General features: G+C 38.2%; 59 protein-coding genes and 1 other RNA gene (2 of these 60 cut by a window edge). 53 read left to right on the top strand and 7 right to left on the bottom strand.

Annotation, left to right across the window (positions count from 1 at the left end; translation table 11 throughout):
- Together recJ and IEV09_RS02560 are read left to right on the top strand one after the other, a co-directional pair.
- Positions 1-779, top strand: partial view of a single-stranded-DNA-specific exonuclease RecJ gene (recJ, locus tag IEV09_RS02565; RefSeq protein WP_188366684.1) — the 3' portion only. It extends 1,531 nt beyond the left edge of the window; only the last 779 of its 2,310 coding nucleotides appear in the window; the start codon falls outside the window, past its left edge; the stop codon is at positions 777-779.
- 10 nt (positions 780-789) lie between these two features.
- Entirely contained in the window at positions 790-1,302 is a 513-nt protein-coding gene (locus IEV09_RS02560; protein WP_188366683.1) for an adenine phosphoribosyltransferase, read from the top strand.
- Between the two features lie 49 nt (positions 1,303-1,351).
- On the opposite strand, the gene IEV09_RS02555 is transcribed toward IEV09_RS02560, so the two are convergent.
- Both IEV09_RS02555 and lexA read right to left on the bottom strand, forming a co-directional pair.
- Complete coding sequence (locus tag IEV09_RS02555; RefSeq protein ID WP_188366682.1) at positions 1,352-1,570, bottom strand: hypothetical protein; 219 nt, start codon at positions 1,568-1,570, stop codon at positions 1,352-1,354.
- Positions 1,571-1,702: 132 nt separating this feature from the next.
- A complete protein-coding gene (gene lexA / locus IEV09_RS02550; protein WP_188366681.1) occupies positions 1,703-2,323 on the bottom strand; it encodes a transcriptional repressor LexA in 621 nt (206 codons plus the stop codon).
- A gap of 143 nt (positions 2,324-2,466) precedes the next feature.
- Between lexA and IEV09_RS02545 the strand changes: the two genes are divergently transcribed.
- The 6 genes from IEV09_RS02545 (at position 2,467) to nth (ending at position 7,188) form a co-directional block, all read left to right on the top strand.
- Positions 2,467-2,715, top strand: a complete 249-nt coding sequence (locus IEV09_RS02545) for a DUF896 family protein (RefSeq protein ID WP_188366680.1) — start codon at positions 2,467-2,469, stop codon at positions 2,713-2,715.
- Between the two features lie 99 nt (positions 2,716-2,814).
- Positions 2,815-4,809: a transketolase gene (tkt, locus tag IEV09_RS02540; protein WP_188366679.1), complete on the top strand. Its 1,995-nt coding sequence runs from the start codon at positions 2,815-2,817 to the stop codon at positions 4,807-4,809.
- 118 nt (positions 4,810-4,927) lie between these two features.
- A complete protein-coding gene (locus tag IEV09_RS02535; RefSeq protein WP_188366678.1) occupies positions 4,928-5,377 on the top strand; it encodes a Fur family transcriptional regulator in 450 nt (149 codons plus the stop codon).
- Entirely contained in the window at positions 5,374-5,757 is a 384-nt protein-coding gene (locus tag IEV09_RS02530; protein WP_188366677.1) for a RidA family protein, read from the top strand. The genes IEV09_RS02535 and IEV09_RS02530 overlap by 4 nt, the downstream gene beginning before the upstream one ends.
- Before the next feature lie 69 nt (positions 5,758-5,826).
- Positions 5,827-6,522: a DnaD domain protein gene (locus tag IEV09_RS02525; protein WP_188366676.1), complete on the top strand. Its 696-nt coding sequence runs from the start codon at positions 5,827-5,829 to the stop codon at positions 6,520-6,522.
- A gap of 6 nt (positions 6,523-6,528) precedes the next feature.
- Entirely contained in the window at positions 6,529-7,188 is a 660-nt protein-coding gene (gene nth / locus IEV09_RS02520) for an endonuclease III (RefSeq protein ID WP_188366675.1), read from the top strand.
- Positions 7,189-7,227: 39 nt separating this feature from the next.
- Here the strand turns inward: nth and IEV09_RS02515 are convergent, their stop codons facing one another.
- Both IEV09_RS02515 and recU read right to left on the bottom strand, forming a co-directional pair.
- Positions 7,228-9,534, bottom strand: a complete 2,307-nt coding sequence (locus tag IEV09_RS02515) for a PBP1A family penicillin-binding protein (RefSeq protein ID WP_188366674.1) — start codon at positions 9,532-9,534, stop codon at positions 7,228-7,230.
- Entirely contained in the window at positions 9,524-10,156 is a 633-nt protein-coding gene (gene recU, locus IEV09_RS02510) for a Holliday junction resolvase RecU (RefSeq protein WP_188366673.1), read from the bottom strand. Before recU ends, IEV09_RS02515 begins: the two co-directional genes overlap by 11 nt.
- A 60-nt stretch (positions 10,157-10,216) precedes the next feature.
- Between recU and IEV09_RS02505 the strand changes: the two genes are divergently transcribed.
- The 11 genes from IEV09_RS02505 to cls all read left to right on the top strand — a co-directional run bounded on the left by IEV09_RS02505 (position 10,217) and on the right by cls (position 22,292).
- Positions 10,217-10,771, top strand: coding sequence for an SLOG family protein (locus tag IEV09_RS02505; RefSeq protein ID WP_188366672.1), 555 nt, complete (start codon positions 10,217-10,219; stop codon positions 10,769-10,771).
- Between the two features lie 72 nt (positions 10,772-10,843).
- A complete protein-coding gene (gene gpsB, locus IEV09_RS02500) occupies positions 10,844-11,236 on the top strand; it encodes a cell division regulator GpsB (protein WP_188366671.1) in 393 nt (130 codons plus the stop codon).
- A gap of 25 nt (positions 11,237-11,261) precedes the next feature.
- Positions 11,262-11,636, top strand: an RNA gene (gene rnpB, locus IEV09_RS02495) — RNase P RNA component class B.
- 66 nt (positions 11,637-11,702) lie between these two features.
- Positions 11,703-12,875 (top strand): THUMP domain-containing class I SAM-dependent RNA methyltransferase, encoded by a 1,173-nt coding sequence (locus IEV09_RS02490; RefSeq protein WP_188366670.1) that lies wholly within the window; start codon positions 11,703-11,705, stop codon positions 12,873-12,875.
- The gene (locus IEV09_RS02485; RefSeq protein ID WP_188366669.1) at positions 12,868-13,512 is read left to right on the top strand and encodes an HD domain-containing protein; all 645 of its coding nucleotides are present in this window, start codon (positions 12,868-12,870) and stop codon (positions 13,510-13,512) included. Before IEV09_RS02490 ends, IEV09_RS02485 begins: the two co-directional genes overlap by 8 nt.
- 152 nt (positions 13,513-13,664) lie before the next feature.
- Positions 13,665-15,011 (top strand): DEAD/DEAH box helicase, encoded by a 1,347-nt coding sequence (locus IEV09_RS02480; RefSeq protein ID WP_188366668.1) that lies wholly within the window; start codon positions 13,665-13,667, stop codon positions 15,009-15,011.
- Between the two features lie 95 nt (positions 15,012-15,106).
- Positions 15,107-16,132 (top strand): DUF7278 family profilin-like fold-containing protein, encoded by a 1,026-nt coding sequence (locus tag IEV09_RS02475; protein ID WP_188366667.1) that lies wholly within the window; start codon positions 15,107-15,109, stop codon positions 16,130-16,132.
- 37 nt (positions 16,133-16,169) lie between these two features.
- Positions 16,170-16,505, top strand: coding sequence for an inorganic diphosphatase (locus tag IEV09_RS02470; protein ID WP_188366666.1), 336 nt, complete (start codon positions 16,170-16,172; stop codon positions 16,503-16,505).
- Between the two features lie 307 nt (positions 16,506-16,812).
- Positions 16,813-19,455, top strand: a complete 2,643-nt coding sequence (gene alaS / locus IEV09_RS02465) for an alanine--tRNA ligase (RefSeq protein ID WP_188366665.1) — start codon at positions 16,813-16,815, stop codon at positions 19,453-19,455.
- A gap of 185 nt (positions 19,456-19,640) precedes the next feature.
- Positions 19,641-20,792: a cation diffusion facilitator family transporter gene (locus tag IEV09_RS02460; protein ID WP_188366664.1), complete on the top strand. Its 1,152-nt coding sequence runs from the start codon at positions 19,641-19,643 to the stop codon at positions 20,790-20,792.
- 27 nt (positions 20,793-20,819) lie between these two features.
- Positions 20,820-22,292, top strand: coding sequence for a cardiolipin synthase (gene cls, locus IEV09_RS02455; RefSeq protein ID WP_188366663.1), 1,473 nt, complete (start codon positions 20,820-20,822; stop codon positions 22,290-22,292).
- Here the strand turns inward: cls and IEV09_RS02450 are convergent.
- Positions 22,275-22,688: a ribonuclease HI family protein gene (locus IEV09_RS02450; protein ID WP_188366662.1), complete on the bottom strand. Its 414-nt coding sequence runs from the start codon at positions 22,686-22,688 to the stop codon at positions 22,275-22,277. The genes cls and IEV09_RS02450 overlap by 18 nt on opposite strands.
- Positions 22,689-22,745: 57 nt before the next feature.
- On the opposite strand from IEV09_RS02450, the gene IEV09_RS02445 reads away from it, so the two are divergent.
- From IEV09_RS02445 to IEV09_RS02380, 15 genes are all read left to right on the top strand, one after another.
- Positions 22,746-23,156: an EbsA family protein gene (locus IEV09_RS02445; RefSeq protein WP_188366661.1), complete on the top strand. Its 411-nt coding sequence runs from the start codon at positions 22,746-22,748 to the stop codon at positions 23,154-23,156.
- A gap of 13 nt (positions 23,157-23,169) precedes the next feature.
- Positions 23,170-23,862 (top strand): hypothetical protein, encoded by a 693-nt coding sequence (locus tag IEV09_RS02440; protein WP_188366660.1) that lies wholly within the window; start codon positions 23,170-23,172, stop codon positions 23,860-23,862.
- Positions 23,863-23,877: 15 nt separating this feature from the next.
- Positions 23,878-24,366 (top strand): signal peptidase II, encoded by a 489-nt coding sequence (gene lspA / locus IEV09_RS02435; RefSeq protein ID WP_188366659.1) that lies wholly within the window; start codon positions 23,878-23,880, stop codon positions 24,364-24,366.
- Positions 24,338-25,240, top strand: coding sequence for an RluA family pseudouridine synthase (locus tag IEV09_RS02430; RefSeq protein WP_188366658.1), 903 nt, complete (start codon positions 24,338-24,340; stop codon positions 25,238-25,240). Before lspA ends, IEV09_RS02430 begins: the two co-directional genes overlap by 29 nt.
- A gap of 246 nt (positions 25,241-25,486) precedes the next feature.
- Complete coding sequence (gene pyrR / locus IEV09_RS02425; RefSeq protein ID WP_188366657.1) at positions 25,487-26,029, top strand: bifunctional pyr operon transcriptional regulator/uracil phosphoribosyltransferase PyrR; 543 nt, start codon at positions 25,487-25,489, stop codon at positions 26,027-26,029.
- A gap of 1 nt (position 26,030) precedes the next feature.
- Positions 26,031-27,317, top strand: coding sequence for a solute carrier family 23 protein (locus IEV09_RS02420; RefSeq protein WP_188366656.1), 1,287 nt, complete (start codon positions 26,031-26,033; stop codon positions 27,315-27,317).
- Between the two features lie 16 nt (positions 27,318-27,333).
- On the top strand, positions 27,334-28,260 hold the full coding sequence (locus IEV09_RS02415) for an aspartate carbamoyltransferase catalytic subunit (RefSeq protein ID WP_188366655.1): 927 nt from the start codon (positions 27,334-27,336) through the stop codon (positions 28,258-28,260).
- A 12-nt stretch (positions 28,261-28,272) separates the two neighbouring features.
- Complete coding sequence (gene pyrC, locus IEV09_RS02410; protein WP_188366654.1) at positions 28,273-29,556, top strand: dihydroorotase; 1,284 nt, start codon at positions 28,273-28,275, stop codon at positions 29,554-29,556.
- Position 29,557: 1 nt separating this feature from the next.
- Positions 29,558-30,634: a carbamoyl phosphate synthase small subunit gene (locus IEV09_RS02405; protein WP_188366653.1), complete on the top strand. Its 1,077-nt coding sequence runs from the start codon at positions 29,558-29,560 to the stop codon at positions 30,632-30,634.
- Positions 30,634-33,819 (top strand): carbamoyl-phosphate synthase large subunit, encoded by a 3,186-nt coding sequence (gene carB / locus IEV09_RS02400; protein ID WP_188366652.1) that lies wholly within the window; start codon positions 30,634-30,636, stop codon positions 33,817-33,819. The genes IEV09_RS02405 and carB overlap by 1 nt, the downstream gene beginning before the upstream one ends.
- A 2-nt stretch (positions 33,820-33,821) precedes the next feature.
- Positions 33,822-34,619, top strand: coding sequence for a dihydroorotate dehydrogenase electron transfer subunit (locus IEV09_RS02395; RefSeq protein WP_268234646.1), 798 nt, complete (start codon positions 33,822-33,824; stop codon positions 34,617-34,619).
- Positions 34,619-35,548 (top strand): dihydroorotate dehydrogenase, encoded by a 930-nt coding sequence (locus IEV09_RS02390; RefSeq protein ID WP_188366650.1) that lies wholly within the window; start codon positions 34,619-34,621, stop codon positions 35,546-35,548. Before IEV09_RS02395 ends, IEV09_RS02390 begins: the two co-directional genes overlap by 1 nt.
- A 2-nt stretch (positions 35,549-35,550) precedes the next feature.
- Positions 35,551-36,267 carry an orotidine-5'-phosphate decarboxylase gene (gene pyrF / locus IEV09_RS12735; protein ID WP_209651407.1) on the top strand — a complete coding sequence of 239 codons (717 nt, stop codon included), beginning with the start codon at positions 35,551-35,553 and terminating at the stop codon, positions 36,265-36,267.
- Positions 36,268-36,900 carry an orotate phosphoribosyltransferase gene (gene pyrE / locus IEV09_RS12730; protein WP_209651408.1) on the top strand — a complete coding sequence of 211 codons (633 nt, stop codon included), beginning with the start codon at positions 36,268-36,270 and terminating at the stop codon, positions 36,898-36,900.
- A 131-nt stretch (positions 36,901-37,031) separates the two neighbouring features.
- Positions 37,032-37,376, top strand: coding sequence for an iron chaperone (locus IEV09_RS02380; RefSeq protein ID WP_188366649.1), 345 nt, complete (start codon positions 37,032-37,034; stop codon positions 37,374-37,376).
- Between the two features lie 51 nt (positions 37,377-37,427).
- On the opposite strand, the gene IEV09_RS02375 is transcribed toward IEV09_RS02380, so the two are convergent.
- Complete coding sequence (locus tag IEV09_RS02375; RefSeq protein ID WP_188366648.1) at positions 37,428-39,134, bottom strand: NFACT RNA binding domain-containing protein; 1,707 nt, start codon at positions 39,132-39,134, stop codon at positions 37,428-37,430.
- Between the two features lie 82 nt (positions 39,135-39,216).
- Positions 39,217-39,606, bottom strand: a complete 390-nt coding sequence (locus IEV09_RS02370) for a DUF1622 domain-containing protein (protein WP_229731650.1) — start codon at positions 39,604-39,606, stop codon at positions 39,217-39,219.
- Positions 39,607-39,779: 173 nt separating this feature from the next.
- Here IEV09_RS02370 and IEV09_RS02365 point away from each other — a divergent pair, with 173 nt between their 5' ends.
- From IEV09_RS02365 to IEV09_RS02275, 19 genes are all read left to right on the top strand, one after another.
- Positions 39,780-40,352, top strand: coding sequence for a hypothetical protein (locus IEV09_RS02365; protein ID WP_188366647.1), 573 nt, complete (start codon positions 39,780-39,782; stop codon positions 40,350-40,352).
- Between the two features lie 322 nt (positions 40,353-40,674).
- Positions 40,675-41,712 carry a tryptophan ABC transporter substrate-binding protein gene (gene trpX, locus IEV09_RS02360; RefSeq protein WP_188366646.1) on the top strand — a complete coding sequence of 346 codons (1,038 nt, stop codon included), beginning with the start codon at positions 40,675-40,677 and terminating at the stop codon, positions 41,710-41,712.
- A 2-nt stretch (positions 41,713-41,714) separates the two neighbouring features.
- Positions 41,715-42,605: an ABC transporter permease gene (locus IEV09_RS02355; protein ID WP_188366645.1), complete on the top strand. Its 891-nt coding sequence runs from the start codon at positions 41,715-41,717 to the stop codon at positions 42,603-42,605.
- Positions 42,602-43,369: an ABC transporter ATP-binding protein gene (locus tag IEV09_RS02350; protein WP_188366644.1), complete on the top strand. Its 768-nt coding sequence runs from the start codon at positions 42,602-42,604 to the stop codon at positions 43,367-43,369. Before IEV09_RS02355 ends, IEV09_RS02350 begins: the two co-directional genes overlap by 4 nt.
- A 348-nt stretch (positions 43,370-43,717) precedes the next feature.
- Entirely contained in the window at positions 43,718-44,590 is an 873-nt protein-coding gene (locus IEV09_RS02345; RefSeq protein ID WP_188366643.1) for a shikimate dehydrogenase, read from the top strand.
- A gap of 32 nt (positions 44,591-44,622) precedes the next feature.
- Positions 44,623-45,651, top strand: a complete 1,029-nt coding sequence (gene aroF, locus IEV09_RS02340; RefSeq protein ID WP_188366642.1) for a 3-deoxy-7-phosphoheptulonate synthase — start codon at positions 44,623-44,625, stop codon at positions 45,649-45,651.
- A gap of 16 nt (positions 45,652-45,667) precedes the next feature.
- Positions 45,668-46,732 (top strand): 3-dehydroquinate synthase, encoded by a 1,065-nt coding sequence (gene aroB, locus IEV09_RS02335; RefSeq protein ID WP_188366641.1) that lies wholly within the window; start codon positions 45,668-45,670, stop codon positions 46,730-46,732.
- 19 nt (positions 46,733-46,751) lie between these two features.
- The gene (gene aroC / locus IEV09_RS02330; protein WP_188366640.1) at positions 46,752-47,918 is read left to right on the top strand and encodes a chorismate synthase; all 1,167 of its coding nucleotides are present in this window, start codon (positions 46,752-46,754) and stop codon (positions 47,916-47,918) included.
- Positions 47,919-47,935: 17 nt separating this feature from the next.
- A complete protein-coding gene (locus IEV09_RS02325; protein ID WP_188366639.1) occupies positions 47,936-49,030 on the top strand; it encodes a prephenate dehydrogenase in 1,095 nt (364 codons plus the stop codon).
- Positions 49,031-49,040: 10 nt separating this feature from the next.
- Entirely contained in the window at positions 49,041-50,318 is a 1,278-nt protein-coding gene (aroA, locus tag IEV09_RS02320; protein ID WP_188366638.1) for a 3-phosphoshikimate 1-carboxyvinyltransferase, read from the top strand.
- Between the two features lie 27 nt (positions 50,319-50,345).
- Positions 50,346-50,852, top strand: coding sequence for a shikimate kinase (locus IEV09_RS02315; RefSeq protein WP_188366637.1), 507 nt, complete (start codon positions 50,346-50,348; stop codon positions 50,850-50,852).
- Complete coding sequence (pheA, locus tag IEV09_RS02310; RefSeq protein ID WP_188366636.1) at positions 50,853-51,692, top strand: prephenate dehydratase; 840 nt, start codon at positions 50,853-50,855, stop codon at positions 51,690-51,692.
- Positions 51,693-52,195: 503 nt separating this feature from the next.
- A complete protein-coding gene (locus IEV09_RS02305) occupies positions 52,196-53,317 on the top strand; it encodes an LCP family protein (protein WP_188366761.1) in 1,122 nt (373 codons plus the stop codon).
- An 80-nt stretch (positions 53,318-53,397) separates the two neighbouring features.
- Entirely contained in the window at positions 53,398-54,246 is an 849-nt protein-coding gene (fakB, locus tag IEV09_RS02300) for a DegV family protein (protein WP_188366635.1), read from the top strand.
- Between the two features lie 199 nt (positions 54,247-54,445).
- Positions 54,446-55,177: an amino acid ABC transporter ATP-binding protein gene (locus IEV09_RS02295; protein ID WP_188366634.1), complete on the top strand. Its 732-nt coding sequence runs from the start codon at positions 54,446-54,448 to the stop codon at positions 55,175-55,177.
- A 47-nt stretch (positions 55,178-55,224) separates the two neighbouring features.
- Entirely contained in the window at positions 55,225-56,004 is a 780-nt protein-coding gene (locus IEV09_RS02290) for a transporter substrate-binding domain-containing protein (RefSeq protein ID WP_373281469.1), read from the top strand.
- Positions 56,005-56,019: 15 nt separating this feature from the next.
- A complete protein-coding gene (locus IEV09_RS02285) occupies positions 56,020-56,667 on the top strand; it encodes an amino acid ABC transporter permease (RefSeq protein ID WP_188366632.1) in 648 nt (215 codons plus the stop codon).
- A gap of 12 nt (positions 56,668-56,679) precedes the next feature.
- Positions 56,680-57,333 carry an amino acid ABC transporter permease gene (locus IEV09_RS02280; RefSeq protein WP_188366631.1) on the top strand — a complete coding sequence of 218 codons (654 nt, stop codon included), beginning with the start codon at positions 56,680-56,682 and terminating at the stop codon, positions 57,331-57,333.
- 88 nt (positions 57,334-57,421) lie between these two features.
- Positions 57,422-57,671 carry the 5' portion of a VOC family protein gene (locus tag IEV09_RS02275; protein ID WP_188366630.1) on the top strand. 125 nt of this gene lie beyond the right edge of the window, so only the first 250 of its 375 coding nucleotides appear in the window; its start codon is at positions 57,422-57,424; the stop codon falls past the right edge of the window.

Below are 57,671 nucleotides of genomic sequence, written 5' to 3'. Positions count from 1 at the left end.
AAGGCGATGAATTAGAAGGAATTGGCTTTAATTTTGGTTCAGAGCAACAAGAAATAGCAACAGATGATGTAAATCTAGTTGGTGAGCTTACAATTAACGAATGGAATGGAAAATCGATTCCGCAAATTCAATTACAGGATTATCAGATTACATCGTTTCAACTGTTTGATTTTAGAGGTAAAAAATATCAACAACAACTCAATTTCACTGAACCAACAACCTATGTGGTTTTCAACGAAAGTCTTTATAAAGACTTTTCTGAGAAAGTGGAACAACCAGTCATTCATGTCCGAGGGTTGGAAGATTTAAAAAAGGCTTTTGATCAAGCAGCTAAAACAAAGCAAGTTGTCTTTGTCGATGTACCTGATCAATTAGACTGGATGAAGCAAATTGTTCAATCGAGTCAAGTTTCGCGCGTGTATTTATTGGCCCAAACACCAGAAGAAGCTTACTTAGATGGTCTTGGTTCGAGAGAGCAATATGGCAAACTATTTAAATTAATCAAGACACAAAAAACACTGGATGTTCGTTACAAATTAGATGCAATCGTACAATATACGAAAATTCCTAAAAAATTATTGATTTTTATGGTTCAAGTGTTTTTGGAGTTAGAATTTGTTACAATAAGTAATGGCGTGTTAAATTGTCTGGAAAATCCAGTGAACCGTCCTTTAAACGAAAGTTTATTATACCAAAAACGTGAACAGTTAATTAAAAATGAAGAGTTTTTAGTATTGAGTGATTTAGAAACGATTAAAAAATGGATTTCAAGTCAATAGGAGGACAATAATGAATTTAAAAGATTATATTGCAAGTATCCCTAATTATCCAAAAGAAGGCGTGACTTTCCGTGATATTTCGCCACTAATGGCAGACGGAGATGCTTATCGTTTTGCAACGAAAAAAATCGTTGATTATGCGAATGAAAAAGAAATCGACATGGTTGTTGGACCAGAGGCACGTGGTTTTATCGTAGGCTGTCCCGTAGCATATGAAGCGGGTGTTGGTTTTGCTCCAGTGCGTAAACCAGGTAAATTACCACGTAAAACAATCGAAGTATCATACGATTTAGAGTATGGATCAGATACGTTGACGATTCATGAAGATGCAATTAAACCAGGACAACGAGTTTTATTATGTGACGATTTACTTGCAACTGGCGGAACGGTCAAAGCGAGTATTGAATTAATTGAAAAATTAGGTGGAATCGTTGTTGGTTGTGCGTTTTTAATAGAGTTAAAAGATTTAAATGGTCGTGAAAAAATCAAAGGTTATGATATTTTAACATTAATGGAATACTAAAAAAACGATCAGTGTTTGAGTGAAAGCTCAAACACTGATCGTTTTTATGTTATTCGTAATAGTACTCTTCATCATAATAGTATTCAACATCTGTTGTGTAGTGTTGTTGTCGCTGTGCTTGCCTAGAATTTTTATCGTCCCACAAAATGAGCCAAAGAGCTAGAAGCGGACCAAGTACTAAGCAGGCAATGAGCATGCCAAAATTACCAATTATTACACCCATCAATAAAATCCCAATTAATAAACCAAAACGACGTACTGCTTTCATACTCATCCACTCCTCATTTAAATAGAACGTTTGTTCGTATCTATATTATACGAATGTTTGTTCGCTTTGTAAAGGGGGGGAATAAAAAAACTTTGAGGTTTTTTCGAAACAAGAAAAAATCTCAAAGTTTTTTTAATTGAAATTGCGGTAAAGTCCAACAACTAATCCTAAAATTTGGACATTCGATAAAATAATTGGTTCCATGTGATCATTTTCAGGTTGTAGTCGGATGTAGTTTTGTTCTTTATAGAATCTTTTGCAAGTCGCTTCATTTTCATCGGTCATGGCAATGACAATTTCACCATTTGAAGCATAATCTTGCTTACGTATGATAACTTGATCACCATCAAGAATGCCGGCATTAATCATACTTTCGCCAGAGATAGTTAGCATGAAATGTTGACTTTCACTATTTTCTAAGTGAGGAGGAATTGGGAAAAAATCGGAGGCTTCTTCAACTGCTAAAATTGGTTCACCGGCCGTCACAACACCTAATAAAGGAATATTTTTTTGTTCTGCACCTACTGTTTCTAATCCAAGTGCGGTTAATTCAATGGCGCGTGGTTTTGTTGGATCTCTTTGGATAAAGCCTTTTTTTTCTAAACGGGACAAATGCCCATGAACTGTCGAAGTGGATGATAAATTTACGGCTTCTCCAATCTCACGAACAGTGGGAGGGTAACCTTTTGTTAGTACGCGTTGATGGATAAAGCGTAAGACTTCCAGTTGTCTGCTTTCTGTTTTCTTAGTCAAGGTTCACGCCTTCTTTCATTTAATAATTATCTATATTTTAACATAAAGGAAAAATGAAATCAAACAGATGTTCGCTTGTGTGTATTCTTATTGTTTTTTTGGCTAAATTTGTATAAGATAAAACAGATGAGAGGAGTGGAAATATGTTATCAAAAGAAAAATTAAATCGCATCAATGAGTTAGCACGTAAGAAAAAAAGTCAGGGGTTAACACCTTTTGAAGAAAAAGAACAGCATTTATTGCGCCAAGAGTATTTAAGTGCGTTTCGCGGCGGAATGAAGCACCATATCGAAGGCATGAAGGTTGTCGACCCACTGGGTAATGATGTTACACCAGATAAATTAAAAGAAATTCAAAAAGAAAAAGGTCTTCATAACCGCGACAAAGAGTAGTTCACAAAGAAGAGACGAAAAAGGTTGATAATTGTCCTTAAGTATTTTATAATGATAAAAGAATAAAGGTAAAAAAAACCTAAACAGGAGGGCTTCACTTTGTTTGATAAAATCGATGAGTTAGGTGTTAATACGTTACGTACATTAAGTATTGACATGGTACAAAAAGCCAATTCGGGTCACCCTGGATTACCAATGGGAGCAGCGCCAATGGCCTATGCTTTATGGACGAAACATTTGAAAGTAAACCCAAAAACATCAAGAAACTGGGTCGATCGTGATCGCTTTGTCTTATCAGCAGGTCATGGTTCAGCATTATTATATAGCTTATTGCATACTTCAGGTTATGACGTCACAATTGAAGACTTAAAAAACTTCCGCCAATGGGAAAGTCGTACACCAGGACATCCAGAAGTCGGTCATACAGATGGTGTTGAAGCGACAACCGGACCATTAGGGCAAGGAATTGCAATGGCTGTGGGTATGGCAATGTCAGAAGCTCATCTAAGTGCAACATACAACCAAGAAGACTTTCCAATAGTAGATCATTATACTTACGCTCTTTGTGGCGATGGTGACTTAATGGAGGGCGTTTCTCAAGAAGCCTCTTCAATGGCAGGACACATGAAATTGGGTAAACTAATTGTATTATATGATTCAAATGATATTTCTTTAGATGGACCAACTTCAAAAGCCTTTACAGAAAATGTTGGTGCAAGATATGAAGCTTATGGTTGGCAACATATTTTAGTTAAAGACGGAACGGACTTAGCTGCGATTTCAAAAGCAATCGAAGAAGCGAAAGCCGAAACGGATAAACCAACATTAATTGAAGTGAAAACAGTGATTGGATTTGGCGCACCAAATGAAGGAACGTCATCTGTTCACGGTGCACCTCTAGGTATTGAAGGAATCCAAGCCGCTAAACGTGCTTATGGTTGGGAATATCCTGAATTTTCGGTACCAGAAGAAGTACAAACACGCTTTAATGAAGCAATCATCGAACGTGGACAAGCAGCAGAAGCGGAATGGAATCAATTGTTTGCGCAATATGAAGGAGCATATCCCGAATTAGCGGCGCAATTTAGACAAGCATTTGGTGATGAGTTGCCGTCTGAGTGGGCAGATAATTTACCTACTTATGAAGTTGGCTCAAGTCAAGCAAGTCGTGTATCAAGCAAAGACATGATTCAAGCGTTATCTGCAGCGGTTCCAAGTTTATGGGGTGGGTCAGCCGATTTATCTGGTTCAAACAATACAATGGTTGCAGCAGAAAAAGATTTTGAACCTGGTCAATATGAAGGTCGTAATATTTGGTTTGGTGTACGTGAGTTTGCGATGGCATCAGCAATGAATGGGATTCAACTACACGGTGGTACGCGCGTTTATGGCGGAACATTCTTTGTCTTTGTTGACTACTTGCGTCCAGCTGTTCGTTTAGCAGCTATTCAAAATGCACCAGTTACCTATGTTTTAACACATGACTCTGTCGCTGTTGGTGAAGATGGGCCAACACATGAGCCAGTAGAACAATTATCAAGTTTACGTAGCATTCCAAACTTGCATGTGATTCGTCCAGCTGATGGCAATGAAACACGTGCCGCTTGGAAAATTGCAATGACTTCAAAAACGACACCAACTGTTTTAGTGTTAAGTCGCCAAAACTTGCCGGTTATTGAAGGAACGAAAGACTTAGCAGACGAGTCTGTCGCTAAAGGCGCCTACGTGGTTTCTCCTCAAAAAGGTGAGAAGCCAGAAGGAATTTTAATTGCAACAGGTTCCGAAGTTTATTTAGCAACAGAAGCGCAAAAAGCTTTAGCTGCTGAAGGAATCGATGTGTCAGTTGTTTCAATGCCAAGTATGGATTTATTTGAAGCACAAACAGCAGAATACAAAGAATCTGTTTTACCAAAATCTGTTAAGAAACGCGTAGCAATTGAAGCTGGATCACCGTTTGGCTGGGATCGTTATACGAAATGCCGTGGAAAAGTGATTGCGATTAATCATTTTGGCGCATCTGCACCTGGCGATAAAGTATTAGAAGAATTTGGATTTACAACAAAAAATGTGGTAGAAACATTTAAATCACTATAATTGCTTGAAAGCTCCAATATTTCCTATTAATCAGGAGATATTGGAGTTTTTTGCTAGATAATTCCTTGAACTCATAGTATGATTAACAAAGGGGAAACAATGGAAAAGGAGGGAAGCTATGGCAACTTTTGATGATGCGTTAACATACTTAAAAAAAGAGAATGTGCGGATTACACCGCAAAGAATTGCGATTTTAGAATTTTTAACAGAAGTTCAAAACCACCCAACAGCAGAGGATGTCTATCGTGCAATTGAAGCGAAGTTTCCTGGGATTAGTGTGGCAACTGTTTATAACAACTTAAAATTATTTACAGAGATTGGCTTCTTAAAAGAAATGAATTATGGCAGTTCGTCAAGTCGATATGATTTTTCGGTGGATCCACATTACCATGTTATTTGCCAAAACTGTGGAAAAGTATCAGATTTCTTTTATCCAAAATTAGATGATGTCGAAATGGCAGCATCCCAATTAACTGATTATCAAGTCCGCAGTCATCGTTTAGAACTTTATGGACTGTGTCCAACTTGTCAACAAACATCATTAGAAACTGAAGGAGAGATAAAATGACAATTATTCAAACGAATCAAGCACCTAAAGCAATCGGACCTTATGTTCAAGGTCGTATTGCCAATGGTTTCTTATTTGCATCGGGGCAAGTCCCGTTAGATCCTGAAACAGGTGAAGTTGTTGGAAAGACAATTGAAGATCAAACGAAGCAAGTCGTAAAAAATATCACAGCGATTTTGAAGGAAGCAGGCATTACGTCAGATGAAATTGTTAAGACTACGTGTTTTCTGAAAAATATGGATGACTTTGTCGCATTCAATGGCGTCTATGGCACATTGTTTGGAGATATCTTACCCGCTAGATCTGCAGTGGAAGTTGCCCGTCTACCAAAAGATGTCTTGGTTGAGATTGAAATCATCGCGGATGTTTCAAACAAATAACGATAAAAAGGGGGCTTGCTAAAAGTCTCCTTTTTTATATCACTATAAAAGTTAAGAAGAAGGTTGACCATGATTCGATTAGATAAATTTTTAAAATATGGACAGACGAGTATTTCAAATTTGATTTTGGAATATTATCGCCAAATTGGTCTATCAAATGAAGAGTTTTTACTGTGGTTGCAACTGCATCGCTATTACGAGTCAGGCAATCATTTTCCTGATTTAGGACAAATTGCAAAACAGATGCATTTTTCACAACAGGAAGTCTATTATTTATTAAATCAATTGGTGGAAAAACAGTGTATCCAGATTGTCTCCTTGAAAGACAAGCGTGGGATGTTACACGATTCATATGATTTAACCCCAGTTTATCAACGTTTATCGTTGTATTTAGAAAAACAAGTAAAATCGAATGAGGTAGAAAAAGAACAAGAAAAAATTGGACAACTTTATCAAAGTTTTGAGGCAGAGTTTTCACGGCCACTTTCTCCAATGGAATATCAACGAATCGGACAGTGGCTAGAAGAAGACAAATATCAGGTAGAGTTGATACAGTTAGCTTTACGAGAAGCTGTTTTAAATCAAGTTTACAGCCTGAATTATGTTGATCGTATCTTACTCTCATGGGAGCGTAAAAATATTCGGACGAGTGCTCAAGTTAAGGAAGAGCAACAAAAACGCAAGCGTCAAATAATGCAAAAGGAAGAAAAAACGACCAAAGCCCTTCCAAAAGTTTCTTTACATAATTGGTTAGAAGAGGAATAAAGTACGATGATTAGTGTTGAAAAGACTCAAACTGCTTTAGAGGAGATGTACAAACTTTTCCCAAATGCGTATGGGGAATTAGATCACGATACACCCTTTCAATTATTAATTGCGGTTATCTTAAGTGCGCAAGCAACAGATGTGTCGGTGAACAAGGTAACACCCAGTTTGTTTGCTGATTTTCCAACACCTGAAACGTTGGCTGCTGCGCCAGTTGAAGTGATTATGGAAAAGATTAAAACAATTGGACTCTATCGAAATAAAGCGAAAAATATTAAACAATGTGCCAAACAAATTCTGGAAGACTTTTCTGGAGAAATTCCACAAACAAGGGAAGGGTTAATGTCTCTGGCAGGTGTGGGAAGAAAAACAGCAAATGTCGTCTTAGGAGATGCCTTTAATATACCCGCAATTGCTGTCGATACCCATGTTGAACGTGTTTCCAAACGATTACGAATTTGCCGTTTAAATGCCTCTGTTTTAGAAGTAGAAGAAACGTTGATGCGAAAAGTTCCAAAAGAAGATTGGGTGAAAATGCATCATACAATGATTTTTTTCGGACGTTATCACTGTACGGCTCGAGCGCCTAAATGTGTAGAATGTCCTTTATTATCGATGTGCCAAGATGGAAAAGTACGAATGAGAGAACAACAAAAGAAACGCTGACCGTATTATCGAGTCAGCGTTTCTTTTGTTGTATAAAATTTAAGTTGTCGGAGGTGTCTCTTCGACTGGCGGTATTTCTTCTACCGGAGGCACGACTGAACTACTGGTTGGTGGAACGGTAGGCGGTGTCGTCGGAGGAACAATAGGCGCTTCGCTTGAGGATTCCACCGGAGGTACGACTGGTTTTTCTGTTGATTGACTACTACTTGTAGACGATTCACTACTTTGTGTGCTTTCGACAGTTGTTGAAGACTCGGTCGATGAAGTCTTAGTCGTCGTCTCCTTTGGCTTAGATGGTGCTACTGGCTTCACGTATTGACCTTCGAAGTATAACTCATTGCCGATACGAGAGAGTCCTTTAGGCATCTCCCAGTCGCTATTAACGACAGAAGCAGATACGAACTGCATCAATTCACGATAGACATCACTAGCAATACTCGTATTGTCACCAACGATAGGTGTTTTTTGATCCTTATAACCTGTCCAAACTGCTAGTGAATATGCTTTTGTATATCCTGCGAAAGACGAATCGGGTACTACAGTATACGGAGAATTAATTCGTGCTATATCTTCCTTGGAATAGTTCGATGTTCCTGTTTTTCCTGCTTGGTAAAGACCGTTGATCATAGCGTTTGATCCTGTTCCTGAGGTGATAACACCTTTTAGAATGTCGGTAATCATGTAAGCAGTTGTTTCTTCCATGGCTTTTTTACCAGTCGTTTTAAAGGCTTCGACTTCTTCTGAACCATCTTCAAAAACAATTTTATTGACATATTGTGGTTCATAATATGTACCACCATTAGCAAATGCCGCATAAGCAGCCGCTAACTTAAGACTAGAAATACCATATTTAGTGCCATCTTGAACACTCGTATTACTTGAAATTGAATTCGCTTGTTCAATTACTTCGTAGCGGATATTGAGTCGTCCTAAGAAATCAGCGACGTTATCGGCACCAACTTCTTCAAATAATTTTGCTGCAGGAACGTTACGTGATTCAACTAAAGCTTGACGTAAAGTCATTGTTCCCATGTAACGGTTATCCCAGTTCATTACCGGAATGTTCGTACCTTTATAATTATAAGGCTCATCAACAATTGTTTTTGCTGTTGAAAACTTTTCGAATTCAAAAGCAGGACCGTAATCGGTGATTGGTTTAACCGTTGATCCTAAGTCACGGCGGGTGTTTGTGGCGAGGTTTTCACCTAACATTGCGCCTTCTTCAATATTTCGGCCACCAATTTGTGCGGTTACTTTACCAGTCTCGGTATCAATTAAAGTCGCAGCGACTTGCATTTGACCATCTGGGTATGCGATATATTGATCGGTATTGACGATGTCATAGAGACGGCGTTGAGCCTCTAAATCGATATTAGTGTGGATTTCGACGCCGTCCGTGTAAACATTGACACCTGTTTTTCTTTCTACTTCATCGATGACTTCTTTAATGTAATTGTCATAGTATTTCCACGTATTGCTTCCAGAGTTGAGCTTTTTTAAACCGGCATCAATTGGTGTATTGATTGCTTCTTGGTACTCTTTATCGGTAATTTTTCCATTATCTTTCATGGTAAATAACACAATGTCACGACGTTCTTTTGCATTTTCTGGATTAGCGTAAGGATCAAAGTAAGACGGAGCGTTTGGCAGGCCGGCAATTAAAGCTGTTTCTGCTAAAGTTAATTCATCAAGTGTTTTGTCATAAAAGGCTTTTGAGGCAGTTTGCATCCCGTAGAGGCCGTTGGACATATACACTTTATTAATATAGTAAGTGAGAATCTCTTGCTTTGATTTTTCCTTTTCTAGTTGAACAGCCATCCAAGCTTCTTGAGCTTTTCTTTTGAGTGTTTGATCAGAAGCTGCAGTAGAGAAGAATGAAAGCTTAATTAGTTGTTGGGTTAACGTGCTTCCTCCTTGAATGCCTCCTGTTTTTGCATTGGATAATGCGGAGCCGACAATTCGAATCGGATCAACACCAATATGTTGATAGAAGCGGCGATCCTCAACCGAGACGATGGCATCTTCTAATAATTTTGGTATTTCAGTTGCTGTAATCGTCTCACGTTTTTCTGTCCCAATTTCTTGGAATACTTCACCGTTTTGCGCGAAAAGTTTGGATGAGTTGGCTGATTCTAATCGTTTTTCATCTAACTCAGGTGCATTGCTAGCATAACTCCAAAAAAGACCAACACCGCCTAAAAATAAAAGACAGCCAGCAAAGACGAAGCCAAGTAATATTTTAAGAAAAACGGAGCCGAAAGTTTTTTTCTTTTTTTGTGGTTTTTTCTTTTTTGTCCCTGTAGGTTTGTTGTGTCGGGTGGCTCTTGAGCCAGATTCATTTGACATATTTTTTTTTCTCCTTTAATTCAATCAATTGATTGACTGCTTCAATAAATGGAATACGCGGAGCGATTCCGACAGTAATTTCAATTCCGATTTCTTCAATTTGATTAAGAGTAAGTGATTTTTTTTCCGTCGCTTGTTTTTCCCATGCTTCAATAATGAACGGACTATCTATTAGAAAACATCGATTTAAACTGGAAAACCAGAGTAGGATAAAGCAAATCCCTTTATGCTCTATACATTGACGCATATGATTAATTTGATGCTCGTGCAAGTTTTTCAAGGGAAAAGATGTTTTGTTTTTTGTCTCTTTTGCCTCGAAATCAAGATAGTAGCCTCGGTACACACCATTATAATCGGTTGTGGATGCCTCTTTAAAATAAGCTTCCTTGATAACTGCCGCGCTACGTTTTGGATAATCGACTTTTACAATCTGAATAGGTGTTGGTTTTTTATGAATCACAGCGATGTTGCGATTTAAGTAATAGTCGTTGCTTTGATTAATGGCTTCTTCAAAGCGCATACCGCGGTTGGAAAAAGTTGTACGAGTTGTGGCTTTTTTTAGTTGTTTTTTTCGTACTTCATTATACAATGGTAGGTGACCATTGGGATATTTAATTGCCATTTAATCACGCTCCTGTAAAACATTATAGCAAAAAGCCAAATAGAAAGAAAAGGGAAGTTCATGAAAACAAGTGAATCACTCGTTATTACGGGATATAGAAATTACGAAATAGGCGTCTTTCAAGACAAAGATCTAAAGATTGAAATCATTAAGAAAGTAATAAGAGAAGCTTTAACACCGCTTATTGAAGATGGTTTACAGTGGGTAATTATTGCTGGAAATTTAGGTGTTGAATTGTGGGCCGCAGAAGAAGTAATCGAATTAAAAAAGGAATATCCAGAATTAAAATTAGCTCTTATCTTTGCATTTGAAGGATGGGGGGAGAATTGGAATGAGAAAAACCAACTTCTTTTAAATAATATTAAATTACAAGCAGACTATGTTAATTCAACGAGTCATAAACCATATCAAAATCCTGCGCAGTTGAGAAATCATACCCGTTTTCTACTTGAAAAAACACAAGGATGTTTACTTGTCTACGATGAAGAATATCCGGGTAAAACAGATTACTTCTTAAAAGACGCTCGTCATTTTAAACTGCAGCAAACGTATGCTATTCATCAAATAACAATGGATGATTTAGAAAATGCAATTTATTTCGACGATTTCATTTGATTTATCAGCTTTTTTTGGTAGAATAGATAAAGTAGGCTGATTTTAGCAGAATTTAACTCATGAGGTGTTTATATGGCAAATTTAATTTATTCCGCAAAAGATATTTTACAACAAGAATTTAAAACAAAAATGCGTGGATACGATCCTGTTGAAGTCGATGAATTTTTAGATGGGATTATCAAAGATTACGAAGCGTATAATCGCGAAATCTTAACGTTACAAGAAGAAAACGACCGTTTAAACGCTAAAGTAGCTCAGTTAACGAAGAGTCAATCAATTTCTTCACGTATTCAAACAGAAGCGCCTAAGAGTCAAGCGGTGACAAACTTCGATATTCTAAAACGTTTATCGAATTTAGAAAAAGAAGTCTTTGGCAAAAAATTAGAATCCGACAATGTAAGTGCAGTTGCACCGACACCGGCTTTTTCAGATGAAGAGGATTTCGGGAAAACACGTCAATTCTAATTAGCAATAAAGAAACAACTTTGTGATTTTCGGATAATCGCGGTTTGACTAGATCAAGCTGAGGAAAGTCCATGCTCACACAGACTGAGATGTTTGTAGTGTTCGTGCCTAGTGAAAAAATAAGCTAGGGTATCTTTTTTAAGATAACGGCAGGAAAAAAAGCTAAGGTGAGAGCTATGCTTGAGTACCCTTGAAAGTGCCACAGTGACGAAGCGCTTAGAGAAATTTAAGCGGTGGAACGCGGTAAACCCCTCGAGTGAGCAACCCAAACATTATGGTAGGGGCGCTTTTTGTACACGGAAATGAACGGAACAAAAGGGCAATGAAAGTTGCAGATAGATGATTATCCATATTCTTTTTTCCCTGTAAAAAAGAATTGGACAAAACATGGCTTATAGAAAATCACAAATTATCAGGGGAATCCTTCCGTTACGGGAGGATTTTTTTATCAAAAGGAGAACAAATAATGAAAGAAAATCAAATATTTAACCTTGTTGCAACAGCAGCAAGTGGATTAGAAGCCCTTGTCGGTAAAGAATTACGCGATATGGGAATTGAGTGTCAAGTAGAAAATGGTCGTGCAAGATTCCAAGGAACAATGGAGACGATTGCGAAAACCAATTTATGGTTACGTACAGCCGATCGAATTAAGATTGTTGTAGGTGAATTTGATGCCTATAGTTTTGATGAGTTATTTGAAAGCGTCAAAGCATTGCCTTGGGAAGATTTTTTACCATTAGACGCAGAATTCCCAGTAGCAGGAAAATCAATTAAATCGAAATTGTATAGTACACCGGATTGCCAAGCGATTACCAAAAAAGCAATTGTCAATCGCTTACGTGAGTACTATCACCGTCCAGCATCTGTTCCATTAGCTGAGACAGGAGCGCTATTCCAATTAGAAGTCGCTTTGTTGAAAGATCATGTAATGGTCACGTTAGATACGACTGGACCAAGTTTATTTAAACGTGGTTATCGCTTAGAAAAAGGTGGCGCACCACTAAAAGAAAATATGGCGGCGGCATTAGTCATGTTAACCAATTGGCGAAAAGATCGTCCGTTTTATGATCCCGTTTGTGGTTCAGGGACACTATGTATTGAAGCAGCTTTAATTGGGCACAACATTGCGCCTGGTTTTAATCGTGAATTTGCTTGTGAAAAATGGGATTGGTTCAAACCTGAAATTTTTGACAAGGTTCGCTTAGAGGCTGAAGAAGCGGCGGATTATGATGTAGTGCTTGATATTACAGGCTCAGATATTAATGGTCGCTTAATTGAAATTGCGCAAAAAAATGCGGAAGAAATTGGTTTAGGCGATTCAATCACCTTTAAACAACAAGCCGTAAAAGATATCCATATTACAAAAGAATATGGCGTAATCGTAGCGAATCCACCTTATGGGGAACGTTTGGGTGAAGAAGCAGAAGTACGTCAATTGTATAAAGAAATGGGCAGAGTTTTCAAACCGCTTAAAACGTGGAGCAAATACATTATTACGAGTGATTTACTTTTCGAAGAATTTTACGGAGAAAAAGCAACGAAAAAACGTAAATTGTACAATGGCGCCTTAAGAACCGACCTTTTCCAATATTGGGGAACAAGACCACCAAGAGAGCCGAGAGAAACGACTCATGCCTAGTAAAATCGATGCTGTGATTGATTTTGCCCGTCAAGAACTGGTAGATGAAAAAACAGGGCACGATTTTAAGCATGTCCGTCGTGTTGCGAATTATGCCAAAACGATTGTCGAAGTAGATCAATTAGTAGTGGATGACTTTGTTGTTCAAGCGAGTGCGTTTTTACATGATGTCATCGATGATAAAATTGTGGCAGATGTTTCGAGTAAAGTTGATGAGGTTGAAGCATTACTTTATTCATTGGATGCCAGCGAGGATCAAGTAAAAGAGATTTTACACAGCATCCAAAACATGTCCTATTCAAAAGAATTGACGAATGAAGCAGAGCCATTAAGTTTAGCAGGACAAATTGTACAAGATGCCGATCGTTTAGAAGCGGTTGGTGCGATGGGTATTTTAAGAACTGCGTACTATGGCGGTGGACATGCGCATCCAATTCATGATGAGAGTCTTCAACCAAAAACATTTGCGAGTAAAGCGGAGTATCGGCAAGGAACGACTGTGATTAATCATTTTTATGAAAAATTACTATTGTTGCCGGATAAAATGAATACATCCTATGCTCGTACATTGGCTTTTGAACGAAAACAATTCATGGAAGCATTTTTAAAGCAGTTTTATTCTGAATGGAACGTTTAAAATCGAAGACAAGGAGCTGTGACGAGTGATTGTCATCGCTCCTTTTTCACTTTTTAAGTCGCAATTGGATTTATTTTTATTTGCAGTAAAGTAGGTTTTCAAAAGTGAATGTGTTATAATCACAAAGATGTTATAAGAAAGAAGGTGTTTGAATGTCATTTAAATCATTTGCATTCCAACCATTTATTTACAAAGCACTAGAAGAAAAGAATTTTACCGAACCAACCGAAGTCCAAACGAAGATTATCCCGGTTATTCAACAAGGCCGTAGTGTTGTCGGACAATCTCAAACAGGTAGTGGGAAAACACATACATTTTTATTACCTTTAATGGATAAAGTCGATGCGACAAAAGATCAAGTACAAGTTGTTATTACTGCACCGAGTCGTGAACTTGCAACTCAAATTTATCAAGCAGCCAAAGAAGTAGCTGAGTTTTCAAATCCAGAAATGCGCGTATCGAATTTCGTTGGTGGAACAGATAAACAACGCCAAATGAATCGCTTGAAAAATCAACAACCACATATTGTTGTTGGAACACCAGGTCGTATTTTAGATTTAGTAAATGAAAAAGCTTTGAAAATTTATACAGCGAACGCATTAGTCATTGATGAAGCGGACATGACTCTTGATTTAGGGTTCTTAAAAGAAGTCGATCAAATTGCGAGTCACTTGCCGGATAAATTACAAATGCTAGTTTTCTCAGCGACAATTCCTGAAAAATTACGTCCTTTCTTGAAAAAATATATGGAAAATCCATTAATTGAAGAAATTCGTCCAAAAGCGATTATTTCTGAAAGCATTGAAAACTGGTTAGTTTCAACGAAAGGGAAAGATACCAATCGCTTAATTTATAATTTATTAACAGTTGGGCACCCTTATTTAGCCATCGTTTTTGCAAACACAAAATCAAGAGTAGATGAAATTGCGAGTTACTTAGTTGAAAAAGACTTGAAAGTAGCTAAAATCCATGGTGATATCACACCACGAGAACGTAAACGAATTATGCGCCAAGTCCAAAACCTCGAGTATCAATACGTTGTAGCAACCGATTTAGCTGCACGTGGAATTGATATTGAAGGTGTTTCGCACGTGATTAACGCTGAAGTTCCAGAAGAATTGGATTTCTTTATTCACCGTGTCGGTCGTACAGGTCGTAATCAATTATCAGGGACTGCTATTACGTTGTATAGTCCAAGTAATGAACAAGCGATTGCTGAAATTGAAAAACTAGGTGTCGAATTTGAGCCGAAAGAAATTAAAAATGGTGAAATTGTCGATACTTATGACCGAAATCGTCGTAAGAAACGTGAAAAATCACGTGAAGAGTTAGATCCAAAAATCCAAGCAATGGTTCACCGTAAAAAGAAAAGTGTTAAACCAGGATACAAGAAAAAAATCCAATGGGCAATTGATAAAGATCGTAAAGCTAAACGTCGTATAGAAGGTCGTCAAACGACTCGTACGGCGCGTAAAGCTAAGAAAAATTCAAATCAATAATTTAAAATCAACTAAAACCACTTAAAAGGTTTTAGTTGATTTTTTTGATTCGTGCTATACTAAAAGAAACAAAAAGCGAAAAGGTGGAAAATAGCATGACTTTTTTCGAGGCGTTAGAATGGATTAATTGGAAAAATTTATCAAAAGAACTAAGAGCACAAGTGATGAATCAAGTTTTAATGTATTTTGTAAGCCCTTTAAAGTATATTTCAGATGTAGATTATAGTGTGTTTGAATTGGCCGGGGTTAAGTGTGAGACGTTTGAATGTACTATTGATGATGAACGCTTTGTTTTAGTGCCAGGGAACCAAGAGGCTATTTTAGGTTGGAATTTTGGAACGCAAGGCCTTCCTGTTAGCACGTGGGATCAAGAATGCCAAGAAGCCTCAGACTATTATTTGAAAATCACTGAGAATTATGATTTGAAAACTACAGAGGACTGGGATACTTTTGTTAATGAATCAACGAGCCCATTACGAAAGGTTTCGATTCCACCGATGCTTGTTCAAAAAAATGCACTACCTGCTGGCGGAAAAGCCATCGGTGAATTAAATCTGATTACCGGTGAATTCTCGGGCGTTGTTGAAGATTTTTTACCGATTGAGGAAGCTGTTCGAGCGCACTTTCTTGGTAGTGAGACACTAGAAGATTGTTTGAAAAAAACGCATCCATCTGAAATTTTTGAAGAAAACCTTTTTTATGCAAAATGGTATCCAGACTCAGATACGTATCATATTTTTAAGCATCAAAGTGAAACGTTTAATACACTGAAAGAAAAAGTACAAGCAGATTTATTTGATTTGTTAGATGAAGATGCTTGGGAATATGCTCTTGGCGCGGGGACGAGGAAGTTATTTCGCGGACGAAATTATGTTGAGCAGCGTCCAAAAACATTACAGGCTAATATGTTTGGCTTAACATTTTCGACGGATAATGATTACTGGGAAGTCATTGATTCACCCTATCTGAAGTTAGAGAAGATGGAATCTATAGGGATTCCGTTATTTGATGTTTTACCATTAGCTACTTACTATCGCTCTCGTAAATTACGTTCAAATCAAGAAGCGCTAAGTCCGGTAAACTATTCTTATCGTAAGGCGATTATTATTCGTCCAACGTAAGTCGCTTGAATTTATCATATAAATGAGGTGAAAAAAAGTGCCGAATAATTTGATAACTGTCACGATTGATCGTCCAATCGGTTTTATTGATTCATTTGGAAATCAATATCCGATTAATTATGGCTTTATAGCAGGAGTGTTGGGTGGTGACGGTGAAGAACAAGATGCCTATATTATCACCCGAACGGTCGATTCACCTCTAAAGACTTTTGAAGGGGTTTTGCTTGCGATTATTAAAAGAAAAGATGATATCGAAGACAAATGGGTTGTTTCAACAATAAAAGAAAGGTATTCTATTTCTGAAATTGCAGCGAAAGTTCACTTCATTGAACAATATTTTGATTCAGAAATTATTTTAATCTCATCTGGTTAAAATATTGGACGAGAACACGCTTTGTGATTGACTTTTCATGAAAAGTTTCTTATACTTCAATAGTAGAAAAGGACATCTTTTATTTTTAATTTCTTTACAGAAAGTTTTTCGCTGCTGAGAGAAGAACAAGAAACAAAATGAAAGGCTCCCTTGGATTCCTTGGTAGAAATACCAACGCCACTCAGCGTTAGCGAGATGAAGAGGTAATGATCGAACATCATTGCAAACAAGGTGGTACCGCGTGTAGACGTCCTTGTCTTGCAATGGTGTTTTTTTGTCCTAAAAAAGAGAAAGAAGGAAAATAACAATGAAACAATTATCAAGTGCACAAGTGCGCCAAATGTATTTAGATTTTTTTAAAGAAAAAGGTCATAAAATTGAACCAAGTGCATCTTTAGTACCTGTTAATGATCCAACATTATTATGGATCAACTCGGGTGTTGCTACCATGAAGAAATATTTCGATGGCTCGATTGCACCTGAAAATCCAAGAATGACGAACTCACAAAAATCGATTCGTACAAACGATATTGAAAATGTTGGTAAAACAGCTCGTCACCATACGATGTTTGAAATGTTAGGAAACTTTTCAATTGGTGATTATTTCAAAAAAGAGGCTGTCAATTGGGCGTGGGAATTTTTAACTTCACCACAATGGTTAGCTTTTGATCCCGAAAAACTATTTGTGACGGTTTATCCTGAAGATAAAGAAGCAAAACGTTTGTGGTTAGAAGAAGTTGGTTTGGCAGAAAACCACGTCATTGAATTAGACGAAAACTTTTGGGATATTGGTGCAGGTCCAAGTGGTCCGTGTACAGAAATATTTTACGATCGTGGTGAAGAATTTAACGATGTGGCTGAAGATGATCCAGAAAATTTCCCTGGTGGCGAAAATGAGCGTTATTTGGAAATCTGGAACTTAGTATTCTCAGAGTTTAACCATAAAGCTGATGACACTTATGAGCCATTACCGAATAAAAACATTGATACGGGTATGGGATTAGAGCGAGTTGTTTCGATTGTACAAAATGCACCAACAAACTTTGAAACAGATTTATTTTTGCCAATCATTCAAGAAGTAGAAAAAATAAGTGGTAAAGTCGCTTATGGCAAAGATAGTACAACAGATACGTCATTTAAAGTAATTGCTGACCATATTCGCGCCTTATCCTTTGCGATTGGTGATGGTGCATTACCATCAAATGAAGGTCGCGGCTATGTTCTACGTCGCTTATTACGTCGTGCAGTCATGCACGGACAAAAGCTAGGCATTACAGATGGCTTCTTATACAAATTAGTTCCCGTTGTTGGAAAAATCATGGAAAGTTATTATCCTGAAGTATTAGAACAACGTGAATTTATTGAAAAAGTGATTCGTACAGAAGAAAATCGTTTCCACGAAACAATTAATGAAGGTTTAGATATTTTAAACCAAGTCGTTGTGGAATTAAAAGAAGCAAATGAAAAAACCTTAAATGGTCAAACGATTTTTAAATTATATGACACGTATGGTTTCCCAGTTGAATTAACCGAAGAGATTGCGGAAGAAGCAGGATTTACTGTCGACCATGCTGGTTTTGAAGCGGAAATGAATGCACAACGTGAGCGTGCACGTGCGGCTCGTAGTACAGAAAAATCAATGGATGTACAATCTGGTCTGTTAACAGATATTAAAGTCGAAAGCACGTATGTTGGTTACGATAACTTAAACGTTTCAAGTGAAGTGCTTGTTTTAATTCAAGAAGAAGCTCTTGTTGATTCTCTTTCAAGTGGTCAAGCGCAAGTCATGTTTGCTCAAACACCTTTCTATGCTGAAATGGGTGGACAAGTCGCGGATAAAGGCGTTATCTTAGATGAAAACAATCAATTGATAGCAGAAGTAACCGATGTTAAACGTGCACCAAACGGTCAACACTTACATCAAGTAACCGTGCACGGTACGTTAACGGTAGGCGCGACTTACAAGCTTGAAGTCGATTTTTCAAACCATAACGGTATCTTAAAAAATCATACAGCGACGCACTTGTTACATAAAGCATTAAAAGAAGTATTAGGCGAGCACGCCAACCAAGCAGGTTCATTGGTGACAGCCAACTACTTACGTTTTGACTTTACTCACTTCGGACAAGTTACTTCTGAAGAGTTAAAACAAATGGAACAAATTGTTGAAACAAAAATTTGGGAAGCAATCCCTGTCGTAACCGTTGAAACAGATATTGATACAGCTAAAGGAATGGGAGCAATGGCTCTATTTGGCGAAAAATATGGCAAAGAAGTCCGCGTTGTTAATATTGGTGATTGGTCGATTGAATTATGTGGTGGGAACCATGTGAAAAATACAGAAGCAATCGGTATTTTTAAAATTACTTCTGAATCAGGTATTGGAGCCGGTGTTCGTCGAATTGAAGCAGTCACAGGCCAGGAAGCGTACGAATTCTTACAAGAAAAAGAACAACAAGTACTGGAAATTGCACAAATTGTGAAATCAACACAATTAAAAGACGTCGTGAATAAAGTTGAACAATTACAACAACAATTACGTGAATTGCAAAAGGAAAATGAACAATTATCAAGTAAATTAGCGAGTCAACAAGCAGGTGATGTCTTTAAAGATGTCAAAGAATCAAATGGGATTTCATATATTGCAACGCAAGTAGCAGTTAAAGATATGAGCCAGTTGCGTCAATTAGCCGATCAATGGAAACAAAAATCTGTTTCTGAAGTATTGGTATTAGCGACAGCCAATGAAGACAAAGTTAGCTTACTTGTGGCAGCAAGCCCAGAAGCAATCGCCAAAGGTGTAAAAGCAGGTGATTTAATTAAAGCTATTGCACCAAAAGTTGGCGGCGGTGGTGGTGGTCGTCCAGACATGGCACAAGCTGGTGGTAAAAATGCGGCTGGGATTCCAGAAGCGCTCACAGAAGTATCAAATTGGTTAGCAACAAAATAATGTCAGAACTTCAAATCCTTGTGAATCTAAGCGGGATTTGAAGTTTTTTAAAAGTTTCAAACATCTAGTCGCCCGTTATCAATCGAAATATGACTAACAGAAGATGAATTAATAGAAGTTATTAATTGAAACCAGTCATAAGAAACGGTAGAATAGCATAGAGTGAGGAAAGTAGGAAATGAAAAATGGTTCGTTTTTTTATCGATAAAATGGAAAAGAAATACCGTCAGGAGATGTTGCGTGGGAAAATTGGCTTATTCTCCGGCATCTTTGGTTTATTAACAAATTTGATGTTATTTATTAGTAAACTTTTAATTGGTTTGTCAGCAAATTCTGTGTCTATTATGGCAGATGCGATGAACAGTTTCTCTGACAGTATTTCCTCTGTGCTAGTGTTAGTGGGCTTTAAAGTGGCTTCAAAACCAGCTGATAAAGATCACCCTTACGGACATGAGCGTTTCGAATACGTAACAGGGCTAGGAGTTGCCTTACTCATTACTTTTGTTGGTTCTCAATTTTTCAAGACATCCATTGAAAAAATGATAAACCCAACAAGCGTTCATTTTTCGTGGCTTTCATTTATCATTTTGATTTTATCGGTGATTGTAAAGCTATATCAAGGATTGTCTTATCGCTACGCAGGGACAAAAATTGATTCTCAAACATTAATAGCTAATGCTAAAGATAGCTTTAATGATGTGTATACGACTAGTGCTGTATTGCTTTCAATTTTAGTGGAGCAGCTCACAGGCTGGCGCATAGATGGCTATATTGGTTTTGTTTTAGCGGTGTATATTACAGCTAGTGGTTTGTTAATGGTGCGAGATTTTGTGAATGAGCTATTGGGGCAACGGCCAACAGAAAAAGAAATTCATCAAATTGAACAACAACTCAATCGCTACCCGAATATTTTAGGTTATCATGATTTATTAATTCATAATTATGGTCCACAAAAAAGTTTTGCATCTGTCCATATTGAAGTAAATAGTCAAATGACGTTAGATCAAGCGCATGATGTCATTGATTTAATTGAACGGGACATTTATAAGCAACTGGGTGTTCATCTTGTTTGTCATCTAGATCCAGTGACGGTGAACAGTGAAGAATATTTAGAAATGCATCAGGAATTGGTCAAGATTTTAAATAAACTAAATAGTGATTTTCGTATGCACGATTTTCGTATCCGATATAACCGCGTGCTAGAATTTGACTTAGTGATTCCGGATTCAAATAAATGGTCAGAAGATGAGATTAAGACGGAAATTGCCCGAGAATTACGAGAGATAGAGAAAAGTTATCAATTGAAAATTATTTTTGATCATAATTATTTGTTATGAAATTCTAGATAAAGGAGAAAAATCAAGATGGACTGGTTCAAACAACTAGACGTTAGTATAGCAATTCAGGTATTGATTTTTTTCCTATTCGTTAATACGATAGGTGCGCTCATCACTGTCTTTCGCCGGCCACGCTCAATTGCCAGTGTTTTTGCATGGATGATGGCTTTAATATTTTTACCAGGATTAGGCTTCTTTTTATACGCTTTTGTGGGACGTAAAATTGATGGGGAAGTCATTTACTTATTAAATAGTCATCATCAACGACGAATTAGCGAGATTAACCAAATGATTGAGGAACATAACCAAAAATTTAGTGACGGTGAAATCGCTTCAAGTTCCAGACTTTTAAAAGACTATTTCGATTATGCAGAAGAATCGCCTTTAACGAGAGGTAATCAATTAGAAATTATTACAGATGGAAAACAAAAATTTAGTGAATTGTTTGCAGATATCAATCAAGCAAAAGAAACGATTCATATTGAATATTATGCTATTTTTGATGATCGAATTGGCAATCAGTTATTGAACTTACTGATTCAAAAGGCGAAGGAAGGCGTTAAAGTTCGTGTGTTATTCGATCCTTTTGGGGGAAGAACAACGGTCAAGTTTTTTAAACCTTTGATTGCAGTTGGTGGGAAAGTGTTACCGTTTATTACCGCTCGAGACTTTATTCGAAAGACCCGACTTAATTATCACTTACATCGTAAAATCGTCGTGATTGACGGTAAGATTAGTTGGACAGGTGGTTTTAATGTTGGTGACCAATACTTAAATGAAACAAAACGTTTTGGTTATTGGCGTGATACGCATGCACGGATGATTGGGACGGTTAGCTTTAGTCTGCAAGAAGTTTTTATTCGAGACTGGAATGCCTCTGTAATTAAACCAGAAGACTATTTAGAGTACGATGAGAAATATTTTTGTTTGCCAGAAGAGTCAGAATATGGGGATGTTCAGTTGCAAGTTGTAGCAGACGGACCGGATGCCGATGATCAAATATTAAAAGGCGGCTTTATTAAAATGATTCTAAGTGCTAAAAAAAGAATTTGGATTCAGTCCCCTTATTTAATACCAGACGACTCGATGCTTGATGCGTTAAATATTGCGGTGCGCTCGGGTGTCGATGTTCGGATTATGATTCCTAATAGGCCAGACCATCCTTTTATATATCGCGCAACACAATATTATGCCAATTTTTTACATAAAAAAGGCGTTAAGATTTATATTTATAAAGGTGGCTTCTTACATGCAAAAACCTTGGTTGTTGACCATGAACTGGCTTCATTTGGTACGACGAATCAAGATATTCGAAGTTATGCGTTAAACTTTGAAGTGAATACTTTTGCCTATAGTCAAGCAGTAACAGATGAGTTAGCATCTATTTTTAAAGCTGATATGTTGGAATCGACTGTACTTACAACCGAAATGATTGCTAAACAATCGAAATGGCTTCGAACGAAACAAGCTTTTTCTCGTTTGCTATCGCCGATTTTGTGATTTTAAAACTTTCTGGAGCGCTTGTCTTGCAAGATGATCGGCACCTTTATTCTTACTTTCAGGAATCCATTGAATAATGACGAGTTTAAAAAGTGTGAGTAATTGTTGAATTTCCTCCAAATATTCAATGAAATGTTGATTTTTCGTATAGTCCTTTTCTATCGTTTCTGCTAAAATCTTACTATCTGTAAAAATAAAAATGGTTTCTTGCGTTTTTTGATCCTGAATTAAGTACTTAAGTAGAGCGATCATCACGGCAAACTCTGCCTGATGATTCGTTAACACAGGTAAAAGAACCGTTTTTTGCAAATGTAAATCTTCACCAACAAGGACGATACCGCCACCACTAGGTCCGGGATTTCCTTTTGTTGCAGCATCAATGTATGCTTTAATCAATTCACTTATACCTCCTTTAAGGTGTTTGTAGTTATTATACGACAGGAAGGGGAACAAATGGAACGTAAATTTTATTGGAAGCATGAGCTACCGTATGTTATTATTTATTGGTCAATGACTTTCTTTTCGTTTTTTTTAGGGATGATATTAAATTTAGAAAAAGCGAAATTTCATTGGTATAGTCTCCCTTTTTTCGGTTTGTTTTTTCTATTTATCGCTTATAATCGCCAGCAGTATATCCGTTTCTTAGGAAAAGAAGTAAAATTATCTAAAGGTTTCTTTTATAAGAAAACTATCGAGTTAAAAGATATTCACCAAGTTATCATTTTTAATGATCATTTAGTAATCCACTACGAAACAACGAAACTGGAGTGTTACTTTTCGAAGAAGACCATCCAAAATGTCACAAACGCTTTCGTTGATCAACTACCGGAGAAGGTGCGATTCGAAAACGCTGAAGAGATATGAAAGTAGGGATAAGATGGGGAGTCAGGCGCTAGCATTTTTAACAAGTTTTAATCGTATTGAGAAACGATTTAGAGAAGAACTCGGTTCACCCAAAAATATGGGGTTTACACAAATGGTTCGTCGATTAGCCAATCGTAACGACCTACCTGTGAAAAAATATGAGCCAGATTTATTGCAAATTGCACAGTTGCGAAATGCGATTGTCCATGAACATATTGGTGAAGACTTTATTATTGCGGAACCGAATCAATGGATTTTACATCGAATTCAAATGATTGAAGAAGAATTATTGCAACCAGAATTAGTCTTGCCGCGCTTTGGAAAAAAAGTGACAGGCTTTGAACAAACGCTTCCTTTGCAAGAACTATTTAAAATTGTGGCTCAAAAACGTTATTCTCAATTCCCTATCTATAATAAGGGCCATTTTATGAGTCTGATTACTTTACGTGAAATTGGTTATTGGACAGCTAAGGAAAGCCAAAAAGGCCAAGTGATACTGAAAGACAAACAAGCGAGTGATTTGATTTTAAAAGATGGAAAAACCACGAATTATGAATTCGTCGCTGCAGACTGTCCGATTTCGAAAGTAGAACAAATGTTTAAAGAAAATGCGACGTTAGAATCGATTTTAATTACTAAAACGGGACATCCAAATGGGAGCCTCTTAGGGATTATTCGTCCAAAAGATATGATAAATATTATATAAGAAAAGAGTGGAAGTATGTTAGCTGTTTACTTCATAGTAAGTGTGATCTTAATTGGAATCGATCAATGGGTGAAATACTGGACGGTAGCGAATATCGCGTTACACGAGACGGTAGAATTTATCCCTTCATTCTTATCATTAACGTATATTCGTAATACGGGTGCTGCTTGGAGCATCTTAGAAGGACAAATGTGGTTCTTCTTTATTATTACGATTGTGGCTGTTGTGGTAATTATGTATTTATTAATCAAACATCGAACGGAGCATTGGTTATTCGCGATAGGTTTGTCCTTTGTTTTAGCAGGTGCACTGGGCAACTTTATCGATCGTATGCGATTAGGCTATGTTGTTGATATGTTTCAAACAGAATTTATGAATTTTCCAATATTCAATGTAGCAGATGTCTCCTTATTCATAGGTGTTGCATTTATTTTTATCTACACGGTATTTGAGGAGAAATTGAAAGGAAATAATAATGAAAAACGAAATAAAAGTAACAATTAACGAAGAAAAAGGGCGCGTGGATAAAGTTCTGGTTGAACGACTGCAAGATTATAGTCGTTCACAAATCCAAGCATGGTTAAAAGAAGACGCCGTTACGATTAACGGAGAAGTGATTAAAGCGAATCGTAAGGTGGCTGCAGGAGATGAAATTCTCATTACCATTCCAGAGCCAGTAACGCTGGATTTAATCGCAGAAAATATTCCGCTTGAGATTATCTATGAAGATCAAGATATGGCTGTTATTAATAAGCCACAAGGAATGGTTGTCCATCCTTCTGCAGGACACCCAAATGGGACACTTGTGAATGCACTGTTGTATCATCTAGAAAATTTATCGACGATTAACGACGTCATTCGTCCTGGAATTGTCCATCGAATCGACAAAGATACTTCTGGACTCCTAATGGTTGCTAAAAATGATAAAGCACATGAGTCATTGGCCAAACAATTAAAAGATAAAACGTCATTACGTAAGTATGTTGCGTTAGTTCATGGCACTATCTCACACGAAAAAGGAACAATTAATGCACCAATCGGTCGTTCAAAAACCAATCGTAAAAAACAAGACGTGATCGCCGATGGTAAACCGGCAGTGACTCATTTTACAGTTTTAGAACGTTTTAATGATTTTACGTTAGTTGAATTGCAGTTAGAAACTGGGCGTACGCATCAAATTCGTGTGCATATGAACTACATCGGTTACCCGGTAGCAGGGGATCCTGTCTATGGACCGAGAAAGACATTACCAGGTAACGGTCAATATTTACACGCGAAGATACTTGGGTTTAAACATCCAAGTACAGGTGAAGAAAAGGTGTTCGAAGTCGAGATGCCCGAAGACTTCAAAAAAACTTTAGAAAACTTAAGAAATTAAATTGCTTTTTGAATTGATTAAGTGTATAGTTAATTCAGTAAAAAAATAAATAACGCCCTTTAAGTGTAGTCCCGTGAGGCTAAGAAGGCAGTGAGTATACGAATAACGCTTGTTTGCGAACAAGGCCGCTTTGTATCATTTGAGAATAGCTATGGTTATTTTTGTGCAACCATAAACTGACGAAATGTTCACTCCTACCTAATAACGGGTAGGAGTTTTTTTATTGTAAAAAAGGAGGATGAAACAATGATCGGAAAAGAAGTTGTCGATGGCTTGACAATGAAACGAGCAATTACCCGAATTACGTATGAAATTATTGAACGTCATCAAGGAATCGAAAATGTGGTGTTGATAGGGATTAAAACACGTGGTATTTTCATTGCGCAACGAATAGCGCAACGCTTAAAAGAACTAGAGAACATTGAGGTTCCGGTAGGAGAGCTAGATATCACTCTTTACCGAGACGATAAAAATGCGGAATTGGAAGAAGCAGAACTTCATGATTCGGCAATCCCGGTTTCTTTAGAAGGAAAAGAAGTCATTTTAATTGATGATGTGCTTTTTACAGGTCGTACTATTCGTGCCGCACTAGACGCTATCATGGACTTTGGTCGACCAAAACGCATCGGTTTAGCAGTCCTTGTTGATCGAGGGCATCGAGAATTACCCGTCCGTCCGGACTTTGTTGGAAAGAACATACCGACAGCATTAACGGAAGAAATTATTGTTGAGATGGAAGAACTCGACGGGAAAGATCGGATTTTGATTTATAAAGAAGGTAGGGAATAAAATGAAAGAATCATTTAGAAATCCAGATGCCATTTTAGATATTGGGGATCGCCCCAAATTACTTCCATGGTTTGGTTTAAGTCTACAACATCTATTTACAATGTTTGGAGCAACAGTACTTGTTCCACGATTAGTAGGCATTGATCCTGGCATCGCATTAGTTAGTTCAGGGATTGGAACAATCGTCTATTTGTTTATAACGAAAGGGAAAATTCCGGCCTACCTCGGTAGTAGTTTTGCATTTATTGCAGCGATGCAAATGTTGATGAAGGGTGAAGGGCAAGGGTATCCAGCAATTGCTCAAGGAGCGATTACAACTGGGCTTGTTTACCTAGTCGTCTCATTAATTGTTAAGAAGATTGGTTCAGCTTGGTTGGATAAAGTGTTACCAGCAATTGTTGTTGGACCTGTCGTAATGGTTATCGGTCTAGGGTTAGCAGCCAACGCAGCAAACAGTGCGATGTTTAATGCTGCAGGAGAGTACGATTTCCGCTACGTCTTTGTTGCTTTAGCCACATTAGCCTTAACGATTTTCTTCAATATGTGGTTTAAAGGATTTCTTGGCTTAATCCCGATTTTACTAGGGATTGTCAGTGGTTACATCATTGCTTTAATAACTGGAATTGTTGACACAAGCATCATCGCCCAAGCAAGTTGGTTTTCAATGCCGCAGTTTCAAATTCCTTTTGTTCAATACACACCGAGTTTACAAATCGGTGCCATTGTGACGATGGCGCCCATCGCTTTTGTAACGATGACGGAACACATCGGTCACTTAATGGTCTTAAACAAACTAACAAAACGTAATTTCTTTGAAGATCCAGGATTAAGTAAAACGTTAGCCGGTGACGGTGCCGCTCAAATTGTGGCAGGTTTACTTGGTGGGCCGCCGACTACGAGTTACGGTGAAAACATTGGTGTCCTAGCAATCACTCGTGTACACAGCGTTTTCGTGATTGCAGGTGCCGCAGTCTTCGCCGTAGCGTTAGGTTTTGTGGGTAAAATGAGCGCCCTTATTTTAAGTATACCTAATCCAGTCATTTCAGGTATAAGCTTCGTCTTATTCGGAGTTATTGCTGCTAGTGGTTTAAAAATTTTAATTGAAAATAAAATCGATTTGGATAAGAAAAAGAACTTGTTAATCGCATCAGTCATTTTAGTCGTTGGAATCGGTGGGTTAGTTTTAGAAGTTGGAACGTTTACCTTATCGGCGATGGCATTAGCAACTGTGTTAGGCATTTTCTTAAATCTAATTTTACCAGAAACATCTCGCAGCGAAGAAAGCTAACTTAGGAGGAAACAATATGACGAATCAAGCAGAGCGTATTAGTTTAAAACATCTATTGTCAGTAGAAGTACTATCCGATTTAGAAGTGATGGGTTTAATTCATCGCGCGCAAGAATTCAAACAAGGCGCTAAATGGGAACCAGAAAAAGAACAATATTTTGCAACAAACTTATTTTTCGAAAATAGTACACGGACGCACAAAAGTTTTGAAGTGGCGGAACGAAAATTAGGTATTGAGACAATTGAATTTGAAGAATCAAAAAGCTCTGTGACAAAAGGTGAGACGTTATATGATACGGTCTTAACAATGTCTGCAATTGGTGTTGACGTAGCAGTGATTCGCCATGGTGACGAGCATTACTATGATGAGTTAATTGAAAGCCGCACAATTCAATGTGGTATCATTAATGGTGGTGACGGCAGTGGTCAACATCCGACGCAATGTTTGCTTGATTTAATGACAATCTATGAAGAGTTTGGAACGTTTGAAAAATTAAAAGTAGCTATTGTCGGTGATATTACGCATTCGCGTGTCGCAAAATCAAATATGCAAATGTTGAAACGACTCGGAGCCAAAGTCTTTTTCTCTGGTCCGCGTGAATGGTACACAGAAGAATTTGAAGTCTATGGTCGCTACTTACCATTAGATGAGCTGGTTGAACAAGTCGATGTCATGATGATGCTACGTGTGCAACACGAGCGTCACGATGGCGAAGAAAGTTTCTCAAAAGAAGAATACCATCAAAAGTATGGTTTAACAGAAGCACGCGCTGAAAAAATGAAAAAAAATGCGATTATCATGCATCCAGCACCAGTCAATCGTGATGTTGAACTAGCCGATTCATTAGTTGAAGCGATGCAATCACGTATTATTACACAAATGTCAAATGGGGTTTATATTCGCATGGCGATTTTAGAAGCTGTGCTAACAGGAAGATCATAGGGGGAATGAATCATGAGTACATTAATTAAAAATGGTAAAATTGTTTCACACGATAACGAATTAACAACGGTCGATGTTTGGATTAAAGATGGAAAAATCCACGCGATTGGAGAAGCTTTCAATGAGGCGGATTTTGAAACAGTGTTTGATGCCAGAGGACAATTAATCACACCGGGTCTAGTCGATGTGCACGTTCATTTTAGAGAACCAGGTTTTACGTATAAAGAAACAATTGAAACAGGAAGTAAAGCAGCCGCAAGAGGCGGATTTACAACAGTCTGCGCGATGCCAAACTTAAATCCAGTACCAGACACGGTTGAGAAGTTTGAGCAAGTCCAAGCAATCATTGATAAAGATGCCGTCGTAAAAGTCTTGCAATATGCACCGATTACCGAAGAATTAAGAAGTGAACGCTTAGTCGATTTTGCTGGCTTAAAGAAAGCAGGAGCCTTTGCTTATACAAATGATGGTGTTGGTGTTCAAACAGCTGGTGCGATGTACCTAGCAATGAAAGAAGCAGCTAAAAATAATTTAGCAATTGTCGCGCATACAGAAGATGAATCCTTATTGTTTGACGGCGTGATGCATGCTGGAAAACGTTCAGAAGAGCTTGGTTTACCAGGAATTATCAGCGCAACAGAATCTTCACAAATTGCGAGAGATTTATTGTTAGCAGAAGAAACAGGCGTGCATTACCATGTCTGTCACGTTTCAAGTAAAGAAAGTGTCCGTGTAATCCGCGAAGCAAAACGCGCGGGAATTCATGTGACATGTGAAGTGTGTCCGCACCACCTTGTGTTAGTTGATGAAGATATCCCAGAAGATAACGGTTATTGGAAAATGAACCCACCATTACGTGGCAACGAAGACCAAAAAGCACTAATCGAAGGGTTATTAGACGGTACGATTGATTGTATCGCAACGGACCACGCCCCTCATAGCCACGAAGAAAAAAATCAAAGTTTCGTCGATTCACCATTTGGAATCGTCGGTTCAGAATATGCGTTCCAAATGGTTTATACCCACTTTGTTAAAACCGGTATTTTCACATTAGAGCAAGTTGTCGATTGGATGGCAATTAAACCAGCTGAGATTTTTGGTTTAGAAGTCGGTCGTTTAACTGTTGGCGGTCCAGCTGACTTAGCAATCTTTGATCTAGATACCGAATATGTTGTTGATGACCATCAATTCCTATCAAAAAGTATTAACACACCGTTTGTAGGATGGAAATTATATGGAGACACAATCCTCACTCTAGTAGATGGGGAAATCGCGTGGAAAAAGGCAGGGGAATAGGATGAAGCGTTGGCTAATTTTGGAAGACGGTACTTATTTTGAAGGTACTAGCTTCGGTGCAGAATCAAATGTTTTTGGAGAAATTGTTTTTACAACAAGTATGACTGGTTATCAAGAAACGATTACAAATCAAAGTGCCAACGGGCAAATCATTACTTTTACCTATCCCGTCATTGGGAATGCGGGTATTAACCGTGATGACTTTGAATCACTTTCTCCAACTTGTAAGGGAATCGTTGTAAAAGAACATGCAAGACTCGCGAGTAACTGGCGTAGTCAAATGACATTAGATGCCTTTTTGAAACAAAAAGGTATCCCAGGGATTGCTGGAATCGATACCCGTGCACTCACGCGTAAAATTCGTGAGCATGGGGTGATGAAAGCAAGTATCGTTGATGCAGGGGATGATTTTTCACATGCTTACGATCAATTAAAAGCAGCTGTCTTACCTACAAATCAAGTCGAGCAAGTTTCTACAACAAAACCTTACCCAAATCCAGGAGTTGGGCGCAATATCGCCATTTTGGATTTCGGATTAAAACATAGCACCATGCGTGAATTAGTCAAACGCCAATGCAATCTAACTGTGTTACCATACACAACCTCAGCAAAAGATATTTTAGCAATGAATCCGGACGGTGTGCTTTTAACGAACGGTCCGGGCAATCCTAAAAGTGTTGCCAATGTGTTAAAAACCATTCAAGAAATTCAAGGAGAAATTCCAATCTTAGGTATCGCTCTTGGTCATCAATTACTCGCATTAGCCAATGGTGCCGATACCGTAAAAATGAAGTTTGGACATCATGGCAATCATCCTGTTCGTCAGTTAGAAACAGGGAAAGTCCATTTTAGTGCGCAAAGTCATGGGTATGTCGTTAATCGAGAGAGCCTGTTAGATACTGATTTAGTAGTAACTTACGAAGAAATTAATGACCAAACCGTTGAAGGCATACGACATACAAAATATCCAGCAATTGGTGTGCAGTTCCAACCAGACGCTTCACCAGGAACGCACGATGCCTTATATTTATTTGATGAGTTTTTAACAATGATCGATGCATGGAAGGAGCGCAACTAATGCCAAAAAGAACAGATATTAAAAAGATTATGGTGATTGGATCAGGACCAATTATTATCGGACAAGCAGCCGAATTTGATTATGCTGGCACACAAGCTTGTTTAGCTTTAAAAGAAGAAGGATATGATGTCGTTTTAGTGAATTCAAACCCTGCGACAATCATGACTGATAAAGAAATTGCCGATAAAGTCTACATTGAGCCGATTACTTTTGAATTTGTTTCTCGCATTTTGCGCAAAGAACAGCCCGATGCCCTGTTGCCAACCTTAGGCGGTCAAACAGGCCTGAACATGGCGATTGAACTAGCACAGTCGGGTATTTTAGAAGAATTATCCGTTGAATTACTAGGAACCAAACTATCGGCGATTGACCAAGCCGAAGATCGTGACTTATTTAAACAATTAATGGAAGAATTAAATCAACCGATTCCAGAGTCAGTCATCGTTAACACCGTCGAAGCGGCAGTGGAATTTGCCAATCAAATTGGTTATCCGATTATTGTTCGCCCTGCTTTTACAATGGGAGGAACAGGCGGAGGGATGTGTGACAATGAAGAAGAATTGCGACACATCGCAGAAAACGGCTTAAAGTTATCACCAGCAACGCAGTGTTTAATTGAGCGCAGTATCGCCGGTTACAAAGAAATTGAATACGAAGTGATGCGTGACTCGTCTGATAATGCGATTGTTGTTTGTAACATGGAAAACTTTGATCCAGTCGGAATTCACACGGGCGATTCGATTGTTTTTGCTCCAAGTCAAACGTTAACGGATGTTGAACACCAACTGTTACGTGATGCTTCACTCGATATTATTCGCGCATTAAAAATAGAAGGTGGCTGTAACGTTCAATTAGCGCTTGATACCGACAGTTTTAACTATTATGTCATTGAAGTGAATCCACGCGTATCACGTTCATCCGCGTTAGCTAGTAAGGCAACCGGTTTTCCGATTGCGAAAATCGCAGCAAAAATTGCGGTCGGATTGACCTTAGATGAGATGATTAATCCGGTAACCGGCACGTCTTTTGCGGCTTTTGAACCAACAATTGACTACGTGGTCTCAAAAATTCCACGTTGGCCGTTTGATAAATTTGAAACAGGGGAACGTTTACTAGGGACTCAGATGAAGGCAACCGGCGAAGTGATGTCGATGGGACGTAATATCGAAGAGTCGCTCTTAAAAGCGGTTCGTTCGCTAGAAATCGGCACCTATCACATTGAAATCGCAGAATTAGCCAATGTTTCAGACGAAGCTTTGACAATAAAACTAGTCAAAGCACAAGATGATCGCCTCTTTTATTTAGCAGAAGCCTTTCGTCGCGGCTTTACAATTGAGCAATTAAATGAATTAACGAAAATAGACCCACTTTTCTTGGATAAAATCCTCCATATTGTTGAAATCGAACAAGAACTAGTAAATAATCAGAAAGATCGAGACGTACTGAAAATGGCGAAACAAAATGGTTTCACCGATCGTAAAATTGGAGAACTATGGGGCATGACAGAAACGGAGATTCGACTATTAAGAAATAAGGAAAGTATTAAACCTGTCTACAAAATGGTCGATACGTGTGCGGCGCAATTTGAATCAAACACACCTTATTTTTACAGTAGCTATGAAACAGAAAACGAAAGTCTGCGTAGCGATAAACCGTCTGTTCTGGTTTTAGGATCGGGTCCGATTCGTATTGGACAAGGAGTCGAATTTGACTACGCGACCGTTCATTCGGTTAAAGCCATTCAGGCCTTAGGATACGAAGCGATTATTATGAACAGTAACCCAGAGACAGTATCCACGGATTTTTCGATTTCGGATAAACTATATTTTGAACCATTGACACTCGAAGACGTTTTGAATGTCATTGAATTAGAGCAACCGATTGGTGTCATTGTTCAGTTTGGTGGTCAAACAGCGATTAACTTAGCTGAACCATTAGTTCAAGCAGGTGTCAAAATCTTAGGAACAACGATTGAAGACTTGGATCGTGCTGAAAATCGTAATCTATTTGAAAAAGCATTGAAAGCGTTAGGAATTCCACAGCCTTTAGGTGATACTGCAACGAATGCAAAAGATGCAGTCGCAATTGCTGAGAAAATCGGTTATCCTGTACTTGTACGTCCAAGCTATGTTTTAGGTGGACGTGGGATGGAAATTGTGGAAAATCAACAGGATTTGGAAGACTACATGAAAAATGCGGTCAAAGCTTCACCAGAGCATCCTGTTTTAATTGATCGTTATTTACTAGGAAAAGAATGCGAGGTTGACGCGATTTGTGATGGTGAAACCGTCTTAATTCCAGGAATTATGGAACACATTGAACGCGCAGGTGTACACTCGGGTGATTCGATGGCGGTCTATCCGCCACAAAATCTATCGAAAAAAACAATTGAGACAATTGCAGACTATACGCAACGATTAGCAATCGGATTAAATTGTGTCGGAATGATGAACATTCAGTTTGTCATTCATAACGAAACGGTCTATGTTATTGAAGTAAACCCTCGAGCAAGTCGTACAGTACCATTTCTAAGTAAAGTCACAAATATTCCAATGTCCCAAGTAGCAACAAAAGCTATTTTAGGTGAGAAATTAGTTGATTTGGGCTATCAATCTGGACTTGTTCCGACTTCTGAAATGGTCCATATAAAAGCACCTGTCTTTTCGTTTACAAAACTGTTAAAAGTCGATACTTACTTAGGTCCTGAGATGAAGTCAACGGGTGAAGTGATGGGAACCGATGTAAACTTAGAAAAAGCATTATATAAAGCTTTTGAGGCATCCGGTTTACGTATACCTGAATTTGGTTCTGCCTTGTTTACAATTGCGGATGAAACCAAAGAAGAAGCGTTAGCACTTGCCAAACGTTTTTCTGAGATTGGTTTTAGTTTAACCGCAACACACGGTACAGCGAAATTTTTAAACAGTCACGGGTTGACCGTGAAATCGATTGCTAAAATTTCAGAATCAGGCCAAAATGAAACCGTCATTGACCGAATTCGCAATGGTAGTACACAATTAGTTATTAATACAATGGATAAAAATCGTCAAAATGCGTCACAAGATGGTTTCATTATTCGTCGCGAAGCTGTGGAGCATGGAGTGCCGTTATTTACTTCACTTGATACAGCCGATGCAATTTTAAAAGTAATGGAATCTCGAGCATTTTCAACAAAAGCAATATAATATTGAAAGGAGATTGTCTCATGAAAGTAGAGATGATGGAAATCACTTCGCAAAACTTACTTGCCCCCAAAATTTATGAAATGACACTTAAAGGAGAACTTGTAAAAGAGATGGGTCAACCAGGCCAATTTTTACATTTACGTGTACCTGATAATTCGTTATTGTTACGTCGTCCGATAAGTATCAACGACATCAATCAAGAGGAGGGAACTTGCCGGATTATCTATCGTGTGGAAGGCGATGGAACGAGAGTTTTCTCTGAGATGAAGGCAGGAGACTTAGTCGATGTCATGGGGCCGTTAGGAAATGGTTTCGTATTGGATCATCTAAATGAAGGAGATGTCGCCTTTGTGATTGGCGGAGGAATTGGAATTCCCCCGTTGTATGAATTATCAAAACAACTCGTCGCAAGAAAAATCAAACCAATTCATTTCCTTGGTTATGCTTCAAAGGAAGTTTTATACTATGAAGATGAATTTAAAGCGTTGGGACCGACCTACATCGCAACAGATGACGGGACTCACGGCACTCACGGGAACGTGGGGCATTTATTTGACCTAACTTCTGAAACACCGGCTGCCGTATTTTCTTGTGGTAGCAATGGATTATTAAAAGCTGTTGAAGCGAAATTCTTTGAAGCAGTGGACAATGTTCAACTGTCATTAGAAGCGCGTATGGCTTGTGGTATGGGTGCTTGTTACGCTTGTGTGATGAAATTAAAAGATGATGAAACCGGAATGAAGAGTATTAAAGTCTGTGACGAAGGTCCAGTCTTCCCAGCTGGAAAGGTGGTATTGTAATGACAAAAAATCCATTAGCAGTACGTTTACCTGGTCTAGATTTAAAAAATCCGATTATTCCAGCAAGTGGTTGTTTTGGTTTCGGAAAAGAATACAATAAGTTTTACGATATTAGCCAATTAGGTTCTGTGATGATTAAAGCTACAACGCCAGAACCGCGCTTTGGTAACCCGACACCTCGAGTTGCTGAAACACCAAGCGGTATGTTAAATGCGATTGGTCTACAAAATCCAGGAATGGATGTCATCATCAATGAAATTTTAGTGGACTTAGCTCAAAGTCATCCAGATTTACCAATTATCGCGAACGTCGCTGGATCGACAGAAGAAGATTATGTCACTGTTTGTCGTGAAATTAGCCAAGCGCCTAACGTCAAAGCGATTGAGTTAAATGTTTCTTGCCCGAACGTGAAAGAAGGCGGTATTACTTTTGGAACGGATCCAATGATCGCAGGAGCGTTGACTGAAGCCGTTAAAAAAGTGTCGAAAGTACCTATTTATGTCAAACTATCGCCAAACGTGACTGATATTGTACCAATTGCTCAAGCAATTGAGGCTGGCGGTGCAGATGGATTCACGATGATTAATACGCTACTTGGTATGCGCATTGATTTAAAAACACGTCAACCGATTATTGCGAACCGCACCGGTGGTTTATCAGGTCCAGCAATTAAACCTGTTGCGATTCGTTTAATCAACCAAGTTGCCGCTGTTTCAAACTTACCAATTATTGGTATGGGTGGCATTATGACTGTCGATGACGTGATTGAAATGTACTTAGCGGGTGCAAGTGCTGTCGGCATTGGAACGGCAAACTTTACTGATCCATACATTTGTCCAAAATTAATCGCGGAATTACCAATTCGAATGAAAGAATTAGGTATTGAATCCTTAGAGCAACTAATTAAAGAAGTTAGAGAGGCACGTTAAATATGATTAACCGACCAATTATTGCGTTAGATTTCCCATCAAAAATGGAAATCGACACATTTTTAAAGCTATTTCCAGCAGACGAAAAGTTATTTGTTAAAGTTGGAATGGAAATTTTTTATCAAGAAGGCCCAGAAGTGGTTCGTTGGTTACGTTCACTAGGACACGATGTCTTTTTAGATTTAAAACTACACGATATTCCGAATACCGTTAGTCGTGCGATGGAACGAATTGCGGGCTTAGGTGTAGCAATTACAAACGTTCACGCAGCGGGTGGTATTGAAATGATGACTGCAGCAAAAGCGGGTCTAGTGAAAGGTACACCTCAAGGGCAAGCGGTTGCTCAATTGATTGCCGTGACGCAACTAACTTCGACTTCAGAAGAACAAATGCAACACGATCAATTAATCACTGCGAGCTTAGAAGAAAGTGTATTAAATTATGCCAAATGTGCGAAAGTAGCCGGATTAGATGGGGTCGTTTGTTCGGCATTGGAAGCGAATAAGATTCACGGCGTTACATCGGATGATTTTATGTGTCTTACACCCGGTATTCGACCAGCTGGTGCAGCTGTCGGCGATCAAAAACGCGTAGTAACACCTGCTCTAGCAAAAGAAATTGGCTCGAATGCAATTGTTGTTGGACGACCTGTGACGCAAGCAGCAAATCCTTATGAAGCGTATCAAGCGATTAAAAACGAATGGAATGGAGTAAAATAAATGTCAAATTTAGAAAAGAAAATTGCAACAGATTTATTAAAAATTGAAGCGGTATTTTTAAGCCCAGAAAATCCATTTACATGGGCAAGCGGACTAAAAAGCCCGATTTATTGTGATAACCGCATGACGATGAGCTATCCTGCTGTCCGTCGTGAAATTGCAAAAGGTTTAGCTGAAAAAATTAAAGCACAATTCCCAGAAGTTGAAGTCATTGCTGGAACGGCTACAGCTGGAATTCCACATGCGGCTTGGATTGCTGAAATTTTAGACTTACCAATGGTTTATATCCGCAGTAAAGCAAAAGAACATGGTAAAGGCAATCAAATCGAAGGCCGTATTACTGAAGGTCAAAAAATGGTTGTTGTAGAAGATTTAATCTCAACAGGCGGTAGTGTATTAGAAGCCTGTGAAGCAGCGACACGTGAAGGTGCAGACGTTGTTGGTGTAGCAGCGATCTTTACTTATGAATTACCAAAAGGGTTAGAAAACTTTGAGAAAGCACAAATTCCTTTAGTTACGCTAACAAACTATACGACTTTATTAGAAAGTGCGTTAGAAGCAAACTATATCGAAGAAAAAGATTTAGAACTTTTAGCAAACTGGAAAAAAGACCCGGTTAACTGGTTAAACTAAGCATTGAACAAGAGATCCATGTGCGAGCAATCGTATGTGAATCTCTGTTTTTTTTACTTCTGGTTGGACGGTCCGTAGATGTGCATGATAAAATAGAGAAGAGATTGATCAAGAAAATAGGAGGGGTCTAGATGAGTCTTATCGAAGAATACTTAGAAAAAGTTCCTGTAGCGCATCAAGAGAAATCCAAAGAAATGTATCACTTACTTAAAAAGTTGTTGCCAGAAGCGCAAGAGCGTTTAACCTATGGGATGCCTACTTTTTATCTGCATGAAAATCTTGTGCATTTCGCTCCGACGAAAAAACATTTAGGATTTTATCCTTCACCGTCACCCATTGTTGCCTTCAAAGAACAATTAGTCCCGTTTAAGACAAGTAAAGGAGCGATTCAGTTTTCTTATGATCAACCTTTACCGAAAGAATTGATTGAATCGATTGTTTTATTTCGGAAAAAAGAAGTTTTAGGCGATGAATAAGAGAAACAAATAATCCTATCAGTCCATTAAATTGACTGATAGGATTATTTGTTATTGTCGAAGTTTTTCGATGTTTTCTTCAACAGGTGTAATATAGTAGGTTTTTTGGTTTTCGTAAATGACGTAACCTGGCTTCGCACCATTTGGTTTCCGGAGGTGTTTGACTTGTACAAGGTCTACAGGTACTTGTGCTGAGTGACGATATTTTGAATAAAAAGCAGCCAACTCTGCAGCTTCTAAAATTGTTTGATCGGATGGATCAGTATGGCGAATAATAACGTGCGATCCTGGAATATCTTTTGCGTGTAACCAATATTCGGTCTTTTTCGCTGTTTTAAGCGAGAGTTGATCATTTTGTAAGTTGTTTCTACCAACAAGAATTTCCGTACCATCACTGGAGATAAATTTGGCTGGCTGTGATTTTTTTGTTTGTCGTTTTTGCTTAACAGACGAGCGTTTCACATAGCCTTCTTCAATTAATTCTTCTTTAATTAGCTCTAAATCCATCGGTCCGGCAAGTTCTAATTGGGTTAAAACACTTTGTAAATATGCAATTTCTTGCTTTGTTTCAGCAATTTGTTCGCCGACTAATTTGACGGCATTACGCAATTTTTGATAGCGCTGAAAATATTTTTGTGCATTTTGATTCGGTGTTAACGCAGGATCAAGGGCGATAGTTATGAGGGCATCTTCTTCATAGTAATTTTCTAATTCGACACTAGTAACGCCACGTGGGATTTGATGTAAGAATGTCGTTAATAACTCTCCACGTTGTCGTAAGTCCTCGGCATTTTCAGCAGCACGTAACGTTGCTTCTCTTTTTTCAAGCTTTCCTTCATTGCGTTTAATCTCATTTAATATTTTTTTAATTAATAAGCTACCTTGTTGTTTCACACGATCACGTTCGGCTTTGTCGTGATAGAAACCATCTAATAGCGAACTTAAATCATTAAACGTGGTGATCGTGACCTCATCTGTAGTATTTATGAGAGACTCAAATAAAAAGGGAGTGAAAAATTCCTTTTTACTCGTTTGAAGCAACGTTGGTTCAATGGCTTTTAATTGAGCCATAAATTGTTGCCAGACACGTAATTTATCATTGGGATTCTTTTGAAGTCGTTCGGCTAACTCAGTCGCCGTGTCCCTACCAAATCCTTGAAAGCATTGCTGAATAGCCTTAGGGTTGATTTCACTGAGCGAAGAAAGCTGGCTAAAAGCTTGGACTTCAGATAAAGAAAAAGGATTGATACCTTTGGCTTCAGGTGGGGCAACATAGGAAGCACCTGGTAACAAGGCGCGATAAGAATTTTGAGAACTTCCGATGTGTTTAATCGCATCTAAAATTTTATTCGTCGATTGATTGAGTAGTAAAATAGTACTATGACGTCCCATTAGTTCAACGACCAAAATCAAGTTTTCCAGATCGCCGAGTTCGTTTCGATGGGTAAAGGTAAAATGAATGACCCGATCGTTATCGATTTGCTTAATCTCTTCTAAGATTGCACCATCGAGGTGTTTTCGTAAAATCATCACAAAATTGGGTGGCGTGTCAGGGTTTTGATACGTCATATTCGTTAATTGAATTCGAGCATAACTAGGATGAGCTGAAAGTAATAGTTTATTGTTCTTTCCTTGTGACCGAATCACAAGAACGAGTTCATTTGGATAAGGTTGATGGACTTTACTAATTCGTCCGCCTTTTAATTGTTGATTCAATTCTTGAATCATTAGGTGGGTAAAAATACCGTCGAAAGACATATGCTTCCCTCATTTCATGATTAATTAAAAAATAGGCTAAAAAAGCAGGGGATCCCTCGTTGCTTTTTAGCCTACCATTTGCTTATTGATCTAATGCTTCTTTTTCTTCTTCTTGTTGCTCTTTTTTAGCATCAAGCATCTCTTTGTGTAAGAAGTAGGCCATTACTGTTCGGATCAAAACCATCGCTCCAAGTGTAATCAAATCTTGAATGGAAGGATTGATAATTGAATGCACGATATCTGCAGCAATTAGTAATTCCAAACTAAACAAAATATAACTTCCTAAAAAACTACGGATACTTGTTAAGACATAGGCGGATCTTTTTCTTGTAGGGTGACTAAGTTCTGAAGTGAAAAAATCTTTCATCGCTAAGACAATTCCCCAAAGAAGGACGAGCACACATAAAATGTATAAAATAAGAACTAAAATTTCGAAAAAGGGTGTTAGTGATAGCAACAGATGATTGTTCATTTCGTCAGTCTCCTTCGTCTCAATAGTAGATTAATTATAACAAAGAACCCGTCATCTGACTAGATAATGGCTGTTTTTTTACACTTTTATTCAAAATGAGTAAAGAATCTTGACGAAGGTAGAAGACAATTGATAATATGAAGCTAGATAAATAGAAAAAAGGAGGCGAACAGATGGCTGGCCTAAGTAAATGGTTCACCTCATGGAAGCAAGATATCGCCCAGACGCAGCAAACTTTATCATTTCAGGCAAGAGAAAACCCGAAGAAATTTTATACGATTCTTATCTTGATAATTGTTTTGTTCACGACATTATTTTCAACGACGCTACTCTCGCGTAAGCATATCAGAAATCAGCAAATAGAAACATTGATTTTTCAAAATATTTCGAATAAAATTGTGACGCCGACAACTGATTTAGCGGCACTAAAAAAAGAACCGGCAGTCACCGTGATGTTTGCGAGTCCTGCAGCTAAGAACTATAGTGAAGTCTTCCAGTTGCTTTCACGAAAAGAAAAAGAACTAAATCGAACCATTTTCTTTTATCCGATTGTCTATAATAAAGATAAAATCAGTCAAGAATATCAAATTGATTCGAAAAAAATCACCTTCATTTTCTTTGAAAAAGGAAAAGAGAAGAATCGTTTTACTTTTGAATCATTAGAGACTCCGAGCAATGAACTGATGCCTGAGCTCAATCGACTACCGATGTGGAATAAAAAAACACTGGAACCAAAAGCGAATTGATGGATAAATTCTAGTTGACATTTATTCTGTCCTAGGGTACGCTATCTTCAACAAATAAGAGGAGGAATCATCATGAACGAAACAACTTATAACACACAATTACATAATTCATGGCAAAATTGGCGTAGGTAAGTTGTATTGATGGATTCTTTTTATTCCATAGATACAACTTTTTAGAGAACTTTCTAAACAGTGTATCTATGTCGGTATCTTAATGATAATTTCCCCGCATAGACGAAAGACTATGCGGTTTTTGTGTTTTTACAACAGCCGTACATGATACGACTGTTGTTTTTTATTATAAAAAAGAGGAGAATGTCAAATGTTTAAAAATAAAGGGTTTATGATTACAGTAGGGGTATTATTCATCGCACTAATTGCCGGTTTTTTAACACAAGGAGGCAACAAAGGACAAACGACCACTCCAAAAAGCGATACTTCGGCAGTAGAACAGGAAAAAAAGGTCTACAAAGTCGGATTGCTACAGTTTGTTAGTCATCCAGCGCTAGACCAAATTACTGAAGGCGTGAAAGCCGGTCTAAAAGAAAATGGTTTCATTGAGGGAGAGAATTTAGAAATCATCTTCCAAAATGGACAAGCAGATCAAAGTAAATTAAATACAATGAGCCAACAACTAATCAATGAAGGTTCTGAAATTTTGATTGGTATTGCGACACCTGCAGCGCAAGCATTAGCCAACCAAACAAAAAAACTACCGATTATTTTAGGTGCAGTGACGGATCCTGTTGGTTCTGGATTGATCAGCGATATGGAAAATCCGGGTGGTAATATTACGGGGGTATCTGATAAAGCGCCTGTTTTAGAACAATTAAAATTAGCGCAAACACTTATGCCCGATGCAAAGAAAATGGGCATCTTATTTTCATCAAGTGAAGACAACTCAAAATATCAAGTAGCAGAAGCTGTTGCCACTGCCAAAGAATTGGGTTTGACGGTAGAGGAATTTTCCGTACCTTCAACAAATGAAGTGAGTCAAGTCGTACAAGTAATGGCTAAAAAAGTTGATTTCATGTATATCCCGCTTGATAATACGATTGCCAATGCGATGCCAGCGGTCGTTAATGAAGCAAATAAATTACGCTTACCGATCATTACGTCTGCTGACACAATGGTAGCCGAAGGAGGTCTAGCAACAATTGGTATTAATCAATTTGCGATTGGACTGGAAGCTGGAAAGATGGCAGCGAGCGTTTTAAAAGGGGAGTCTGAAACAGCAACGACACCGGTTTATACGTTCACAAAAGGCGACTTAATTTTAAATGAAAAACAAGCGAAGTTTTTGAACATTGAGATTCCAGAAAAATTAAAAGAAACAGCAATCATGGTTGGAGGAGAGTAAAAATGATATTTTCATCGATTGGTCAAGGCTTATTATGGGGGATTTTAGGTCTAGGTATTTTTATGACATATCGGATTTTAAATTTTCCCGATATGACAACGGAGGGCTCTTTTCCGTTAGGAGGAGCAGTCTGTGTTGCGAGTATCGTGGCTGGTGTCCCACCCATTCTTGCGACCATGCTTGCGATTGTTGCCGGAATGTTAGCTGGACTCGTGACTGGTTTGCTTTATACAAAAGGGAAAATTCCTGTCATTTTATCGGGAATTTTAGTCATGTCAGCACTTAATGCGGTCATGCTTTATGTGATGAAACGTCCTACGCTTTCATTGTTGAACCAACCGAACCTATTAGACAGTTTTCGCAACGGTAGTATTCCTGAAAATTTCGATACCATTTTATTAGGGTTGATTGCTGTTAGTTTAATTGTGGGTTTCTTATACTACTTCTTTAATACCGAATTTGGTCAAGCTTATATTGCGACAGGTGATAATGAAGTTATGGCTCGCTCTTTGGGGATTCCAACGGATCGTATGAAGATTATTGGTCTAGTATTATCCAATGGTGTGATTGCGTTAAGTGGCGCACTGATTGCGCAAAATGATGGTTATGCAGATGTGAGTAAAGGCATTGGCGTAATTGTGATTGGACTTGCCTCTATTATTATTGGCGAAGTGCTATTTGGAGAGTTAACCTTCTTTGAACGCCTGGCTGCGATTGTCGTGGGTAGTATTATTTATCAATTATTGATTTTATTAGTTATTCGTTTAGGATTTGATACGACTTACTTAAAGCTATTTTCAGCGATTATTTTAACGTTATGCTTATTAATTCCACGTTTTAAAGAAAAATTACAACTGAAAACAAGTTTTGAAAAAGGAGGTGCAGCGAAATGAGTATTCTAGAATTAAAAAATGTGACTAAAACGATTAGTAATGGACCAAAGGAACAAAAAGTCTTACTTGATGCGGTCAATTTAACGATTAATCCAGGCGATTTCATTACCGTCTTAGGAGGCAACGGTGCGGGAAAGAGTACGTTGTTCAATAGCATTGCAGGTACGTTGGACGTAACCCAAGGTCAAGTATTGCTACGAGGCCAAGACATCACTGGATTGTCGGAAGAAAAAAGAGCTACCTCCATTGCTCGTGTCTTTCAAGATCCTAAAATGGGAACAGCGCCCCGTATGACAGTTGCTGAAAACCTCTTTTTGGCACAAAAACGTGGTGAAAAAAGAGGTTTGCGTTTACGACAAATTAAGCAACAAAAACCTTTTTATTTTGAATTATGTCAAACAATTGGTAACGGCTTAGAAAATCATCTAGATACACCTACGGGGCATTTATCAGGTGGTCAAAGACAAGCGCTTAGTTTGTTGATGGCAACTTTAAAAAAACCAGAACTGTTGTTATTGGATGAGCATACTGCGGCACTAGATCCTAAAACAGCGACACAATTAATGCGAATTACCGATCAAAAAATCAGAGAAGAAAACTTAACTTGCCTGATGATTACTCATCGAATGGAAGATGCACTAAAATACGGAAACCGTTTGATACTGCTACAAAAAGGTCAGATTATTAAGGATTTAGATCAAAAAGAAAAAGAAAAACTGACATTAACCGACCTCCTTCATTTTTTTGAAGAAATTATTTTTTAAAAGTTTGATGAAAAAGGTGTTGACAATCTCTCATCAAACTCCTATACTAAGCTCATATATTAAAACAGTTTGGAGCGATTGCTATGTTAAACGTACAACAACCACAACTGAATAATTATTACTTTAGCTATTTTAGGTAGGTTTGTGTTCATGTAATTATGGATGCAAACGCAGCGTTTGTATCTATGATGGCTAGGGGAATTTGTAATGTAATTACAGCCGCCGTAGATGATTGAATATCTATAGTGGCTTTTTATATTTTATTATACTCTTAACGGGAGTGTAAGATGCCTACTGTAGATGTTTCATTTACAGTAGGCATCTTTTTTATTCGATTGGAGGAATGAAATGACAAAAAAAATTGAAATCTCTGGAGAAACACGACTCGTTGGTTTTTTTGCTAGTCCAGCTCGTCATAGTATTTCTCCAAAAATGCACAACTTGGCTTTTGAAAACCGTGGGATTGATGCTCGTTATCTTGCTTTCGACGTACTTCCAGAAAACTTATTAGGAAGTATCGAGGCGATTCGTAGCCTAGGATTATTGGGAGTCAACCTCTCCATGCCACATAAACAAGCGGTCTTACCTTTACTCGATGAACTATCAACTGGTGCACGGTTAATTGGTGCGGTCAATACAGTGGTGAATCAAGAAGGAAAGTTGATAGGACATAATACCGATGGAATTGGCTTTATGCGAAGCCTAGAAGAACTAGCGCTTGATATTCGCGATAAAGAAATCACGGTATTAGGTGCAGGTGGTGCCGCAACAGCAATTATTTGCCAAGCTGCATTGGATGGCGTCCAAACGATTCACATTATTAGTCGGAAAAGTGCGAATTTTACAAAAATGGCACAAAAAATCAAAGAAATACAGAAACAAACGACTTGCCAGATAAACTTAATTGAGTCTACAAATCAAGTCGCAATCACCGAAGCTTGTCAGCGTAGTTGCCTTTTAATTAATGGTACGAACGTTGGCATGGGTGAGTTAGAAGATCAAATCCCGATGATTCAAATTAGTGATCTACGAGCAGATCTAGCGGTAAGTGATATTATTTATCACCCAGCTGAAACAAAATTACTAAAAGAGGCCAAGAAAACAGGAGCCAAAACAATGAATGGTCTTGGGATGCTGATCCATCAAGGCGCCGTTGCATTTGAGCTATGGACCAATCAAACGATGCCTGTAGAATTGGTAAAAGAAGCATTATTAAAATAAAAACAAACATAAAAAGAAAGTAGGAATTATAAATGATCGTTATTATGAAACCAGGAGCTACAAATACACAAATTGAAACAGTGGTAAAAAGAATTAAGGACAGCGGTTTAGACTACCAATTAAATACAGGAAGCGAGCAAGTCGTTATCGGTCTATTAGGCGATACTCGCTCTGTTCAAGATATCGCATTCCGCAGTTACGAAGGTGTTGATAAAACCGTTCGTATTAGTAATACATACAAATTAAGTTCACGTGAATTCCACCCAGATGACACAGTCGTTGATGTGGATGGTGTCAAAATTGGTGATGGTAGCTTCGTAACAATGGCTGGTCCGTGTTCGGTTGAAGGACTAGATCAAATTCGTGAAAGTGCTCGTATGGCTAAAGCAGGAGGCGCTCAAATTTTACGTGGGGGTGCATTCAAACCTCGTACATCGCCATACGCTTTCCAAGGGTTAGAAGAAGAAGGATTAATCATCATGCGTCAAGCAGCAGATGAATTTGGCTTAAAAGTCATTACCGAAGTGATGGATGAAGCGCACATTGATTTAGTTGCTAAATACACAGATATTATTCAAATCGGTGCACGTAACATGCAAAACTACAAATTGTTATCAGCTGTTGGTAAAACAGGTAAACCAATCGGCTTAAAACGTGGGATTTCAGGAACGATTGATGAGTGGTTAAATGCGGCAGAATACATTGCTGTTGAAGAAAAAAGCCCAGTAATCTTCATCGAACGTGGGATTCGCACATACGAAACAGCAACACGTAACACGTTTGATTTAAGTGCCGTGCCAATTATTAAAAAAATGAGTCACTTCCCAATTATTGTTGATCCAAGTCACGGAACGGGTGTTTGGGACTTAGTATCACCAATGGCACGTGCCGGTGTTGCAGCAGGCGCAGACGGTATGATTGTTGAGATTCACCCAGATCCAGCCAATGCTTGGTCAGATGGTCCACAATCATTAAATGAAAAAAATTACTTGAAGATGATGAAAGAAGTCGATGTCTTAGTTGATGCGATGCAAACGATTCGTCAAATCGAAAATAACTAACAAAGGAATGTTTGGGATGAAAATACAACTTACAAATCATACATATGAGATTCTTATCAAAAAAGGATCATTAGCCAGCGTCGGACAATGGGTCAAAAACTTATGGCTACCACAAAAAGTCGCTATCATTACAGATAGCAACGTTGTCGGACTTTACGGTGAACAAGTCAAAGAACAATTACTCTTAGAGGGTTTTGAAGCTGATTTATTCGTTGTTCCAGCAGGCGAAGCCAGTAAGTCTTTATCCCAAGCGACCCTCCTTTATGACCAACTGGCAGAAGCCGGGTATACAAGAAGTGATGGCATTATCGCTTTAGGTGGTGGTGTCATCGGAGATTTAGCAGGTTTTGTGGCCTCAACGTATATGCGTGGCTTACATTTCTTGCAAATTCCAACGACGTTACTCGCGCAAGTTGATTCAAGTATTGGTGGAAAAACAGCAGTCAATACGCACAATGCAAAAAATCTGGTAGGAACCTTCTCTCAACCAGAAGGGGTACTCATTGATCCAGAGACATTGAAGACGTTAGATAATCGTCGGTTAAGAGAAGGCATTGCTGAAGTCGTGAAAGCCGGTGCGATTGCAGACAAAAAACTTTGGACATTGCTTGAAACAATGAAAGATGAATTTGAATTACTTGCACGTGCAGAGGAAGTCATTCCTCTGGCGTTGCATGTCAAAAAAGTCGTCGTTGAAGAAGATGAATTCGACCACGGCAGCCGTTTGCTACTCAACTTTGGGCATACAATCGGCCATGGAATTGAAAATACGGCTGGCTATGGGGTCGTGAGCCACGGTGAAGCTGTTGCAATCGGTATGATGCTCATGAATAGCCAAGCAGAAGCTTTAGGTCTCACACCAAGCGGGACAACAAAGCAATTAGAAGCGATGCTGACACGTTTTCACTTACCAACCAAATACCAAGCGATTGAAGAACAAAAAGAGGCGATTTATCAGGCTGTTACACACGATAAAAAAGCACGAGGCAAACAACTAAAAATTATTTTACTTGAACAGATCGGACAAGCAAAAATTAAAGTCATTCCAATTGAGGAAATTCGCGATTATATTCGTTCATAAATAAAAGGGGGATTTAGGTATGCGCTACATTACTGCAGGAGAATCACACGGACCAGAATTAACAACAATTATTGAGGGAATTCCAGCTGGATTACCATTAACAGCTGAAGATATTAACGCGGAGCTTTTCCGACGCCAAACCGGTTACGGACGGGGCGGAAGAATGTTAATTGAAAAGGACAAAGTTCGTATTACTTCGGGCGTTCGACATGGAAAAACATTAGGTTCACCGATTACTTTATGCGTTGAAAATGATGATTGGAAGAACTGGCGGACAGTAATGAGTATTGAAGATGTGGAAGATAAAAAGCGTACCTTACGCCAAGTCGTTCGTCCTAGACCAGGACACGCAGATCTAGTTGGTGGAATGAAGTACCGTCACCGTGATTTACGTAACGTTTTAGAACGCTCTTCCGCTCGTGAAACAACGATGCGCGTTGCTGTAGGAGCGGTTGCCAAAACGCTATTAAAAGCGTTAGACATTGATGTTGCAGGTCATGTAACGATGTTAGGTGGAATCAAAGCGTCGGTTCCAGATGGTTTAACGATTAAAGAAATTTTTGAACGAGCAGAAGCATCTGAAGTTCGTGTACTGGATCCTCAAGTTGAAGAAGAAATCAAAGCATTGATTGATGAAACGAAACGTAAGGGTGACACAATTGGTGGTGTCGTTGAAGTCTTAGTTGGCGGCGTACCGGCAGGACTCGGTAGTTATGTTCAATGGGATAAAAAATTAGACGGTAAACTGGCGCAAGCGATGGTCAGTATTAATGCCTTCAAAGGCGTTGAATTTGGTGTCGGATTTGAAGCGGGCGTTTTACCAGGTTCAGAAGTCATGGATGAAATTTTATGGGATGAAAACAAAGGTTATACAAGACGCAGTAATAACTTAGGTGGCTTTGAAGGTGGAATGACGAACGGGGAAGCAATTGTTATCCGTGGAGTGATGAAGCCAATCCCAACGTTATATAAACCATTACAAAGTGTGGACATTAATACGAAAGAAGTCTATAAAGCGAGTATTGAGCGTTCGGATAGTACGGCTGTTCCAGCAGCATGTGTCGTGGCTCAAAGTGTCGTTGCCACAGTCATTGCGGCAGAAATTTTGGATAAATTCCCAAGTGACTCTTTTGAAGAGTTAACACAAGCGATGACAGAATATCGCGAATATGTAAAAAACTATTAATCAAAAGGGAGGACCAAATGCAAAAAAATGTATTGATCGTTGGCTTAGGACTGATTGGGTCCTCTTTAGCCAGCTGTATCAAAGGGGCACATCCAAGTTGTGTTTTGTACGGTTGGGATTATTTGGCAGAAACAAAAGCAACGGCTCTGAAAGAAGGCATCGTTGATCGCGTTTCTGCAAGTTTTGAAGAAGCCGCATGCTTAGCGGACATTATTATTTTAGCGGTACCAGTAAAAACATCGCTGACTTATTTAGCTACCCTAGCGACCTTGCCACTACGTGAAAATGTCCTAGTAACAGATACTGGAAGTACCAAAGAAGAAATCGTCTCTTTTGCGATACAGCAACCCTACACTTTTGTAGGCGGCCACCCTATGGCGGGTTCACACAAATCGGGGATTCAAGCACGTGACGAACGTTTGTTCGAAGAAGCGTATTATATTTTAACACCCACTCAATCCGCCGATTCAGAGCAAGAAATCGTCTTGAAAGAATTGTTAAAAGGCACACGCGCGAAATTCTTATCCATGTCGGCAAGTGAACATGATCAAATTACCGGAATGTTGAGTCATTTTCCACATATCGTGGCAGCAGCACTCGTCAATCAAGCCGATCATTTTAATTTAACGTATCCTCGATCCAAACAATTGGCTGCTGGTGGTTTTCGTGACATCACACGCATTGCTTCCTCGGATCCTCAAATGTGGACCGATATTTTATTAAGTAATCATGACGTCTTAGTCGAGCGAATAGATGAGTGGCAAGCGCGCATGTCGATTGTTAGAGAATGGTTAATTCAAGGCAATACAGCAGCCATTTACGATTTTTTTGAACGTGCACGTGATACACGCGAACGTCTGCCAATCCACCAAAAAGGGAGTATTCCCGCTTTCTATGATTTATTTATTGATATTCCAGACTCCCCGGGGATTATTGGCGAAGTGACTTCCTTATTAGGAACAGCAAACTTATCACTTGTTAATTTACGTATTTTAGAAACGAGAGAAGAAATTATCGGTGTTTTACAATTAAGCTTTAAAAATCAAAAGGACCAATGCATCGGCCAACAGCTCATTACCGCAAACACGCCGTATCGTTGTTGGATAAAATAGGAGGAAACAAATGAAACTCATTTCAAAAAGTCCATTAAAAGGCATTATTGAAGTGCCAGCAGATAAATCAATCTCGCATCGTAGTATTATGTTTGGCTCAATCGCTCACGGTACCACAACCATCAAAAACTTTTTACGAGGTGAAGACTGCTTTAGTACAATGCACGCCTTTCAAGCGTTAGGAGTAGCGATTGAAGATGATGGCGATGTGATAACGGTTCACGGAAAAGGGATTGAAGGCTTACGTGCGCCAAAACAAGCGTTAGACGTGGGAAATTCAGGTACGACGATTCGTCTAATGATGGGTATGTTAAACACTTGTCCTTTTGAAACCGTGCTATATGGCGATGAGTCCTTAAGCCTAAGACCCATGAATCGCGTAATATTACCACTTCAATCGATGGGAGCGGAAATTTCAGGTCATGCTGGGACAGAGTTTCCACCGATTACGATTCACGGTTCCTCACAACTTCAACCAATGACTTATGAAATGCCGGTTGCTAGCGCACAAGTCAAGTCTGCGATTTTATTTGCTGCCTTACAGACAGAAGGGTTAACGACGATTATTGAAAAAGAAGCATCGCGTAATCATACAGAAGAAATGATTTTACAATTCGGCGGTCAGATTCAACAAGACGGCAAAGAGATTCGATTGACGGGGCCTCAACAGCTAAAGGCACAAGCAGTCACTGTACCAGGCGATATTTCATCTGCGTCCTTCTTCTTAGCTGCAGGAGCCATTGTACCGGAGAGTGAGATTACCTTGAAAAACGTAGGCATTAATCCAACAAGAACAGGTATTTTAAAAGTATTAGAAGAAATGGGCGCAACGCTTTCGATGACGAATATCGATGAGAAGAACCAATCAGCTGATATCACCATTCAAACATCTCAGCTTAAAGGGATTACAATCGGCGGTGAGATCATTCCGACTTTAATCGATGAATTACCGGTCATTGCCCTACTTGCTACTCAAGCAGAAGGTACGACAGTCATTAAAGACGCAGAAGAATTAAAAGTCAAAGAAACGAATCGAATCGATGCAACGTGTGATGAGTTGAAGAAGCTGGGAGCAAATATCGAAGCAACAGCAGACGGCTTAATTATTCACGGACCAACGACCTTGCATGGTGGTTCCGTTTCTAGTTTAGGTGATCATCGCATCGGTATGATGTTACAAGTAGCGGCTTTATTAACAGATGAAACCGTAACATTAGAAAATCCAGAGTCGATTGCGATTTCGTATCCAAGCTTCTTTGAAGACGTTGAACAATTAACCACGAAATAAAGATAATGGAAAGAAGGTCCCTCAGCAATGAAGCAAATTGTTTTAGTCGGTTTTATGGGTGCCGGAAAAACCACAATCGGTCGGCAATTAGCGCAACGTTTGCAACTACCGCTGATTGATACAGACCATTTAATTGAAGCGCGCACCGGTAAAAATATTCCTGAGCTCTTTTCAATACATGGTGAGGAACATTTCCGAGTGATTGAAGCACAAGTGTTGGACTCTTTAGCAGATACTGAAGGCATCATCTCCACGGGTGGCGGCATTATTCTTAAAGATTCGTCGCGATTGAAACTGAAACAATTTCAATCCGTTGTTTACTTAAGTGTCCCCATTGAAGATTTAATAACCAGAATCAAAAAAGACCACGAAAATCCTCGTCCATTATTTTTAAACCATTCTGAACAAGCCTTTCGTGAGATTTATCAAAGTCGTATGCCTTTGTATGAAGACGTTGCAACAGTTATTATTGAAAATAGTGGGAAAGACCCACAGTCACTCACGAAAGAAATCATTGAAAAAGTAGGTGTTTAATTGAAAGTTGGCTATTTAGGACCGAAAAATTCCTTTACCGATCAAGCAGCTCAAAGTTGCTTTAAGAAAGAAGATTTATTGCCATACCAAACGATTGTCTCTTGTATTCAAGCCGTGCATAATGGTGCGGTCAATTTTGCCGTGATTCCGATTGAAAATTCGTTAGAGGGATCGGTCAACGACAGTATCGATCGTTTGTTTCATCTAGGCGGCTTAAAAGTATTAGGTGAAATCGTCTTACCCATTCATCAGCAATTACTCGTTTCACCAGGCAATACATTGATTGATAAAGTCCTTTCACACCCACAAGCGTTAGCACAGTCACAACAATTTTTAACCGATCATTATCCGGATTGTTTGTTAGAAGCTGTTTCTTCTACAACGTATGCAGCGCAATATGTCGCAAATCATCCAGAAGAAAAAATTGCTGCGATTGCTTCAAAAAAAGCCGCAAAAGAATATGGTCTGACTATTTTATCTGAAGACATTCAAGACAACGCGTTGAATCAGACACGTTTTTGGATTATTGGATTGCTTGATAGTCAATTAACGATTGTTTTAGGGAACAAAACGAAAGCAACATTGTTTATTCGTTTACCCAAAAATGCGCCAGGCTCTTTGCATCAAATATTAGCGGCATTTGCTTGGCGACATCTAGATCTTTCTAAAATTGAATCCCGTCCACTTAAGACCCATTTAGGCCAGTATTTTTTTGTATTGGATCTTCTGATCAATCAGAATGAAAAGTTATTTGAAAATGCACTCGAAGAAATTCGATTATTAGGTGGTGTCGTGACAGAGTTAGGAAGCTATCCTGTTAGGGTTATCAAAGAAAGCTGAGAAAATAAATTCTCGGCTTTTTTTGTATGCCATTCGACAAATTTGATAGGTTAAATATCAAGTACGTAATAAAAGGCGATGCTATACTAAATGAGAAAAGGAGTGAGACAAATGATGCAATCGTTTAATCGAATGACAGACTATATTGAAAGGCATTTAAATGATGAATTAACAGAAGAACTGGTGCATAACAGAGCGCATTCTTTTTCCTATAGATAATAATGTGTTTCGTGAACTACCATAAACAACTGTTTATGGTAGTTATGGTAGTTTTTGATTTTCTGTTTTCATCCAAATGCTATGAATAGAACATCGATTGAATGTTTATGATTAAGGTACAGAAGCCTTTTTTAGAGCGTTTATCCTAAAATACATGAAGAAATGGTATAATGAGCCATCGAAGGGATTAAATAAATCCTAAAATTCATCAATGGATGATTTATTTTATGTTAGAGGTACGGTATGCTATAAATAAATATTTGAAAAAAGTAGGTGGCGATGAAATGAGCCGAATGGAACGATTTAGGGATGTACATGAAGAATTAAACAAACAAGAAGCGAAAACAAAGAAAAATCCATATTCGAGAAAAAAGCAACAAATTGTTGAAGAAGATAAATGGGAAGAAGAAGTTGTTTATTACGAGGATAATGAATATGAAGATTCAACGCCCCCACCACAACAGAAAAAACAAAATGGAATATTTAATCAAAATAAACCAAAGAAGGTAAAAAAACGGAAACGCCGTGGTTGTTTTGGAAGATTATTTTTTATACTCACCTTATTTATTCTTTTTATAGGAGGATCCTTTGTTTTTGGAAAAATAGCTGGTAAGGTTGTCGATTCGACGTCTGAACCGGAAGCTTTTAATGGCTTTACTGCGAGTAACCAAGCAAATAATATTTTGTTAATCGGAAATGATAGTCGAGAAGGCGAAACGGCTCGAGCCGATACGATTATGGTTTTACAATTGGATGGTCCCGCAAAAAAACCAAAGCTTGTTTCATTTATGCGAGATACCTATGTTTCCATCCCCGGATATGGAGAAAATAAAATCAATGCATCTTACGCTTTCGGTGGTGCCGAATTAGTAAGACAAACTTTGTCACAAAATTTTGGAATTGAAACGAAATACTACGCAGTTGTCGATTTTCAAGATTTTTCAAAAGTAATCGATACCTTGTTCTCCGGCGGTGTCGCAATTGATGCTGAAAAAGACATGAGTACTTATTTGGATGTTCCAATTACAAAAGGACCACAAAAAATGGATGGCCATACGTTATTACAATATGCTCGATTCAGAATGGATGAAGAAGGAGACTTCGGACGTGTTCGTCGTCAACAGCAAGTAATGAACGCGATTTTTTCACAATTAAAGAATCCAGTCAATGCAATCAAGTTGCCATATGCTGCAGGAAAAACACTTGGTTTTACAGCGACAAACTTACCCACAACGTTCTTGTTACGCAACTCGCTTAATATTTTGAAAGGCAGCTCAGGAATTGATCGTTTGACCGTACCCGTCGAAAATTCATGGAGTTATGGAGAATCGTATGAGGCAGGTAGCGTTTTACTCGTTGATTATGAGGTTAATCGACAAGAAATTGAACGTTTTTGGGGTAATTAACTGAAAATAATAGCACGGTTTGGAATTTATGTGCTATATTATATAAGACGTTTGAATTTTTTTGAAGCGAGGATATAGAAATGAAATTAGCAATTGTGACAGACAGTACCGCTTTTTTACCAGAAAAAATAAAAAATCATCCGGATTTATCGATTATTCCGATTCCAGTGATCTTAGATGGTCAGTTGTATAATGAAGGAATTGATATCGAAGCGGATGCGTACTATGAGCTTTTAAAAAACAGTAAGGAATTCCCAACAACTTCGCAACCTTCTTTAGGTGAAGCTTTAGAATTATACGAGGAACTTGGAAAAAAAGGCTACGATACGATTCTCAGTATTCATTTATCGAGTGGAATCTCAGGCTTTATTGAAAATCTTGCCGGTGTTACAAATACAATCGAGGGAATTAATGTCATTCCTTACGACTCAAAAATTACAAGTACCCCAATGGGGCATATGGTCGAAGCAGCGCTTGATCTGTCAGAAAAAGGTGCAACTTTGGAGGAAATTATCGAGAAACTCGATACCATTCGTGACAGTCTTCAAGTTTATTTTATCGTAGAAGACTTAAATAATTTAGCACGTGGTGGACGATTGACCAATGGTGCGGCACTTGTTGCTGGTTTATTAAAAATAAAACCCGTTTTAAAATTTGATGATGGAAAAATTGTATTGTTTGAGAAAATCCGTTCAAGTAAAAAAGCTTTTGCTCGGATTGAGGATATCATAGGGCAACAAATTGATTTCTTCAATGCGCCCGTTAGATTAACCATTATTCACGGAAATAACTTAGAGATTGCTTTGGAAGAAAAAGCAAAAATCGAAGCAAAGCACCCAGAAGTATCCATTGAAATTGCGCATTTTGGACCAGTAATTGGTACTCACTTAGGTGAAAAAGCAATTGGTTTTACGATTTCATTGGCCTAATTTTGTCGTTATGAATATAACTGCGAAAAAATTAACTAGTTTCTTTTTAGGGCTAGTTAATTTTTATTTTCTTTTTTAAGTGAATAAAAATGCAATAATTTTAGATAAATGTTATAAACTTTACAAAGGGCACAAAAATAGACTATAATTTTACTAATCATTCACAAATGAAAGATTCACAATATAAGGAGGGCACAAGATGATTGAATTTAAAAATGTAGAAAAGTACTATGGAGACTTTCATGCATTAAAAAATATTAATTTAAAAATCACAGAAGGTGAAGTCGTGGTTGTTATCGGACCTTCTGGTTCTGGTAAGAGTACGATGTTACGTTGTATCAATGCATTAGAATTGATTACAACAGGAGAATTGATTACGAATGGAGTAAATATTCGTGATAAAAAGGTCAATACAAACGATGTTCGAAAAAATTTAGGAATGGTTTTCCAACATTTTAATCTTTATCCACACCGTACTGTATTAGATAACATTACATTAGCACCTATGAAAGTCTTAAAGAAAACAAGAGCGGAAGCTGAAGCGAAAGCAGAAGAGTTACTAGCTAAAGTTGGAATGTTAGACAAGAAAAATTCTTATCCCTCTCAGTTATCTGGAGGCCAACAACAACGTATTGCCATTGCTCGAGCATTAGCAATGGAACCAGACGTGATGTTATTTGATGAGCCAACTTCTGCGCTCGATCCAGAAATGGTTGGGGAAGTACTTGAAGTAATGAAAGGTCTTGCCCGCACAGAAGGGATGACCATGGTCGTAGTCACACATGAGATGGGATTTGCCCGCGAAGTTGCTGACCGTGTTATTTTTATGGCAGATGGTGAAATTTTGGAAGATGATGATACGGAAACGTTCTTTAGCAATCCAAAAGATGAACGTGCGAAACAATTTTTAAGCAAAATTATTACACAATAAATAAAATAAGAGGAGGTGTTTTTTTGAAATTAAAACATAAAGTATGGTTGCTCAGTGTCCTATCTCTTAGTCTTTTATTTTTAGGTAGTTGTGGAACAAAAAGTATTGCAAATCAAGATATTTTTGAACGAATTGAAGAAACACCCGAAATTTTTTGGGGCGTAAAAAATGATACTCGATTATTTGGGTTAATGAATATCGAAACGCGCGAAGTTGAAGGATTTGATATCGACATTGCTAAAGCACTAACTAAAGAAATTTTAGGCGAAGATGGAAAAGCAACTTTTGTAGAAGTTACCTCTAAAACAAGAATTCCATTGATTAAAAATGGAAACATTGATGCGATTATCGCGACGATGACGATCAGTGAAGAACGCTTGAAGCAAGTGGATTTCTCAAATGTTTATTTTGATGCAGGACAATCGCTATTAGTTAAAAAAGGCAGCCCGATTAAGGGAGTTGAAGATTTAGATGCGAACACAACGGTATTAGCTGTTAAAGGTTCAACTTCAGCTTTAAATATTCGTGAACATGCACCAGAGGCTAAAATTCTTGAATTAGAAAACTACGCTGAGGCTTTTACTGCTCTGCAATCAGGACAAGGTGACGCTATGACGACGGATAGTGCTATTTTATTAGGAATGGCCGAAGAAAATCCTGACTACACATTAGCTGGAGATATCTTTACAGATGAACCTTATGGGATTGCTATTAATAAAGGACAAGAAGCCTTCTTAGAAGCAGTCAACCAGGCATTAGCCACAATTAAAGAAAATGGAACGTATCAAGAAATTTTTGATAAATGGTTTCCGAATGTCAATAATTAAAGGAGGGACCAATGGATGGTAGATTTATTTTTAAACAATCGTGATATTCTTCTTTCAGGATTAATGACGACACTCTTAGCAAGCATCATTGCTTTAGTTGGTAGCTTAATCATTGGGACGTTTATGGCGATTCTTCAAGTTTCACCGTTATCAATCCCTAAAAAACTAGCAACGGCTTATGTTGAATTTTTTAGAAACATTCCCTTATTAATTATTGTAATGTTTTTCTTCGTGGTTGCCCCAATTTATGGGATTCAATTTGATGGGTTTTCAGCAGGGACGCTAGGTTTAACGTTGTATACATCAGCCTTTGTCGCTGATACTGTACGTGCAGGAATTGATGGGATTTCAAAAGGACAAATGGAAGCAGGTCGTGCTACCGGTTTAAGTTATATCGAAACAATGTGGTATATTATCTTACCGCAAGCCTTTAAGATTGTCGTAGCACCATTAGGAAATCAGTTTATTAACTTAGTTAAAAACTCATCGATCCTGGCAATGGTAACCGGCGTCGATTTAATGTACCAAGGTGATATTATCGCCAGTACAACGTTTGCTACAATTGAAACATACACGATGATTGGTTTAATTTACTTGTGTATTACCTTGCCAATTTCGTATTTAATGAAGTATATTGAGGAACGTTACAGCTTAACGAACTAGAGGAGGAGTAAGATGGATTTTTTATCAGCATTTTCATGGATTAACATCCGTTTTTTATTAGATGGCTTACTCGTTACTTTACAAGTTGCCGTCGTTTCAATTATATTAAGTTTTATTATTGGTGGGATTTTAGGAACACTCCGTTTTATGAAAATTCCAGTCCTATCAACGATTGTCATGATTATTGTCGACATTATTCGTAACTTACCGCTACTATTAATCATTTTCTTTACTTATTTTGCCTTACCACAAATTGGTATCCAATTAAGTATTTTCTGGTCAGCAGTCGTTGCCATGACAATCTTTGAATCGGCCATGTTATCTGAAATTATTCGAGCAGGCTTAGTTGCGGTACCTAAAGGACAGATGGAAGCAGGTCGATCGACTGGATTATCATACTTATCGACACTGTACTATATTATCTTCCCACAAAGTATCAAATTAATGTTGCCGCCGATTGTTAGTCAATTTATTTCATTAATCCGTGACACATCACTTGCAGTTGTTATTTCTTTACCAGAACTAACACACCATGCAAAAATTATTTATGCGCAAGACCCGGCGGCTGTTTTACCGATGTTCTTCGCTATGGCATTTAGTTACTTTATTATTTGTTACTCACTATCTGTCTTTTCAAAACGTCTAGAAAGACGATGGGCGGTATAAAGAAGTTGAAACCTTATCTAGCATTTATTGGCTAGGTGAGGTTTTTTTGTGCGTATTTATGATAAAATAAGCGTTGGAGGGATGAGAAATGAAGTTAGATATGATAGGTATTATATCGCATGACCTGGAAAAAGCAACCGCTTTCTATGAGCTGCTCGGATTTTCAGTCGTCGGTGAAGTTACGAAAGATTACCTCGAACTGAATAATAATGGCGTTCGAATTTCATTGAATTCAAGTCAGATGATTTCAGGCATTTATGGTTATGAACCTAAGATAATTGGTGATACACTTGAATTGGCATTTTTATGTGATTCTGTCGAAGAAGTCGATCAGATTT

This window comes from Enterococcus alcedinis (genome assembly GCF_014635985.1).
In the GTDB taxonomy this organism is placed as follows: domain Bacteria; phylum Bacillota; class Bacilli; order Lactobacillales; family Enterococcaceae; genus Enterococcus_I; species Enterococcus_I alcedinis.
Note: the sequence above shows the minus strand (reverse complement) of the source record. Positions and strands in the feature narration are given on the sequence as shown.

Bases quoted from the DNA above. Each gene is read 5' to 3' on its own strand.
- IEV09_RS02560 (WP_188366683.1), top strand. From the start codon at position 790: ATGAATTTAAAAGATTATATTGCAAGTATCCCTAATTATCCAAAAGAA.
- IEV09_RS02555 (WP_188366682.1), bottom strand. From the start codon at position 1,570: ATGAAAGCAGTACGTCGTTTTGGTTTATTAATTGGGATTTTATTGATG.
- IEV09_RS02545 (WP_188366680.1), top strand. From the start codon at position 2,467: ATGTTATCAAAAGAAAAATTAAATCGCATCAATGAGTTAGCACGTAAG.
- IEV09_RS02535 (WP_188366678.1), top strand. From the start codon at position 4,928: ATGGCAACTTTTGATGATGCGTTAACATACTTAAAAAAAGAGAATGTG.
- IEV09_RS02530 (WP_188366677.1), top strand. From the start codon at position 5,374: ATGACAATTATTCAAACGAATCAAGCACCTAAAGCAATCGGACCTTAT.
- IEV09_RS02525 (WP_188366676.1), top strand. From the start codon at position 5,827: ATGATTCGATTAGATAAATTTTTAAAATATGGACAGACGAGTATTTCA.
- nth (WP_188366675.1), top strand. From the start codon at position 6,529: ATGATTAGTGTTGAAAAGACTCAAACTGCTTTAGAGGAGATGTACAAA.
- IEV09_RS02515 (WP_188366674.1), bottom strand. From the start codon at position 9,534: ATGTCAAATGAATCTGGCTCAAGAGCCACCCGACACAACAAACCTACA.
- recU (WP_188366673.1), bottom strand. From the start codon at position 10,156: ATGGCAATTAAATATCCCAATGGTCACCTACCATTGTATAATGAAGTA.
- IEV09_RS02505 (WP_188366672.1), top strand. From the start codon at position 10,217: ATGAAAACAAGTGAATCACTCGTTATTACGGGATATAGAAATTACGAA.
- gpsB (WP_188366671.1), top strand. From the start codon at position 10,844: ATGGCAAATTTAATTTATTCCGCAAAAGATATTTTACAACAAGAATTT.
- IEV09_RS02490 (WP_188366670.1), top strand. From the start codon at position 11,703: ATGAAAGAAAATCAAATATTTAACCTTGTTGCAACAGCAGCAAGTGGA.
- IEV09_RS02485 (WP_188366669.1), top strand. From the start codon at position 12,868: ATGCCTAGTAAAATCGATGCTGTGATTGATTTTGCCCGTCAAGAACTG.
- IEV09_RS02480 (WP_188366668.1), top strand. From the start codon at position 13,665: ATGTCATTTAAATCATTTGCATTCCAACCATTTATTTACAAAGCACTA.
- IEV09_RS02475 (WP_188366667.1), top strand. From the start codon at position 15,107: ATGACTTTTTTCGAGGCGTTAGAATGGATTAATTGGAAAAATTTATCA.
- alaS (WP_188366665.1), top strand. From the start codon at position 16,813: ATGAAACAATTATCAAGTGCACAAGTGCGCCAAATGTATTTAGATTTT.
- IEV09_RS02460 (WP_188366664.1), top strand. From the start codon at position 19,641: ATGGTTCGTTTTTTTATCGATAAAATGGAAAAGAAATACCGTCAGGAG.
- cls (WP_188366663.1), top strand. From the start codon at position 20,820: ATGGACTGGTTCAAACAACTAGACGTTAGTATAGCAATTCAGGTATTG.
- IEV09_RS02445 (WP_188366661.1), top strand. From the start codon at position 22,746: ATGGAACGTAAATTTTATTGGAAGCATGAGCTACCGTATGTTATTATT.
- IEV09_RS02440 (WP_188366660.1), top strand. From the start codon at position 23,170: ATGGGGAGTCAGGCGCTAGCATTTTTAACAAGTTTTAATCGTATTGAG.
- lspA (WP_188366659.1), top strand. From the start codon at position 23,878: ATGTTAGCTGTTTACTTCATAGTAAGTGTGATCTTAATTGGAATCGAT.
- IEV09_RS02430 (WP_188366658.1), top strand. From the start codon at position 24,338: ATGAAAAACGAAATAAAAGTAACAATTAACGAAGAAAAAGGGCGCGTG.
- pyrR (WP_188366657.1), top strand. From the start codon at position 25,487: ATGATCGGAAAAGAAGTTGTCGATGGCTTGACAATGAAACGAGCAATT.
- IEV09_RS02420 (WP_188366656.1), top strand. From the start codon at position 26,031: ATGAAAGAATCATTTAGAAATCCAGATGCCATTTTAGATATTGGGGAT.
- IEV09_RS02415 (WP_188366655.1), top strand. From the start codon at position 27,334: ATGACGAATCAAGCAGAGCGTATTAGTTTAAAACATCTATTGTCAGTA.
- pyrC (WP_188366654.1), top strand. From the start codon at position 28,273: ATGAGTACATTAATTAAAAATGGTAAAATTGTTTCACACGATAACGAA.
- IEV09_RS02405 (WP_188366653.1), top strand. From the start codon at position 29,558: ATGAAGCGTTGGCTAATTTTGGAAGACGGTACTTATTTTGAAGGTACT.
- carB (WP_188366652.1), top strand. From the start codon at position 30,634: ATGCCAAAAAGAACAGATATTAAAAAGATTATGGTGATTGGATCAGGA.
- IEV09_RS02390 (WP_188366650.1), top strand. From the start codon at position 34,619: ATGACAAAAAATCCATTAGCAGTACGTTTACCTGGTCTAGATTTAAAA.
- pyrF (WP_209651407.1), top strand. From the start codon at position 35,551: ATGATTAACCGACCAATTATTGCGTTAGATTTCCCATCAAAAATGGAA.
- pyrE (WP_209651408.1), top strand. From the start codon at position 36,268: ATGTCAAATTTAGAAAAGAAAATTGCAACAGATTTATTAAAAATTGAA.
- IEV09_RS02380 (WP_188366649.1), top strand. From the start codon at position 37,032: ATGAGTCTTATCGAAGAATACTTAGAAAAAGTTCCTGTAGCGCATCAA.
- IEV09_RS02375 (WP_188366648.1), bottom strand. From the start codon at position 39,134: ATGTCTTTCGACGGTATTTTTACCCACCTAATGATTCAAGAATTGAAT.
- IEV09_RS02370 (WP_229731650.1), bottom strand. From the start codon at position 39,606: ATGAACAATCATCTGTTGCTATCACTAACACCCTTTTTCGAAATTTTA.
- IEV09_RS02365 (WP_188366647.1), top strand. From the start codon at position 39,780: ATGGCTGGCCTAAGTAAATGGTTCACCTCATGGAAGCAAGATATCGCC.
- trpX (WP_188366646.1), top strand. From the start codon at position 40,675: ATGTTTAAAAATAAAGGGTTTATGATTACAGTAGGGGTATTATTCATC.
- IEV09_RS02355 (WP_188366645.1), top strand. From the start codon at position 41,715: ATGATATTTTCATCGATTGGTCAAGGCTTATTATGGGGGATTTTAGGT.
- IEV09_RS02350 (WP_188366644.1), top strand. From the start codon at position 42,602: ATGAGTATTCTAGAATTAAAAAATGTGACTAAAACGATTAGTAATGGA.
- IEV09_RS02345 (WP_188366643.1), top strand. From the start codon at position 43,718: ATGACAAAAAAAATTGAAATCTCTGGAGAAACACGACTCGTTGGTTTT.
- aroF (WP_188366642.1), top strand. From the start codon at position 44,623: ATGATCGTTATTATGAAACCAGGAGCTACAAATACACAAATTGAAACA.
- aroB (WP_188366641.1), top strand. From the start codon at position 45,668: ATGAAAATACAACTTACAAATCATACATATGAGATTCTTATCAAAAAA.
- aroC (WP_188366640.1), top strand. From the start codon at position 46,752: ATGCGCTACATTACTGCAGGAGAATCACACGGACCAGAATTAACAACA.
- IEV09_RS02325 (WP_188366639.1), top strand. From the start codon at position 47,936: ATGCAAAAAAATGTATTGATCGTTGGCTTAGGACTGATTGGGTCCTCT.
- aroA (WP_188366638.1), top strand. From the start codon at position 49,041: ATGAAACTCATTTCAAAAAGTCCATTAAAAGGCATTATTGAAGTGCCA.
- IEV09_RS02315 (WP_188366637.1), top strand. From the start codon at position 50,346: ATGAAGCAAATTGTTTTAGTCGGTTTTATGGGTGCCGGAAAAACCACA.
- IEV09_RS02305 (WP_188366761.1), top strand. From the start codon at position 52,196: ATGAGCCGAATGGAACGATTTAGGGATGTACATGAAGAATTAAACAAA.
- fakB (WP_188366635.1), top strand. From the start codon at position 53,398: ATGAAATTAGCAATTGTGACAGACAGTACCGCTTTTTTACCAGAAAAA.
- IEV09_RS02295 (WP_188366634.1), top strand. From the start codon at position 54,446: ATGATTGAATTTAAAAATGTAGAAAAGTACTATGGAGACTTTCATGCA.
- IEV09_RS02285 (WP_188366632.1), top strand. From the start codon at position 56,020: ATGGTAGATTTATTTTTAAACAATCGTGATATTCTTCTTTCAGGATTA.
- IEV09_RS02280 (WP_188366631.1), top strand. From the start codon at position 56,680: ATGGATTTTTTATCAGCATTTTCATGGATTAACATCCGTTTTTTATTA.